This is a genomic window from Gammaproteobacteria bacterium (assembly GCA_030680605.1).
GTDB lineage: Bacteria > Pseudomonadota > Gammaproteobacteria > SURF-13 > SURF-13 > JAQBXX01.
In genome coordinates, this window is record JAUXUQ010000021.1 from 2,501 (window position 1) to 59,622 (window position 57,122).

At 60.2% G+C, this 57,122-nt stretch carries 53 protein-coding genes and 1 pseudogene (2 of these 54 running past the window's edge); 15 read left to right on the forward strand and 39 right to left on the reverse strand.

The genetic code is table 11. The annotated features are described in order from the left end of the window. Positions 1–465: the 5' end (the start) of a tyrosine--tRNA ligase gene (tyrS, locus tag Q8L89_08190; protein ID MDP1709023.1), read on the reverse strand. 726 nt of this gene lie to the left of the window's left edge; the window shows 465 of its 1,191 coding nt (coding positions 1–465); it begins with the start codon at positions 463–465; the stop codon falls past the left edge of the window. 319 nt (positions 466–784) lie between these two features. On the opposite strand from tyrS, the gene Q8L89_08195 reads away from it, so the two are divergent. Together Q8L89_08195 and Q8L89_08200 are read left to right on the forward strand one after the other, a co-directional pair. Beyond that, positions 785–1,984 (forward strand): peptidoglycan DD-metalloendopeptidase family protein, encoded by a 1,200-nt coding sequence (locus Q8L89_08195; protein MDP1709024.1) that lies wholly within the window; start codon positions 785–787, stop codon positions 1,982–1,984. Continuing rightward, positions 1,984–3,108, forward strand: coding sequence for an anhydro-N-acetylmuramic acid kinase (locus Q8L89_08200; GenBank protein ID MDP1709025.1), 1,125 nt, complete (start codon positions 1,984–1,986; stop codon positions 3,106–3,108). The genes Q8L89_08195 and Q8L89_08200 overlap by 1 nt, the downstream gene beginning before the upstream one ends. A gap of 74 nt (positions 3,109–3,182) precedes the next feature. On the opposite strand, the gene Q8L89_08205 is transcribed toward Q8L89_08200, so the two are convergent. From Q8L89_08205 to argC, 3 genes are all read right to left on the reverse strand, one after another. Beyond that, positions 3,183–4,343: a citrate synthase gene (locus Q8L89_08205; protein MDP1709026.1), complete on the reverse strand. Its 1,161-nt coding sequence runs from the start codon at positions 4,341–4,343 to the stop codon at positions 3,183–3,185. A gap of 87 nt (positions 4,344–4,430) precedes the next feature. Next, positions 4,431–4,796: an iron-sulfur cluster insertion protein ErpA gene (gene erpA, locus Q8L89_08210; GenBank protein ID MDP1709027.1), complete on the reverse strand. Its 366-nt coding sequence runs from the start codon at positions 4,794–4,796 to the stop codon at positions 4,431–4,433. Positions 4,797–4,889: 93 nt separating this feature from the next. After that, positions 4,890–5,948, reverse strand: coding sequence for an N-acetyl-gamma-glutamyl-phosphate reductase (gene argC / locus Q8L89_08215; GenBank protein ID MDP1709028.1), 1,059 nt, complete (start codon positions 5,946–5,948; stop codon positions 4,890–4,892). Positions 5,949–6,111: 163 nt separating this feature from the next. Here argC and Q8L89_08220 point away from each other — a divergent pair, with 163 nt between their 5' ends. Further along, positions 6,112–6,729: a lytic transglycosylase domain-containing protein gene (locus tag Q8L89_08220; protein ID MDP1709029.1), complete on the forward strand. Its 618-nt coding sequence runs from the start codon at positions 6,112–6,114 to the stop codon at positions 6,727–6,729. 3 nt (positions 6,730–6,732) lie between these two features. Here Q8L89_08220 and Q8L89_08225 read toward each other — a convergent pair whose 3' ends face one another. The 3 genes from Q8L89_08225 to Q8L89_08235 all read right to left on the reverse strand — a co-directional run bounded on the left by Q8L89_08225 (position 6,733) and on the right by Q8L89_08235 (position 10,377). Next, positions 6,733–7,122 (reverse strand): DUF4399 domain-containing protein, encoded by a 390-nt coding sequence (locus Q8L89_08225; GenBank protein ID MDP1709030.1) that lies wholly within the window; start codon positions 7,120–7,122, stop codon positions 6,733–6,735. Between the two features lie 82 nt (positions 7,123–7,204). After that, entirely contained in the window at positions 7,205–9,691 is a 2,487-nt protein-coding gene (locus Q8L89_08230; GenBank protein ID MDP1709031.1) for an FtsX-like permease family protein, read from the reverse strand. Continuing rightward, on the reverse strand, positions 9,688–10,377 hold the full coding sequence (locus tag Q8L89_08235; protein ID MDP1709032.1) for an ATP-binding cassette domain-containing protein: 690 nt from the start codon (positions 10,375–10,377) through the stop codon (positions 9,688–9,690). Before Q8L89_08235 ends, Q8L89_08230 begins: the two co-directional genes overlap by 4 nt. Between Q8L89_08235 and Q8L89_08240 the strand changes: the two genes are divergently transcribed. Both Q8L89_08240 and Q8L89_08245 read left to right on the forward strand, forming a co-directional pair. Then, a complete protein-coding gene (locus tag Q8L89_08240; protein ID MDP1709033.1) occupies positions 10,376–10,990 on the forward strand; it encodes an arylesterase in 615 nt (204 codons plus the stop codon). The two genes, Q8L89_08235 and Q8L89_08240, sit on opposite strands and share 2 nt — an antisense overlap. A 413-nt stretch (positions 10,991–11,403) precedes the next feature. Then, positions 11,404–11,976: a hypothetical protein gene (locus Q8L89_08245; GenBank protein MDP1709034.1), complete on the forward strand. Its 573-nt coding sequence runs from the start codon at positions 11,404–11,406 to the stop codon at positions 11,974–11,976. Here Q8L89_08245 and Q8L89_08250 read toward each other — a convergent pair. Next, on the reverse strand, positions 11,960–12,136 hold the full coding sequence (locus tag Q8L89_08250) for a hypothetical protein (protein ID MDP1709035.1): 177 nt from the start codon (positions 12,134–12,136) through the stop codon (positions 11,960–11,962). The two genes, Q8L89_08245 and Q8L89_08250, sit on opposite strands and share 17 nt — an antisense overlap. Before the next feature lie 619 nt (positions 12,137–12,755). Beyond that, complete coding sequence (locus tag Q8L89_08255; GenBank protein MDP1709036.1) at positions 12,756–13,505, reverse strand: ferredoxin--NADP reductase; 750 nt, start codon at positions 13,503–13,505, stop codon at positions 12,756–12,758. Between the two features lie 339 nt (positions 13,506–13,844). Here Q8L89_08255 and Q8L89_08260 point away from each other — a divergent pair, with 339 nt between their 5' ends. Next, a complete protein-coding gene (locus Q8L89_08260; protein ID MDP1709037.1) occupies positions 13,845–14,714 on the forward strand; it encodes an aldose 1-epimerase family protein in 870 nt (289 codons plus the stop codon). A 7-nt stretch (positions 14,715–14,721) separates the two neighbouring features. Here Q8L89_08260 and Q8L89_08265 read toward each other — a convergent pair whose 3' ends face one another. From Q8L89_08265 to rluD, 3 genes are all read right to left on the reverse strand, one after another. Beyond that, positions 14,722–15,495, reverse strand: coding sequence for a ZIP family metal transporter (locus Q8L89_08265; protein ID MDP1709038.1), 774 nt, complete (start codon positions 15,493–15,495; stop codon positions 14,722–14,724). An 80-nt stretch (positions 15,496–15,575) separates the two neighbouring features. Continuing rightward, positions 15,576–16,340 carry a peptidoglycan editing factor PgeF gene (gene pgeF / locus Q8L89_08270; protein MDP1709039.1) on the reverse strand — a complete coding sequence of 255 codons (765 nt, stop codon included), beginning with the start codon at positions 16,338–16,340 and terminating at the stop codon, positions 15,576–15,578. Continuing rightward, entirely contained in the window at positions 16,327–17,289 is a 963-nt protein-coding gene (gene rluD, locus Q8L89_08275; GenBank protein MDP1709040.1) for a 23S rRNA pseudouridine(1911/1915/1917) synthase RluD, read from the reverse strand. The genes pgeF and rluD overlap by 14 nt, the downstream gene beginning before the upstream one ends. Before the next feature lie 58 nt (positions 17,290–17,347). Here rluD and Q8L89_08280 point away from each other — a divergent pair, with 58 nt between their 5' ends. Beyond that, a complete protein-coding gene (locus tag Q8L89_08280; protein ID MDP1709041.1) occupies positions 17,348–18,127 on the forward strand; it encodes an outer membrane protein assembly factor BamD in 780 nt (259 codons plus the stop codon). Positions 18,128–18,140: 13 nt separating this feature from the next. Here the strand turns inward: Q8L89_08280 and Q8L89_08285 are convergent, their stop codons facing one another. The 4 genes from Q8L89_08285 to sucC are packed head-to-tail and all read right to left on the reverse strand — an operon-like array spanning position 18,141 to position 22,233. Continuing rightward, complete coding sequence (locus Q8L89_08285; GenBank protein ID MDP1709042.1) at positions 18,141–18,479, reverse strand: P-II family nitrogen regulator; 339 nt, start codon at positions 18,477–18,479, stop codon at positions 18,141–18,143. 16 nt (positions 18,480–18,495) lie between these two features. After that, entirely contained in the window at positions 18,496–20,121 is a 1,626-nt protein-coding gene (locus tag Q8L89_08290; protein MDP1709043.1) for an NAD+ synthase, read from the reverse strand. Beyond that, positions 20,114–21,004, reverse strand: coding sequence for a succinate--CoA ligase subunit alpha (gene sucD / locus Q8L89_08295; GenBank protein MDP1709044.1), 891 nt, complete (start codon positions 21,002–21,004; stop codon positions 20,114–20,116). Before sucD ends, Q8L89_08290 begins: the two co-directional genes overlap by 8 nt. Positions 21,005–21,063: 59 nt before the next feature. Beyond that, a complete protein-coding gene (gene sucC, locus Q8L89_08300; GenBank protein MDP1709045.1) occupies positions 21,064–22,233 on the reverse strand; it encodes an ADP-forming succinate--CoA ligase subunit beta in 1,170 nt (389 codons plus the stop codon). Positions 22,234–22,397: 164 nt separating this feature from the next. Here sucC and Q8L89_08305 point away from each other — a divergent pair, with 164 nt between their 5' ends. From Q8L89_08305 to Q8L89_08320, 4 genes are all read left to right on the forward strand, one after another. Further along, positions 22,398–22,616, forward strand: a complete 219-nt coding sequence (locus Q8L89_08305) for a PP0621 family protein (GenBank protein MDP1709046.1) — start codon at positions 22,398–22,400, stop codon at positions 22,614–22,616. Between the two features lie 11 nt (positions 22,617–22,627). After that, positions 22,628–24,256, forward strand: a complete 1,629-nt coding sequence (locus Q8L89_08310; protein ID MDP1709047.1) for an ATP-binding protein — start codon at positions 22,628–22,630, stop codon at positions 24,254–24,256. 146 nt (positions 24,257–24,402) lie between these two features. Beyond that, a complete protein-coding gene (locus Q8L89_08315; protein MDP1709048.1) occupies positions 24,403–25,728 on the forward strand; it encodes a sigma-54 dependent transcriptional regulator in 1,326 nt (441 codons plus the stop codon). Between the two features lie 72 nt (positions 25,729–25,800). Next, entirely contained in the window at positions 25,801–26,229 is a 429-nt protein-coding gene (locus Q8L89_08320) for a cupin domain-containing protein (GenBank protein MDP1709049.1), read from the forward strand. A gap of 111 nt (positions 26,230–26,340) precedes the next feature. Here the strand turns inward: Q8L89_08320 and Q8L89_08325 are convergent, their stop codons facing one another. Next, positions 26,341–27,435: a mechanosensitive ion channel family protein gene (locus Q8L89_08325; GenBank protein MDP1709050.1), complete on the reverse strand. Its 1,095-nt coding sequence runs from the start codon at positions 27,433–27,435 to the stop codon at positions 26,341–26,343. Positions 27,436–27,791: 356 nt separating this feature from the next. Between Q8L89_08325 and Q8L89_08330 the strand changes: the two genes are divergently transcribed. After that, positions 27,792–28,877 (forward strand): DUF2235 domain-containing protein, encoded by a 1,086-nt coding sequence (locus Q8L89_08330; protein ID MDP1709051.1) that lies wholly within the window; start codon positions 27,792–27,794, stop codon positions 28,875–28,877. Positions 28,878–29,474: 597 nt separating this feature from the next. Here the strand turns inward: Q8L89_08330 and Q8L89_08335 are convergent. The 3 genes from Q8L89_08335 to Q8L89_08345 form a co-directional block, all read right to left on the reverse strand. Then, positions 29,475–29,903: a pyrimidine dimer DNA glycosylase/endonuclease V gene (locus Q8L89_08335; GenBank protein MDP1709052.1), complete on the reverse strand. Its 429-nt coding sequence runs from the start codon at positions 29,901–29,903 to the stop codon at positions 29,475–29,477. 91 nt (positions 29,904–29,994) lie between these two features. Further along, the gene (locus Q8L89_08340) at positions 29,995–31,029 is read right to left on the reverse strand and encodes a universal stress protein (protein ID MDP1709053.1); all 1,035 of its coding nucleotides are present in this window, start codon (positions 31,027–31,029) and stop codon (positions 29,995–29,997) included. Between the two features lie 72 nt (positions 31,030–31,101). Continuing rightward, positions 31,102–32,802 carry a cation:proton antiporter gene (locus Q8L89_08345; protein ID MDP1709054.1) on the reverse strand — a complete coding sequence of 567 codons (1,701 nt, stop codon included), beginning with the start codon at positions 32,800–32,802 and terminating at the stop codon, positions 31,102–31,104. 122 nt (positions 32,803–32,924) lie between these two features. Between Q8L89_08345 and Q8L89_08350 the strand changes: the two are divergent. Further along, positions 32,925–33,029, forward strand: a pseudogene (locus Q8L89_08350) (IS110 family transposase). 154 nt (positions 33,030–33,183) lie between these two features. Here Q8L89_08350 and Q8L89_08355 read toward each other — a convergent pair. The 19 genes from Q8L89_08355 to rng all read right to left on the reverse strand — a co-directional run bounded on the left by Q8L89_08355 (position 33,184) and on the right by rng (position 54,746). Then, positions 33,184–33,894 (reverse strand): transposase, encoded by a 711-nt coding sequence (locus Q8L89_08355; protein ID MDP1709055.1) that lies wholly within the window; start codon positions 33,892–33,894, stop codon positions 33,184–33,186. Between the two features lie 233 nt (positions 33,895–34,127). Further along, positions 34,128–35,465 carry a 23S rRNA (uracil(1939)-C(5))-methyltransferase RlmD gene (gene rlmD / locus Q8L89_08360; protein ID MDP1709056.1) on the reverse strand — a complete coding sequence of 446 codons (1,338 nt, stop codon included), beginning with the start codon at positions 35,463–35,465 and terminating at the stop codon, positions 34,128–34,130. Between the two features lie 51 nt (positions 35,466–35,516). Continuing rightward, positions 35,517–36,287 carry a 3'-5' exonuclease gene (locus Q8L89_08365; GenBank protein ID MDP1709057.1) on the reverse strand — a complete coding sequence of 257 codons (771 nt, stop codon included), beginning with the start codon at positions 36,285–36,287 and terminating at the stop codon, positions 35,517–35,519. Next, a complete protein-coding gene (gene cysM / locus Q8L89_08370; protein ID MDP1709058.1) occupies positions 36,284–37,180 on the reverse strand; it encodes a cysteine synthase CysM in 897 nt (298 codons plus the stop codon). The genes Q8L89_08365 and cysM overlap by 4 nt, the downstream gene beginning before the upstream one ends. Before the next feature lie 2 nt (positions 37,181–37,182). Further along, positions 37,183–37,572 (reverse strand): holo-ACP synthase, encoded by a 390-nt coding sequence (acpS, locus tag Q8L89_08375; GenBank protein ID MDP1709059.1) that lies wholly within the window; start codon positions 37,570–37,572, stop codon positions 37,183–37,185. Then, the gene (gene pdxJ / locus Q8L89_08380) at positions 37,565–38,302 is read right to left on the reverse strand and encodes a pyridoxine 5'-phosphate synthase (protein MDP1709060.1); all 738 of its coding nucleotides are present in this window, start codon (positions 38,300–38,302) and stop codon (positions 37,565–37,567) included. Before pdxJ ends, acpS begins: the two co-directional genes overlap by 8 nt. Continuing rightward, positions 38,299–39,084: a DNA repair protein RecO gene (gene recO, locus Q8L89_08385; protein MDP1709061.1), complete on the reverse strand. Its 786-nt coding sequence runs from the start codon at positions 39,082–39,084 to the stop codon at positions 38,299–38,301. Before recO ends, pdxJ begins: the two co-directional genes overlap by 4 nt. Then, positions 39,081–39,959 carry a GTPase Era gene (gene era, locus Q8L89_08390; GenBank protein MDP1709062.1) on the reverse strand — a complete coding sequence of 293 codons (879 nt, stop codon included), beginning with the start codon at positions 39,957–39,959 and terminating at the stop codon, positions 39,081–39,083. Before era ends, recO begins: the two co-directional genes overlap by 4 nt. Further along, the gene (rnc, locus tag Q8L89_08395) at positions 39,959–40,648 is read right to left on the reverse strand and encodes a ribonuclease III (GenBank protein ID MDP1709063.1); all 690 of its coding nucleotides are present in this window, start codon (positions 40,646–40,648) and stop codon (positions 39,959–39,961) included. Before rnc ends, era begins: the two co-directional genes overlap by 1 nt. After that, the gene (locus tag Q8L89_08400) at positions 40,645–41,016 is read right to left on the reverse strand and encodes a DUF4845 domain-containing protein (protein MDP1709064.1); all 372 of its coding nucleotides are present in this window, start codon (positions 41,014–41,016) and stop codon (positions 40,645–40,647) included. Before Q8L89_08400 ends, rnc begins: the two co-directional genes overlap by 4 nt. A gap of 38 nt (positions 41,017–41,054) precedes the next feature. Then, on the reverse strand, positions 41,055–41,876 hold the full coding sequence (gene lepB / locus Q8L89_08405; GenBank protein MDP1709065.1) for a signal peptidase I: 822 nt from the start codon (positions 41,874–41,876) through the stop codon (positions 41,055–41,057). Further along, complete coding sequence (gene lepA / locus Q8L89_08410; protein MDP1709066.1) at positions 41,873–43,675, reverse strand: translation elongation factor 4; 1,803 nt, start codon at positions 43,673–43,675, stop codon at positions 41,873–41,875. The genes lepB and lepA overlap by 4 nt, the downstream gene beginning before the upstream one ends. Before the next feature lie 317 nt (positions 43,676–43,992). Continuing rightward, positions 43,993–45,213, reverse strand: a complete 1,221-nt coding sequence (locus Q8L89_08415) for an ABC transporter permease (protein MDP1709067.1) — start codon at positions 45,211–45,213, stop codon at positions 43,993–43,995. Beyond that, positions 45,210–45,926, reverse strand: a complete 717-nt coding sequence (locus Q8L89_08420) for an ABC transporter ATP-binding protein (GenBank protein MDP1709068.1) — start codon at positions 45,924–45,926, stop codon at positions 45,210–45,212. The genes Q8L89_08415 and Q8L89_08420 overlap by 4 nt, the downstream gene beginning before the upstream one ends. After that, entirely contained in the window at positions 45,926–47,101 is a 1,176-nt protein-coding gene (locus Q8L89_08425; protein MDP1709069.1) for an efflux RND transporter periplasmic adaptor subunit, read from the reverse strand. The genes Q8L89_08420 and Q8L89_08425 overlap by 1 nt, the downstream gene beginning before the upstream one ends. 28 nt (positions 47,102–47,129) lie before the next feature. Continuing rightward, complete coding sequence (locus Q8L89_08430) at positions 47,130–48,575, reverse strand: TolC family protein (protein MDP1709070.1); 1,446 nt, start codon at positions 48,573–48,575, stop codon at positions 47,130–47,132. A gap of 129 nt (positions 48,576–48,704) precedes the next feature. Then, complete coding sequence (locus Q8L89_08435) at positions 48,705–49,241, reverse strand: c-type cytochrome (protein MDP1709071.1); 537 nt, start codon at positions 49,239–49,241, stop codon at positions 48,705–48,707. 106 nt (positions 49,242–49,347) lie between these two features. Further along, entirely contained in the window at positions 49,348–53,268 is a 3,921-nt protein-coding gene (locus Q8L89_08440; protein MDP1709072.1) for a YhdP family protein, read from the reverse strand. 8 nt (positions 53,269–53,276) lie between these two features. Then, positions 53,277–54,746, reverse strand: a complete 1,470-nt coding sequence (gene rng / locus Q8L89_08445) for a ribonuclease G (protein ID MDP1709073.1) — start codon at positions 54,744–54,746, stop codon at positions 53,277–53,279. 404 nt (positions 54,747–55,150) lie between these two features. Here rng and Q8L89_08450 point away from each other — a divergent pair, with 404 nt between their 5' ends. Both Q8L89_08450 and Q8L89_08455 read left to right on the forward strand, forming a co-directional pair. After that, positions 55,151–56,161, forward strand: a complete 1,011-nt coding sequence (locus tag Q8L89_08450) for an efflux RND transporter periplasmic adaptor subunit (GenBank protein ID MDP1709074.1) — start codon at positions 55,151–55,153, stop codon at positions 56,159–56,161. Between the two features lie 48 nt (positions 56,162–56,209). Beyond that, a protein-coding gene (locus tag Q8L89_08455; GenBank protein MDP1709075.1) for an ABC transporter permease crosses the window boundary here: on the forward strand, positions 56,210–57,122 show its 5' portion. 332 nt of this gene lie beyond the right edge of the window; 913 of the gene's 1,245 nt are visible here — the first part of the coding sequence; it begins with the start codon at positions 56,210–56,212; its stop codon lies off the right edge, out of view.

Genomic DNA, 57,122 nt, shown 5'->3' on the forward strand with positions numbered 1-57,122 from the left:
GGTGTAGCGCTTGTGGAAATCGTCGCGCTCCAGCATGCGTGCAACGGTGTGTTTTGCGGCGAGCTGTATCATGTCGGCCGCGCTCATCTCGCCCATCCAGCTGGAGTTGAACACGACCAGTGTTTTGGCGGGATCAAGTATCTTGAATATCTGGCCCTCGTAGGTGCGGGCGTTTTCCAGCACCTCGTCGCGGCTCAACGGCTTGCGCGTGACATTCTTCCCGGTGGGGTCACCGATCATGCCGGTAAAGTCACCTATAAGAAACAGGACTTCATGCCCCAATTCCTGAAACTGGCGCAGCTTGTTGATGAGCACCGTATGGCCAAGATGCAGGTCGGGCGCGGTCGGGTCAAAGCCCGCCTTGATGCGCAACGGCTTGCCCAGCCGCAATTTGGCAACCAGCTCCGCCTCCGAGAGAATCTCCTGCGCGCCGCGCCTTATGATTTCGAGGCTCTGATCCGACATAACCTGTGAGATACCCAGCATATTGACTAGTAAATAAGCGTACCATACTTCACTGACGCTGTTGGTCTTGACTAAGCCGGGGTTGACCTCGACTAAGCTTATGATTATGTTAGGCGCAATTCATCCGCAAGATAAGGGTTTTCATATGCATCTACCAGCGCTTATCAAGCGTCATCTACGCAGCTTGCCCGAGGTCCCTGCAGTTCGCCTGAGCCACCGCCATTGGATTGCACTTGCTGGCAGCGTGCTAGCGGTAGCTGTGGTATTTGGACTCACCTCGCCCGACGCCGCGGCCACGCGCAGTCCAGTCTTGCCATACATGGACAACGGAGTGGAGCGTATCGCCCTGCCACTGGCCCTACCTCACCTGATACAGCCTGCTGGCGAACCACACTCACCATCAGCCTCTGAACTGCAACCGTGGCAAACAGTCATGGTAAAGAGCGGCGATACCCTGTCGCACATCTTCTCGCGCATTGGCCTTGGTGGACGCCCCTTACAGGAAGTGCTGGCACTGGGCCAGGACATCGCCCCGCTGGCCCTGCTGCGCCCCGGCCAGCAGATACAGTTCAGAATCGACAACGGCAAACAACTGCGGGAACTACGCTTTGATGTCTATGAAAACTCCCTGCACATACAACGTGTCGGCACTGCGCTGCAGGCCACCAGCATCAGTCATGAACTGGAGACACGTCCCGTCTACGCCACCGGCACGATTGAAAGCTCATTGTTTCAGGCCGCCGATCAGGCAGGCATCTCCGACAACCTGACCTTCGCCATGGCGGATATGTTCGGCTGGGACATCGACTTCGCCCAAGATCTGCGCGTAGGCGATAAATTTACCGTGATCTACGATGAGCACTACGTAGCCGGCGAGAAAATCCGTGACGGCAACATCCTCGCGGCAGAGTTCACCAATCGTGGCACCACCTATCGCGCCATACGCTTCGACGACGGCAGCGATCAGGTCAATTACTACACCCCGGAGGGCCTCTCCATGCGCAAGGCCTTCCTGCGCTCGCCGGTCAAATTTTCCCGCATCAGCTCCGGCTTTACGCTGGCGCGCTACCACCCTGTGCTGCACCGTATGCGTGCCCACAAGGGCGTGGATTATGCCGCACCGACCGGCACCCCGATCCGCGCCGCGAGCAACGGCAAGGTCATTTTCCGTGGCGTGAAGGGCGGCTATGGCAACACCATCATCCTGCAGCATGCCGGGAGCTACACCACCTTGTATGCCCACATGTCCAGCTTTGCGCGGGGCCTCAAACAAGGCGCCAGGGTACAGCAGGGTGAGTTGATCGGCTATGTCGGCAAATCCGGCATGGCCACGGGGCCGCACCTGCACTATGAATTCCGCATTGCCGGTGTACACCGCAATCCGCTGACCGTGCCGCTGCCCAAGGCCGAGCCGATCATGGCCAAATACAAACCGGCGTTTAAGGCAGAGGCACATCGCCTGATCGCACAGATGGAGTTGTTCAAGACCGGTAACCAGATCGCCCTCAACGCCCGTTGATGTCTGCGGTGACCGCACCGCGCTACTTCATCGGGCTGATGTCCGGCACCAGCATGGACGCGGCCGACGCCGCGCTGGTTGATTTCAGCACCGCCACCCCCACACTCGTTGCCACCCAACACAACCCGTTGTCTGCCGAGTTGCGCGCCGGGCTGTCCGCGCTCTGCACGCCCGGCCCGGATGAAATCAACCGCATGGCGGCACTCGATACACGCCTGGGCGAAATTTTTTCCGACTGCGCGCTGGCATTGCTGAAAAAAGCAGGCGTTGCTGCCAGCGCAGTACACGCCATCGGCAGTCACGGCCAGACCGTGCGCCATCAGCCCGGCGGGCCGTATCCTTTCAGCGTGCAAATTGGCAACCCGGCGCTGATCGCCCTGCGCACCGGCATCACCACCGTCGCCGATTTCCGCCGCGCCGACATGGTCGTCGGCGGGCAAGGCGCACCGCTGGCACCCGCATTTCACAATGCTGTGCTGCGCTCACCGCACCACAATCGCGTTGTGGTCAATGTCGGCGGCATCGCCAATGTGACATTGTTGCCCGCCGACCTCACGCAGGGGGTGCGCGGGTTTGATACCGGCCCCGCCAACGGGCTGCTGGATGTCTGGGCCGAGCGGCATCTTGGCCAGCGCATGGATGAGGGCGGCCAGTTCGCCGCCAGCGGCCAGAGCAACGACGCTTTGCTCGCTACATTTTTAGCCGATGATTATTTTGCGCTCGCGCCGCCCAAGAGCACGGGGCGCGAATACTTCAACAGCGCGTGGCTCGACAGCTTGCTGCGACAGCACAGCAACGTCAGCCCCGCCGATGTACAGGCCACGCTGTGTGAGCTCAGCGCCGCCACCATCGCTGCGGCGATTCTGCATTACGCCCCCGACACGACGGAAGTACTGATTTGCGGCGGCGGCGTGCACAACGCACATCTGATGCAGCGCCTGCGTACCCACCTGAAACCTCGCACCGTTGAATCCACCGAAAACTACGGCGTCAGCCCGGGCTGGATGGAAACCCTGGCCTTTGCCTGGCTGGCAAAACAAACCCTGGAAGGCAAACCGGGCAACCTGCCGAGCGTGACCGGGGCAAAACGTGCGGTGGTACTGGGGGGAATTTATAAATCGTAGTGAGTCGGATCAAGCGCAGCGGATCCGACTCACATTTGTCGGCTCCGCCTTACGGCTTGAGCCGACCTGCCTCCTCAACGCTTGACGAGCGGAATGTACTCGCGCAGCGCTTCACCGGAGTAAACCTGGGTCGGCCGGAAGATGCGGTTGTCGGCGATCTGCTCGCGCCAGTGGGCGAGCCAGCCGGCGCTGCGGGCAATGGCGAACAGCGCGGTAAACTGGTCGGCGGGGATACCCATATCGGCGTAGATGATACCTGAATAAAAATCCACGTTGGGGTATACGCCCTTGGCTGCCAGCCGGTGCGTGGCAGCAGCTGCCAGCGTACGTGCGATGCCGTAATAACGGCTGCTGTTGCCGCCCCGGTGCTGCACCAGCTTTTCCACCAGATCATGCAGCACCATGGCGCGCGGGTCCGTCACCTTGTACTCGCGGTGCCCCATGCCCCAGATGATTTCCTTGGCCGCAAGTTTCTGATCGAGCCACGCTGTCACCCTGTCAGGTGAGCCTATCTCCTCGAACATTTCCAGTACGCGCTGGTTGGCGCCACCGTGCAGTGGACCTGCCAGCGCACCGATGGCGGAAGAGATCACGCCATAGGGGTTGGCCAGGGTGGAGCCGGTGACCATGGCGGCGAAGGTGGAGGCATTGATGGTGTGTTCGGCGTGCAGAATCAGGCAGGCGTCCAGCAGCCGCGCCATGAACGGATCAGGTTCTGTGCCCGTGAGCATGTACAAAAAGTTGGCGGCAAAACCGAGATCGGCGCGCGGCTCGACCAGGGGCAGGTTGCGGCGCAGGCGCTCCCAGTAGGCCACCAGCAGGGGCATGCGCGCGATGATCTTGATCGACATGGTACGCACGTAGTCGGGATCGGCGTAGGCGCGCGCGCTGGTAGGTTGCGACACCTCGTCGGGGTAGAACATATCGAGGCTCGCCACCATGCACTGAAGCATGTGCATGGGGTGGCCGCTGTGCGGCAGGTGGCACATGAGGCTGATGACATCCGGCTTCAGTCCGCGCTGGGCACGCAGCGCGGCATCAAACCCGCTCAACGCCTCTGCACCAGGCAGTTCGCCGTCCAGCAGCAGCAACGCGGTTTCTTCGTAGGTACTATGCCGGGCAAGTACGTCGATGGGATAGCCGCGATAGGCCAGCACGCCGCGCTCGCCATCGATGGAGGAGATGCTGGACTGGGTAGCGGGTACGCCCGCCAGGCCGCGTGGATGTGTGCTCATGCGTTGTGTTGCATCCCGGTGTGCCCGGTTATTAACGTAAAAGGGAGGCGCCGGGCCTCCCTTTTACTGCCGGGTTGTTATGTAAAATCAGGTCGAAAAGGACGAGCCACAGCCACAGGTAGTGGTGGCATTGGGGTTGCGGATGACAAACTGGGCACCTTCTATGCCCTCGCTGTAGTCGATCTCCGCGCCCACCAGATACTGGTAGCTCATCGGGTCTATCAGCAGGGTCACGCCGCCATTCTCCACCGCCGTGTCGTCACCACTGACCTTTTCGTCAAAGGTAAAGCCGTACTGGAAGCCGGAGCAACCGCCGCCGGACACAAATACCCGCAGCTTCAGCGCCGGATTGCCTTCCTCGGCAATCAGTTCACTCACTTTGGCCGCCGCGCTGTCGGTAAAAACCAGTGGGCTCGGCATGTCGTTGCTGGTGTCTGTTGCGGGTGTGCTCATGACGGTCTCCTGCGGATGCGCAGCCTTCCTGAAGGCGGCATTATCCACCTTCGCACGCTGTCGCGTCAATGTACGGCCCGCCGCAAGGCCTGCTCAGGGCGCCAGTGCGATGGCGGTAAGGCCTGTGGTCTCCGCCAGACCGAACATGATGTTCATGTTCTGTACCGCCTGCCCGGCGGCGCCCTTGACCAGATTGTCGATCACCGACAACACCACCACGGTATCGCCACTGCCCTGTGAATTATTCGGGGGCCGATGCACGGCAATGCGGCAGGTGTTGGCGCCGCGCACGCTCTTGGTCTCCGGGTGCGCACCCACCGGCAGCACGTCCACGAACGGCTCGTCCCGATAGCGCTGCTCGTACAGCGCCTGCAGATCGACCTCCTGCTGCTTGAGTACGGCATACAGCGTGGCGTGGATGCCGCGCACGATCGGCAACAGATGCGGCACAAAGGTCAGGCCCAGGGCCTGCCCGCTCGTCAACTCCAGACCTTGCAGTATCTCCGGCAGATGGCGGTGCCCTGGCACGGCATAGGCCTTAAAGTTCTCGCCCGCCTCACCCAGGGTGAGCGCCAACTCGGCCTTGCGTCCCGCGCCGCTGACGCCGGATTTCGCGTCTGCAATCAGGTGCTGCGTATCCACCCAGCCCTGCTCAAGCAGCGGCAGCAGACCGAGCTGCACTGCGGTCGGGTAGCAGCCGGGGTTGGCCACCAGCCGGGCGGTTTTGATTGCCGCGCGGTGCAACTCGGGCAGGCCATAGACGGCCTCAGCCAGCAGCTCGGGGCAGGCATGCGGCATGCCGTACCAGTGCTGCCACGTCTGTGCGTTTTTCAAACGGAAGTCGGCGGCAAGGTCGATCACCCGGGTCTTGCCCCGCAGCAGTTCCGGCACCAGCGTCATGGCAGTGCCGTTCGGGGTGGCGAAAAACACCACATCGCACGCGGCCAACGCCTTGGGGTCGGGCGCGGCGAATTTGAGCGCCACCTGGCCGCGCAAGCTGGGAAACATGTCCGCCACGGCCATGCCGGCCTCGCCGCGTGAGGTAATCACACACAACTCCGCCTGCGGGTGGCCTGCGAGCAGGCGCAACAACTCAACGCCGGTGTAACCGGTGCCGCCGACAATGCCGACCTTGATGCTGTTCTGGCTCATAAATTATGCACAGTGGTGGAGATCTGGTAGGCCGGGTTATCGATAAACACTATATCTTGCACGCATATCCCGATTACCCGCCAAGATCGGCCATTTTATTTGTTTTTCACGCTTCTTGCATGTAAATTCAGGCGTTCAGAGACGGAGTTTACGCATTCTGCACATGAACGTAGTCGCGATCATTCGCTGTGCTGCTATCTGTCTGGTGCTGGGCGCGGCACCGGTGCAGGCGGATATTTTCAAATTCGTGGACGAAAACAACGTCGTCCACTTCACCAACATACCCAATGATTCGCGCTACCGCCTGTACAAGCGCACGTCACCGCAACAGGTTGCGATATCCTATGATGGCCGCAACAGCGCATCCGGCGCCGACCGTATGGTCGCGTTGCGGGCCAATCGTCAGCGCTACACCCCGATGATCAACACCACGGCCGCGCAGTATCAGGTCGACCCGGCGCTGGTGCATGCCGTAATCATGGCGGAGTCCGGCTACAACCCGAATGCGGTCTCACCCAAGGGCGCCACCGGCCTGATGCAGCTCATGCCGGGTACCGCACAGCGCTATGGTGTGTACGACAGCTACGATGCCGCCGCCAACATCCGGGGCGGCACCCGCTACCTGCGTGATCTGCTGGAGATGTTCAACCAGAACATTCAGCTGGCCGTCGCCGCCTACAACGCCGGCGAAAATGCCGTGATCAACCACGGCAACCAAATCCCGCCCTACCGCGAGACCCGCAATTACGTCAGCCGGGTACTCGCCTTTTACAGCAAGTAAACCCTACTCCACCCGCACGGTGATCGTGCGGCGCAGCTTTTCGCCGTAGGATATATGCGCGCCATCGGCAAACTGCAGGCTTAAGGTGTGCTCCCCCGGCGTCAGTGCCAGCGTGGTTTCCGTCTGGCCCTTGCCGAAGTGGCGGTGCTGCTCGTCGTTCGGCACCACCTCGCCGGCGGCAATCGGCTCGGCATCAATCAGCAGATGATGATGGCCGGCGCCTTCCACGACCTCACCGGCAGGCATGACCTCCATGCCCCGCACGTCCATCACCACCCTGAATTCGCCGCTCACCACGGCGCCATCCAGCGGCTCGACAAAACTCACCTGCGGGCCGGGTGAGCAGGCGGCCACGGCTGCCCCCAGTATGCCCAGTATCCATAGCTTGTGCATCGTTACCTCCTGCTTTAAAAGCATCACGGGAACCTGCCCAGCATTCTAACACCTGCTGCAGGCGAGGCCGCCCACTGCGGCCTCAGGCCTCGCGCAATACCTGCAACGGCGTCCGCCGCAGCACCGACCAGGTGCCCATTACTCCCGCCAGGGCAACGCCCAGCGCGCCCAGCCCCGGGCCCAGCAGCCATAGCCACGGATTAAACTGGTAGGGCAGATGGAACAGCCGCTCGGCCAGCACATAGCCGGTCAGGCTGGCGGCAGACGCCGCCACGATGCCGGCCAGCAGCCCCAGCACCACAAATTCGGCACTCACAGCCGCCAGCAGTTGCCGACGGCCCGCCCCCAGGGCGCGCAGGATGGCGCCCTCCTGCAGGCGTTCGTGCTGGGTGGCCTGGATCGCGGCATACAGCACCATGAAGCCCGCCGCCAGGGTGAACATGAAAATATATTCCACCGCCAGCGTCACCCGTTCGATGATCTTGCGCACCTGGGTCATGATCGCCGCCACATCAATCACACTGACCGCGGGAAACGTCCGCACCAGCGCCTGCAGAAAATCCTGCCGCGCCTCAGGCAGATAAAAGCTGGTGATGTAGCTGGCCGGATACTGCTCCAGCGCCCCCGGCTCGGCGATGACGAAAAAATTGACGCGGAAGCTGTCCCAGTCGACCTTGCGCAGGCTGGTCACCACGCCGGTGAACTGCTGACCGGCAATGCTGTAGTGCAGTCGATCACCGAGCGTGAGGCTCAGCGTCTGCGCGATACCCTCTTCCACCGACAGCGCAGACTCATCACCCGTCTTGTCACCCCGCCAGCGTCCGGCAGTGACCTGATTGTCGGGCGGCAACGTCTGCATCCACGACAGATTGAACTCACGCTCTACAAGCCGTGCTGCCCTCTCATCCGGGTAATCTGCTGCCGTCACCGGGCGGGCGTTGATCGCCGTCAGCCGTCCGCGCACCATGGGATAAAGGGCAGGCGGCAGCATGTGCGTGCGCGCGAAAAAATCCTGCATCGCGTGCAGTTGCTCCGGCTGGATGTTGATGAGAAACCGGTTGGGTGCATCCGGTGGCAGACTGCCCTGCCAGCTTTGCAGCAGATCGGCACGTACCAGGGTGAGCAACAACAGCGCCATCAGGCCCAACCCCAGCGCCAGAATTTGCGCCACGCTGCCGCCGGCGCGACGCACGATATTGGCCAGACCAAAGCGCCATGCCACACCCACCCGCCCACGCACGAAACCGAGACTGCGCACCAGCGCCCACGCCGCAATCGCGAGCAGCCCCAGCGTAGCCGCCGTGCTCGCCACCAGATACAACCCCAGCTTGATATCCCCCGCCTGCCACAGCAGCAAAACGGCAAACACCAGCGCGCCAAAAAAGTAGGCGGACAAGCCGCGCGCCGGTAGCCCGATCTCGCGCCGCAATACGCGCAGCGTCGGCACCTCTTTCAGCGCCAGCACCGGCGGCACCACAAACCCCAGCAGCGTGACGAGGCCGGTGGCCACGCCGGTCAGCACCGGCCACCACGAAGGCTGGGGCAGTTGCACCGCCACCATCTCGCCCAGCAGCCCCGTCAGTGCATGCTGCGCCGCATAGCCCGCCGCACAACCCACCAGACTGGCCGCCAGCCCCAACACCAGCATCTGCTGAACATACAGACGGGTAATCACCGACTGGCGCGCGCCCAGACAACGCATGATGGCGCAATCATCCAGATGCCGCGCCGTAAAACGGCGTGCCGCCATGGCACAGGCAACAGCGGCCAGCAACACCGCCACCAGAGCCGCCAGCCCCAAGAATCGCTGCGCCCGCTCCAGCGCTGCACGCACTTCCGGGCGCGCGTCTTCCACGCCCTCCATGTGCTCGCCAGTACCCAAACGCGGCAACACCTCCGCGCGAAAATTCTGTACCTGTTGCGCGTCACCGGCGACCAGCAACCGGTAGCGGACGCGGCTGCCGGCCTGAATCAATTGCGTGGCAGCCACATCGTGCAGATTCATCAGTAGCCGGGGGCCAATGCTGAACAACTCGCCGCCGCGATCCGGCTCATGGGCCAGCACCGCCGTGATGCGCAACTGCAGCCTGCCGAGCGTGATGGTGTCACCCACCGTCAGCGCCAACTGTCCCAACAGCCGCGCATCGGCCCATACCGTGCCCGGTGTTGGAATCTCACGCGCCGTGCGCTCAGGCGCAAAGGGTGTGGCCGCAATACGCAATTCGCCGCGCAGGGGATAGCCTGTGCTCACTGCCTTGACCTCGGTGAGCTGGCTGCCATCGGCTGACTGCACCATGCTGACAAAGGTCTGGGTCTCGGCGCGGCGCAGACCCGCCGCCTGCGCACGCTGCGCAATATCCTTCGCCAGTGGCTGGCTCGCCACTATCAGCGCATCGGCACCCAGCAGTTCATTGGCCTGTCGCTGCAAGGCCTGATCGACGCGGTCGGTGGCAAACCCCACCGCACTGACGCTGGCCACGGCGATGACCAGCGCGACAAACAGCACGCGCACCTCCCCTGCACGCCAGTCGCGTCCCAACATGCACAGGGAAAAATAAAACAGCCTCATGGCTGTACCAGTCGACCGGCATCCAGTTGCAGGCGACGACTGCAACGTTGCGCCAATGCCTCATCGTGCGTCACCAACAACAGCGTCGAGTGTTGCGCGCGGTTCAACTCAAACAGCAGGTCGATGATCTGCGCGCCGGTATGCTGATCCAGATTGCCGGTAGGCTCGTCCGCCAGCAGCAGCTTCGGGCGCGGTGCAAAGGCGCGGGCGAGGGCCACGCGCTGCTGCTCACCGCCGGACAACTGGCACGGCGTGTGGTGCAGCCGTTCACCCAGGCCCACCTGCTGCAGCACCTCACGCGCAACGTCACGCGCCTCCCTGGCGCGGCCCGCCAGTTCGAGCGGCAGCATGACGTTCTCCAGCGCGGTCAGCCCCGGCAGCAACTGAAAACTCTGGAACACAAAACCGATCATGCGCCCGCGCAGTTCTGCACGGTCGTCTTCGTCGAGCGCAAAGAGGTCGCAGCCGTCGAGCACTACGCGGCCACTGCTCGGCACGTCCAACCCCGCCAGCAGCCCGAGCAGCGTGGTCTTGCCCGAACCCGAAGCGCCGATGATGGCAGCGGCCTCGCCCGGCATCACGCTGAAACTGACCGCATCCAGAATGCGCAGCACGCCCTCTGGCCCGTTGACTTGCTTGCTCAAACCTTCAACCTGCACAATGGGGGATGAATCAGAGACTGTCATGCTAAGGCGTTTCCTTTTTGTGTTGCTGTGGGTAATTGCAACGGCAAGCAGCGCACATGCTCCGCCCCAAACCATACTGGTGCTGGGGGACAGTTTAAGCGCGGGTTACGGCATCGATCAAACCCAAGGCTGGGTCAGCCTGCTGGATCAACGGTTACAGGAGAAATCCCTGCCTTACCGGGTGATCAACGCCAGCATCAGCGGCGACACCACCGGCGGCGGCCGGGCGCGCATCGCAACCGCACTTGATACCCATCAGCCTGCCATCGTGACCATCGAACTCGGCGGCAACGACGGCCTGCGCGGCCTGCCCCTGAGCGAGATGCAGAAAAATCTGGCCGCCATCATCGCACAATGCCAACAACGCAAAGTACGCGTGTTGTTGGTCGGCATGCGCCTGCCACCCAATTATGGCCCCGTTTATACGGAAAAGTTTCAGCAGATGTACGCCGAGCTGGCACGTCGCTACCACGTACCGCTGGTGCCTTTTCTGCTCGAAGGCGTCGCTGGTCATCCAGACCTGATGCAGCCAGACGGCGTACACGCCCGCACTGCCGGGCAGCCCATCATGCTGGAAAACGTGTGGCGCGTGCTGGCGCCGATGTTGCATTAAGGAACCTACCGGGCTATTTTTACACTCAATAATCGGCACCCGCCACTTTATGCGCTGGTGAATTCACCGAGATTGTGCTGCTTAGCTCGACCTGACCTGGTGCCAGAGGCAACAGTATGCCCAAGCCAAGCAAGAAACCGCCTATTATCATGTGCTCATTGGTTGAGTGCACAAGCACGGCATCCTCAGCCGCGCCAGTAAACGCAGGACGGGCAAATGCGCATGCTTTGGCGTGAAGAACATCGGAAAGCCGTGTGCGGGAAAAACTGCATGCCCGGTTTGATGAGGGAAGGGCAGGCGAGAGCCTGCTCTCTAACCTTTGTTCGTGCGTACCGCCCAAGAGCGTGCGAACGGTACTGATCCTGATCAAGGTGGGTTATACGCGAACAGTAACTCAAGACGAAGGAGTCCCCATGCGACTGTGTAAAGCGTTACCACCACTATTGTTGGCGCTGTCTGCCATGCCGGCCGTGGCGTCGGATGAGGTCGCACTTACCGTCTTCGTCGGCCAGAGCACGCGCAACCACTGGGAGGACTTTTTCGTCTCGCCCGGCTCCCTGGACTTCGCCTCCTCCGGGTTGCTGGCGGGGGCTCTGTCCCGGCCGCTGGCCCGCTATCGGGACGGCGACCTGACCTTGGAGATGGAAGGGCAGGTGGTCAAGCACTTCGGCCAACAGACCCACTGGGAATTGAACGCGCCCCTGGCGGCACGTTGGCACCGCTTTCCCTGGAACGGCACAGTCGCCACCACGGCCGCCTTCGGCGTGGGGCCGTCCTGGTCCAGCCGCACCCCCCCGCTGGAGGTAGAGACGCGGGGCGGCAGCCAGCCTTGGCTATTCCACTGGTTCATGGAATTGACCCTAGGGCCGCCCGGAGAGGACTGGGCGGTATCCCTGCGCCTGCATCATCGCTCCAGTGGATTTGGCCTGGCGGGTGAGCGCGGCGGCCTGGACACCCTGACGCTGGGTATCAGGAAAACGTTCTAAGCACGCCCGGCAGGATGCCCTGAAAGCAGAACTGGGTCAGTCCGACCCGACCCTCAAAATAAGGGGTCACAAAATAACCGGCAACCGTGATATCAAGACGTGTCCCTTGTCCGAGCGGCTTTATCGCTGCGCCGGGGTTGATGGATGGGTTTTGCGTCATAGCGATGGCCCGACTTCGCGGCTAGAGTGCCAGAGTGCGACAACATCGAGAAACTGCCCGCTGACGCGGCAGTAAATGAAGCAGCTAATTCGGGTAAGGTACAGCCTGCGAACTGTGTCAGAGCGCGCTGTTTTAATCTTGGTGCCTATACCACCGGGTTCTTCAACGAGTAAGGCCAAGGCGGCCTCGATATCCTTGCGAACGGCGCCAGAGGCCTGTTTTCAGCCCACCATTCTGCCGCCCGTTCATCTCCCGCTGTGCGCGGGGCTTGACTCGGACAGCGAGCGCCAAGATCAGCCGAAACGGCGGAGCCGTGCGAAAAGTTCGTCGGCAGAAATGTCCTCTTCGCGATCAGCCTCGTCAAGGACCTCAAGTAACTCGGCTTCTTGATTGTGGCGGGAGTCGCACAGCAATCTCATCGCCCCGGGCGAGGACGGTCACGGCTGGTCCCTCTGGCAGGGAGAGACCCTCTACGACGACCTTACCGTCAACTATGGTTCCTGAAACGATTTGCATGCTGAAATAGTACCCCACAGCTTGTAATCGATGCCATCTGACGCCTAACGCCGCCCTTGAGCCAGGTGACCACTGATATTGCGAGTCTTTAGAGTCCGGCTCCTTAATCCTCGCTCCGCATCACAAATGCCTTTTCCGTGGTGAAATTGCCCACGCCGCGATGCGTGGTGAACACCCAGCCGTGGTGCTCCAGATAGGCGCTCATTTCCTTGTTCATGTCAGGGTTGCCGCAAATCATCACCCGGTCATGCTCCGGATCGGCCTGCGGCAGGCCGAGCTTGGTGAACAGTTCTCCGGTGCGGAACAGATCGGCGCCGCGCTGCGGTGTCGGGAAGGGTTCGCGCGTCACGGTCGGAACATAGATCAGGCGGTCGTTGGTGAGCGCCTCGATCTCGGCCCTGTAGGCCAGCTCGGCCACGGTACGCACGGTGTGCACCAGAATGACCCGCTCAAAGGTTTTATACACCTCGGGATCGCGGATCAGGCAGACGAACGGGGCCAGCCCGGTGCCGCTCGACAACAGATAGAGGTTGCGCCCGGGCCGGATGTATTTCAGCGTGAGCGAGCCAGTGGCCTTGCTGTTGACCCAGACCGTATCGCCCTCGCGTATCTGCGCCAGACGGCTGGTCAGCGGCCCCTCCGGCACGTGTATGCTCAAGAACTCAAGGTAATCGGCGTCGTTGGTCGAGACGATCGAATAGGCGCGTGAAATGAGCTTGCCCTCGGGCCGCAGGCCGATGGTAACGAACTCCCCATTCTCAAACTCGAAGTCGGCGGGACGGGTCGTGGTCAGGCTGAAGGTTTTATCCGACCATTTGCGGACGGAGGTGACGCGTTGCGCGGAGTATGGCACTGCCGGATTCCTCGTATAGGTGTGGTGCATTGGTATGAAACATAGAGTTTAAACGATTCAATAGGTTCGCTTTACCTGTTTATCTAAGGAACCTCTGATTAAGTCAGAGGTTCCTGCGGTGCAGGGTTGCACCGCCCTGTTTCAAACACGCAAGTGTTTGAAACAGGGCGAAAAGCAAAAACCACGTTTTTGCTTTTCGTGCTCTTAGATGTCCAGGACAGACTTATTCAGAGCTTCCCTAAGGTCCAGCCCCCTACACGCCCCACACAGGCCGTTCACCTTGACAGAACGTACGGCGATAGGCAAGGTTAAGCGCTTTAGCGCACCCAAGGGGAAATTGTGGCTCACTTCACGCTGAATTCGTCCGACCTGTCCGCCACCCTCTCCACGCAGGGCGCGGAACTGCAATCCCTCAAAATGGCCGACAGGCTGGAACTGATGTGGCAAGCCGACCCAAAGGTATGGGCGCGCCACGCACCCCATCTGTTTCCCATTGTCGGGCGCTTGAAGGACGACACCTTGCGTCATGCAGGTGCGACCTACCCCATGACGCCGCATGGCTTTGCGCGCGATCTGGAGTTTGAGTGTACGCAGCAGTCGGATGACACCTGCGTCATGCTGCTGCAAGACAGCGAGCAAACCCGAGCGCGTTTCCCGTTCGCCTTTGAGTTACGCATCACACATACACTGGCAGGCAATGCGCTGGTCATCACCTACGCGGTGCGCAACCCGGCGGACACCGAACTGTTGCTGAGTATCGGCACCCACCCGGCCTTTAGCTGGCCGCTCAAATCCGGCGTGGAGCGCAGCGCGCACAGCATGACCTTCGAGCGTGACGAGCCTGCACCTATCCGGCGGGTTGCGGGAGGCCTGCTCAAGGTGCAGGACTTCCCCACGCCGGTGCAAAACCGTGTGTTGCATCTTGCCGATGATTTGTTCAAGGATGACGTGGTGATTTTTGATCAACTGAACAGCCGGGCGCTCACTTATACCGCGCCGGGCGCGCCGAAGATCCGAGTCGAGTTTCCCGACTTCCCGCACCTCGGCATCTGGACCAAGCCCGGCGCGAATTTCGTCTGCATTGAACCGTGGCAGGGCCACTCCAGCCCGGAAGGGTTTGACGGCGAACTCCGCGACAAGCCCGGCATCGTGACGGTTGCCCCCGGCAGTGAACGCCGCTGGCAATGCCGGGTGACTGTGGAGGCGTAAGCCGCGGTTAGTGCAGCAGGTGCCCGGCGATATAAATCGTCAGCAGGCCAAGCGCAATCAGCACGATCTGCTGTAACGTCGCCCGTATCTGGGTACGCTCATGCAACCCCGGTATAAGATCTGCCACTGCAATGTAGATAAAACTCGACGCCGCAATGGCCAGTATTATCGGTATCGCCTGTTGCACATTCGCCAGACTGTAATAGGCCAGCAGCGCACCTACCACGGTGGCCAGGCTTGATATGACGTTGTAGAGCAGCGCCTTCGCACGGCTGAAGCCGCTGTGCAACAGCACGACAAAATCACCCATCTCCTGCGGAATTTCATGCGCCGCTACCGCGATACTGGTCAGGATGCCGAGATGGATGTCGGTGAGAAAGGCGGCGGCAATCAGTACGCCGTCTACGAAGTTATGAATGGCATCGCCAATCAGGATCAATGTGCCACCGGCATGGGTGTGTGATACGTCACCCGGACACGGCTGCACATCGCCATGGTGGTGGTGACGCCACAACACCATTTTCTCCAGCAGGAAGAAACCGAGCAGCCCGGCAAGCACGGTAAAGCTGATGAGGTTGATGTTCACACCCGGTGCCGACATGGCCTCCGGCAGCAGATTGAAAAACACTACGCCCAGCAACGCGCCCACCGCATAACTCACCATGGGCGGCAACACGCGCGCCAGCAGGTGCTCTGGCAACAGCAGGAAACTGCTGGCCGCGATGACGCTCAACACGCCACCCAGCAGGCTGAACAAGATGATCCAGGTCAATAAATCCATGCATGCCTCGCGCGCACAAGCGCGTCATGATACCCAAAACGCAGAGACAAGATACAAATTAAAGAGGAATCGGAAGGGGCTTATCCTGTAGCTTCTATCTTCCCTCTTGTATCCGCCTCCAACCAGATCATGGTCGCCATACGCCCGGTAACAGCGTCACGACGATACGAGTAGAAGCGCTCGGCGTCGTTATAGGTGCACCAGTGCCCGCCATATACCTGCTCCACGCCACGCGCAGCCAGCCGGCGCCGCGCCAACTGGTAAATATCTGCCAACCATCGGCCCGCAGGCGATGGCTGAAATTCCGCTTGGGTGCTGGCGTCATGCGCCATGAAGGCAGCGCGCACCTCATCGCCCACCTCAAAAGCCGCAGGGCCGATGGCAGGCCCCAGCCAGGCCATGATCTCATTGCCCTCGCCCATCACGTCCAGCGCCGCTTCTACCACCCCGGCCGCCAGGCCGCGCCAGCCCGCATGCACGGCGGCCACCTGGGTGCCAGCGCTGTTGCACAGCAGCAGCGGCAGGCAATCCGCCGTCAACACCGCACAGGCTACACCCGCCCGGTCGGTGCACGCGGCATCCGCTTCGCAGCCACCCTGCGTTGCTTCTACCATCCGGGTACCGTGCACTTGCCGCAACCATAACGGCGGCGCAGGCAAACCCAGCACTTGCATCAGCTGGGCACGATTCGCCATCACCGCGCGCGGGTCATCACCCACGTGATCCCCCAGGTTGAACGAACCATACGGCGCGGCACTGACACCGCCTTGCCGGGTGGTAGACACCGCCCGCACTGCGGGTGGCGCGGGCCAGTCCGGGGTAATCCAGCCCTCAGCCGCCGGCATCTTCTTCCAGCACCTTGATCAAGTGCAGCATGTCGGCTGGCGGCGGTACCGACCATTCCAGCATCTCCCCTGTGACGGGGTGCTCCAGCCCCAGCGTGGCTGCGTGCAGCGCCTGGCGCTTGAAGCCACGCAAGGCCTGCTGCAGCGCTTCGCTGCATCCGGCAGGGAGCGCGAGACGCCCGCCGTATACCGGATCGCCGACGATGGGATAGCGGATATGCGCCATGTGAGCGCGAATCTGATGGGTGCGGCCGGTCTCAAGCTGCACCCGGATCCGGGTGTGTGCGCGATAACGCTGCGCCACACGGTAATGCGTGATCGCCGCCTTGCCGTTACTGCCTTCACGGGTCACGGCCATGCGCGTGCGTTGTACCGGATGACGCCCGAGCGCCGCCTCGATACGCCCGCCTGCCGTCATTACACCCACCACGACTGCGTCGTAGGCGCGCTGCACGCTGCGTGCGTGCAACTGCTTCACCAGAGACTTCTGTGCTGGCAGCGTGCGCGCCACCATCAGCAAGCCGCTGGTCTCCTTGTCCAGCCGGTGCACGATCCCGGCGCGCGGCACCGTATTGAGTCCGGGCGCATGATGCAACAGGGCATTCAACAACGTACCCTGCGGATTACCTGCGCCCGGATGCACTACCAGGCCTGCAGGCTTGTTGATCACCAGCAGCGCGTCGTCCTCATACACGATATCCAGTGCGATAGGCTCGGACTGCCAGCTACCCTCTGCCTTGAGCACGGCCATGATCTCCACCGACTCACCGCCGCGCACCTTGTCGCGTCCGCGCCACTGCTGCGCATCCACGCGCACCTCGCCTGCGCGTATCCACTGTTGCAGGCGCGCACGCGAATAGGCCGGGAATATCTGCGCCAGCGCCTGATCGAGGCGCAGCCCCGCCAGTTCGTCAGGGATGTTCGCAGTGAGTTGTTGCGGTGTAGTCATGGTGTGGGGGTCACATGGTATACTTTGGTCAGTTTGTTTTTCAGGAAATCTGCCTTCGATGCCCCTGTCCAGATACCTTACAGCAGTCTGTTTGTTGCTTGCCAGCGCATCCTGTTCGCTGCTGCCGGACAGGATCGATGAGACCAAAAACTGGTCGGCAAACAGATTTTACACGGAGGCCAAGGATGCGATGGACTCGGGTGACTATGCGACTGCCGCCAAACATTTCGAGACCTTGCAGGCGCGCTACCCCGTCGGGCGGCTGGCACAGCAGGCACAACTGGAAATCATCTACGCCTATTACAAGGACAGCGAACCGGCATCGGCCATCGCCGCCGCCGACCGCTTCGTCAAGCTCCATCCGCGTCATCCGTATGTGGATTATGCCTATTACATGAAGGGCCTCACCAATTTTAATCTGGGCAAGGGGCTGCTCGAGCGCATCATTCCGCAGGATGCAGCCCAGCGCGACCCCGGTGCGGCACGTCAATCGTTCCAGGATTTTTCCGAACTGGCGACACGCTTCTCGCAGAGCAAATATGCCGAAGACGCCACGCTGCGCATGGCCTACCTGCGCAACAATCTGGCGCAATATGAGGTCAACGTGGCCGAATACTACATGACACGGGGCGCTTACCTTGCCGCCGCCAACCGTGGCAAATATGTGGTGGAAAACTACCAGCGCACCCCGGCGGTAGAGGGTGCCTTAACGGTGATGGCAAAGGCCTACAAGGTGATGGGTCTGAATGACCTTTCGGACTCTGCCCTGCGCGTACTGGAACTCAATCACCCGGACTCCCCCGGCATCGCGGAAGTGAAAAGACTGGTCGTAAAGTAGCGCTGCGCGCCTTCTACACCGCCGCCAGATCGGTCTCGCCGGTGCGAATGCGCACCACACGCTCGACTGTAGTGATGAATATCTTGCCGTCGCCGATCTTGCCGGTGCGCGCGGCCTGGGTGATGGCCTCGATGGCACGCTCGACCTGCTCGTCCGCCAGCACCACCTCGACCTTGATCTTGGGCAGAAAATCCACCACATATTCCGCGCCGCGATAGAGTTCCGTGTGCCCCTTCTGGCGCCCGAAACCCTTGACCTCGGTCACGGTCATGCCGGTAATACCGATGTCGGACAACGCTTCGCGCACATCATCAAGCTTGAACGGTTTGATCACTGCTTCGAGCTTTTTCATAAATGACTGTTCTCTCTTAAATGGCCGCCCACGTAATAGGATAGCGCCGATCGCGGCCAAAGGCACGCTGCGTAATGCGCACGCCCGGCGCCGCCTGACGTCTTTTATACTCGTTCCGGTCCACCATGGCGAGCACACGCCGCACCGTCGCCTGATCGTAGCCGGCGGCCACAATCTCCTCTGGCCGCTGCTCCTGCTCGACATAGCGCTCCAGGATCGGATCCAGCACGTCGTACGGCGGCAGGCTGTCGGCGTCCTTCTGGTTGGGTGCAAGCTCTGCCGAGGGCGGGCGCTCAAACACCCGGCGCGGGATCACGGCCTGAATGCTGTTGCGGTATTCCGTCAGGCGGTACACCAGGGTCTTGGACACGTCCTTGAGCGGGGCAAACCCACCCGCCATGTCACCGTAAAGCGTCGCGTAACCCACTGCCATTTCGCTCTTGTTGCCGGTGGAGAGTACCATCTTGCGCTTCTTGTTGGCGATCGCCATCAGGATCACGCCCCGGCAACGTGCCTGAATGTTTTCTTCCGTCACATCCGCCGGCAAGCCGGCGAACGTCTCCTGCAAGCTGTCTGTAAAGGCCTTGAACGCGGGTTCGATGGAGATCACGTGGGTCTCGACGCCGAGCGCCTGCGCAACGGCGGCGCCGTCCTCCATGCTCATCTGCGCGGTGTAACGCGACGGCATCTGCACCGCCTCCACCCGCGCCGCGCCGATGGCATCGACCGCAAGCGCCAGCGTCAGCGCGGAGTCCACACCGCCCGACACGCCGATCACCACGCCGCCGAAGCCGTTTTTTTCGATGTAATCCCGCACGCCCAGCACCAGTGCCTGATAGATACTGGCCAGCTCCGGCAACGGCGCATGACAGACACCCTGCCCGGCGCTGATCTCGCCGCTGGCAGAAACCGCATACGTCTGTTCATACAAGCCTTCCTCGAAGGCCGGCGCGTAAACGGTAAGATTGCCGCGCCTGTCGACCGCACAGGAGCCGCCGTCAAACACCAGTTCATCCTGCCCGCCCAGCAGATTCACATACACAATCGGCATATCGCCTTCCTGCGCGCGCTGGCGCAGCAAGACCTCGCGCTCGCCGCCCTTGCCTGCATGAAACGGTGAGGCGTTGATATTGATCAGCAGGCGGGCCCCGGCGGCACGCGCCTGCTGCATCGGCTGCGGCAGCCAGATGTCCTCACAGATGGTGACGGCCAGCGGCACGCCGCGTACCTCAATTACACAGGCCTCGCGGCCCGGCTCGAAATAGCGCTTCTCGTCAAAGACGCCGTAATTGGGCAGGTGCTGCTTGAAGTAACGGGCGGCGACGGCGCCGTTGCGTATCACCGCGGCGGCGTTGTACAACTTGCCGGACTCGCTGTGCGGGTAACCCACTACGACATCAATCCCGCTGAGCGCGCGCTGCAACTCCTCCATGCCCCACGCCACCCGTGCCTGCAAGTCGCTGCGTAGCAGCAAGTCTTCCGGTGGATAGCCAGTCAGCGCGAGTTCCGGAAATATCACCAGCTGCGCCCCCAGCTCATCGCGCGCGCGCGCGGCACTGCTGATGATACGCGCCACGTTGCCACGCACATCCCCCACGCACAGGTTCAACTGCGCCAGCACCAGTTTGAGGCTGTCAGCCATGTATCTTGCCCCGCTTCAGTTGCTGCAACATGCCCTCGCCCAACTCTGCCGGCGAGCGTACCACCCGCACACCGGCGCGCTCCAGCGCGGCGATCTTGCTGCCTGCCGTGCCCGAGCCACCACTGATAATAGCCCCCGCGTGCCCCATGCGCTTGCCTGCGGGCGCCGTGAGCCCGGCAATATAGGCCACCACCGGCTTGCTGACATGGGCGGCGATATATTCCGCCGCTGCTTCTTCCTCGGTGCCGCCGATCTCACCCACCAGAATAATGCCTTCGGTCTGCGCGTCCTGCTCAAACAGCGCGAGACACTGCATGAAATTCATGCCGTGAATCGGGTCACCGCCAATGCCGATGCAGGTGCTTTGCCCGAGGCCGGCTTGCGTCGTTTGATGCACGGCCTCGTAGGTCAGCGTGCCGGAGCGCGAGACAATGCCGATGCGCCCCGGCGCGTGAATCGCGCCCGGCATGATGCCGATCTTGCACTCGCCCGGCGTGATAATACCGGGGCAGTTGGGGCCAATCAGCCGCGCGTCGGGATACTGGCTCAGTCTTGCCTTGAGCTTGAGCATATCCAGCACCGGAATGCCTTCAGTGATGCAGGCGATGACGCGGATACCCGCTTCCGCCGCCTCCAGAATCGCATCTGCCGCATACGGCGCGGGCACGTAGATCATGCTGGCATCGGCCTGCGTGGCCTGCACCGCCACGCGCACTGTGTTGAACACCGGCAAGCCCAGATGCGTGCTGCCGCCCTTGCCGGGTGTCACGCCACCGACCATGCGCGTACCGTAGGCTATCGCCTGCTCGGAATGAAACGTGCCCTGCTTGCCGGTAAAGCCCTGGCAAATAACACGGGTGTCCTTGTCAACTAATATGCTCATAAGAATTAGTAGCGAGTGGCTAGTGGCTAGTGGCTAGTAAAGACATGATTCTGTTCTCGCTACTCGCCACTCGCTACTGCCTTTACTGCCTTGACAGCCGCGTCCGTCAGGCCGTCAGCAGTAATGATTGCAAGGCCGCTCTCGCGCAACAACTCGCGGGCACGCTCGGCGCTGTTGCCTTCCAACCGCACGATCACGGGCAAGGTAATGCCTACCTCGGAAACTGCCTTGATAATGCCTTCGGCAATCAGGTCACAGCGCACGATACCGCCGAAGATGTTGACCAGTATGGCGCGCACCTTTTTATCGGACAGAATCAGCTTGAACGCCTCCGCCACCTTGGCCGCTGTGGTGCCGCCGCCCACATCGAGAAAATTGGCAGGCTCGCCGCCGTGCAGCTTGATCATGTCCATGGTGGCCATGGCGAGCCCGGCGCCGTTCACCATGCAGGCGATCGTGCCGTCGAGCGTGATGTAGTTGAGTCCATACTCGCGTGCCGCGCTTTCGCGCGCGTCTTCCTGGCTGACATCACGCAACGCGGCCAGTTCAGTCTGCCGGTAAAGGGCGTTGTCGTCGAGCACGATCTTGGCATCGAGTGCGAGCAGGCCGCCCGTGTCCGTCACCACCAGCGGATTGATCTCGAGCATGGCGACGTCCTTGTCCACGAACAAGCGATACAATCCGTCCAGGATCCGGCTGAACTGTGTGGCCTGGTCGTTGTTGAGTTGCAGTGTAACGGCCAGGGCGCGGCATTTCTCCTCCGGCAGGCCGCTGACTGGATCGGCATACACCGTATGGATAGCCTCAGGCTGCCCATGGGCGAACTGCTCGATCTCCATGCCACCCACGGCGGCGGCCAGCACCATCACGCGCTCGCTGCTGCGGTCTACAGCAAGCGAGAGGTAAAGCTCGCGCGTCACCGCACAGGGGGCCTCTACCAGCACAGCCCCCACCGGCAGGCCGTGTGCGTCCGTCTGCTGCGTCACCAGCCGACTGCCGAGCAGCGTCTGTGCGATATGCTCCACCTCCGCGAGGGAAGCAGCGTGCCGCACGCCACCGGCCTTGCCGCGCGCCCCGGCGTGCACTTGCGCCTTGATCATCCAGCCCGCACCAGCCAGCGTCTGCGCCGCCCGCACGGCCGCTTGCGCCGTGTGCGCAATCCGGCCCGCAGGCAGCGGGACGTCATAGGCCGCAAGCAGTTGCTTAGACTGATATTCGTGGAGGTACACGGCATTCCGCCTGAAAAGAGCGCTATTGTGGGGGAATACGCCGATTTAGGGAACCTCTGATTGCTATAGCGCCGCGCCCAGGACGGCTTTATACAGGGCGTTACAGAGATTCCTCCGGCAAAATACGCTATGCTTTCCCGACCCTTTAATTGCATCGATTATCCATGAACCTGCTGCGCCTGATATTTATCGCCCTCGTCGTCTGGGTACTGGTCGCCCTGGTACGCTCTTACCTGCGACGCGCCGCCGCCCCCAAACAACCCCAGCGCATCGGCACCATCGTCCGCTGCGCCAAATGCGGCCTGCACGTACCGCAGGGCGAGGCACTACTCAAGGATGAGCGCTACTATTGTTCAGCGTCACACCGGGACGCCCGGGATTGACCGAGGCTGGGGTGACCGAACTCTCTACCACCCCCACCACCCGAGCCGACGCGGCCATCGATTCCAGTTTCACCTGGAACGTCCCGCGCTTCCTCAATATCTACCGGCTTCTGCTGGCGGGCCTGCTGTTCGCCTTCTCACTGCCAGAGATGCACCTCGAGCCGTTCGGCGAATTCGCACCCCGCCTTTTTGCCGCCCTCAGCGCCTTTTATCTGGTGTTTGCCGTCACCTGCGGCTTTGCGCTGCTCTGGCGCTGGCCCCCGCTGCGTCACCAGGTGCTCATCCAGGTGCTCATCGACATTGCCGCCATTACCCTGCTCATGCACGCCAGTGGCGGGGTGGACAGCGGCCTTGGCATTCTGCTGCTGGTGGTAGTCGCGGCCGGCAGCCTGTTCATGCCGGGACGGATTGCGATATTTTTCGCCGCCGTCGCCGCCCTCTCCACGCTGGGCGCGGCTGCTTACATGGACTGGCAGACCCCGGGAACGCCCAGCAACTACACGCTGGCAGGCATACTGGGCGCAAGCTATTTCGCCACTGCCATACTGACGCAGTATTTCGCGCGCAGCGCCAGCGCCAGCGAAAATCTTGCCGCACAGCGCGCAACAGACCTCGCCAACATGCAGCAGCTCACGGAATACATCATCGACCGCATGCAAACCGGCATTATGGTACTGGATGCCGACGGCACTGTGCGCCTCATGAACGAATCCGCCGCGCACATGTTCGGGCTTGCCCGCCCTGCGGCTGCGTATCCACTGACTGATATCAATCCCGATCTGGCGCGGCAGTATCAGGCCTGGAAGAATGACCGGCACAGCACCACCCAGACCATTCGTTCCGTCAATGTGCCTGCCGATATCCAGCCACGCTTCGCTCAACTCGGAACCGACACCACGTCAGGTGTACTTGTTTTTCTCGAAGACGTCAGCGCCATCTCACAGCAGGCGCAACACCTCAAGCTCGCCTCGCTCGGCAAGCTTGCCGCCAGTATCGCGCATGAAATACGCAATCCGCTGGGCGCCATCAGCCATGCAGGCCAGTTGCTGAGCGAGTCTGCCTCGCTCACCGCAGAAGATGTACGCCTGACAGACATCGTCTGTGACCAGTCGCTACGCGTGAACAAAATAATCAGCAACGTACTGCAGATAGGACGCCGTGACCGTACACAGCAGACGGATATTGCATTAAAATCCTGGCTGGAAGAATTCATCACGCAACTTGCACATACCCATAACCTCACGGACGACGATATTGTCGTTGAGTATGGCGACCGTGACATCCCGGTACACATGGACCCGGGCCAGTTGCATCAGGTACTCTGGAATTTGTGCGAAAACGGTCTGCGCCACAGCGACCCCTCCCGGCAACCCAGGCTGACACTGATCTGTGCCCCCGGGTCCAAAACCGCCGCACCCCACATCGATGTCATCAACGTGGGGGCCCCCATCACAGCAGACGCTGCGCAACATATCTTCGAGCCGTTCTTTACTACCGAGCAAAGCGGCACCGGACTTGGCCTGTATATCGCGCGCGAACTGTGTGAACTCAATCAGGCACGACTCAATTACATACGCACCCCCGAGGGAAGTTGCTTTCGCATTACCTTCGCCGACCACAGGCGCAAGCCGCTGATGTGAAAAATATGATGCGGGCTTCTCTACAATGATGGATATTGCTTCAAGGCAGGCTGTAACGGCCGCGCCTGCGCGTCCTGGGTTCGCGCCATTCATGCTTTCATGTGTAACACAGTATTGGAGCAAAAGACACGTGTTTAGAGGCGCCCATGAGTGACCCCATTGCATTAATAGTAGATGATGAGGCCGACATCCGTGAGCTGCTGCAACTCACGCTGAAGCGCATGCACATTACCTCACAAACGGCTGCAACACTGCAGGAGGCACATACCCTGCTCGCGCAACAGTCGTTCGACCTCTGCCTCACCGACATGCGCCTGCCGGACGGTAGCGGCCTCGATCTCGTCGAGCACATGCAAACCGACTACCCTGACACGCCGGTTGCCGTCATCACCGCCCATGGCAACATGGAGTCGGCCATCGCCGCACTCAAGTCAGGTGCGTTCGATTTCGTTTCCAAGCCCGTCGACCTGCGCGTGCTGCGTAATCTGGTCAGCACCGCGCTGCGGCTCTCGTCCACCCGCATCGAGCCGTCACCCACGCGCTCCGGTCTCGACCTGCTCGGCAACTCGACTGTCATGCAGGCCATCCGCAGCACCGTCACCAAGCTCGCGCGCAGTCAGGCGCCGGTGTATATCAGTGGCGAGTCCGGCACCGGCAAGGAACTGGTCGCACACCTGATTCACGAAAGCGGTCCGCGCGCGCGCGGACCATTCATCCCGGTGAACTGTGGCGCGATTCCCGAGCACCTCATGGACAGTGAATTCTTCGGCCACAAGAAAGGCAGTTTCACCGGCGCGGTGGCCGACAAGGCCGGGCTGTTTCAGGCCGCCCACGGCGGCACCCTGTTTCTGGATGAGGTTGCCGACCTGCCACTGCACATGCAGGTGAAACTGTTGCGCGCGATACAGGAAAAATCCGTGCGACCCATCGGCGAACAAAAAGAAGTCGGCATCGACGTACGCATTCTGAGCGCCACCCACAAGGATCTGGCCACCCTGGTGAAAAAAGGCGAGTTCCGCCAAGATTTATTTTACCGCATCAACGTCATTGAATTGCACGTGCCCAGCCTGCGTGAACGCCCACAGGACATCCCCCTGCTGGCCGAACACATCCTGCAACGCCTCGGCACAGCGACCGGTGTCACCACGCCGCGCCTGAGCCCCGCCGCACGGGAAGCGCTCAGCCACTACCCGTTTCCCGGCAACGTGCGCGAGCTGGAAAATATACTGGAGCGTTCGCTCACCCTGTGCGAAGGCAGCGTAATCGATGCCCCCGATCTGCACCTGTCGCAGACGCATGAGGCCGTCGTGCATGATGGCAGCGCGCTGGAACCCTATCTCGGCACGCTGGAAAAAGAGGCCATCGTCAAGGCACTGGAAAAGACACGCTACAACAAAACTGCCGCCGCCAAGCTGCTCGGCATCACCTTCCGCGCCCTGCGCTATCGGCTGAAAAAACTCGGCCTCGACTAGGCCGCGAGACAACAAACTGCTAGGTGGTCCCTGGCTCCTTAACGATTTATGGGTATCCATAATGGAGTGAACATGAAAGCCGTGAAATTAACCCTTCCGATCATCGCACTGCTGTTTCAGCAAACCGCATTTTGTCTTGAGCAATCCACATCTGTAACGGTTTCCACACTATTAAAGACGGAAAGCAGCTGGGACGGGAAACCAATTTCTTACCCTGACGGCAAGGCGGAAATTACCGGCATGCTTGTTGAACTGGCACCGGGCGCTGAAACTGGCTGGCATTTACACCCGGTTCCTTCGTTTGGCGTGATTCTGGAAGGCGAGCTGGAAGTTCATCTGAAAACCGGGGAAGTAAAGCGCCTCAAGCAAGGTGAGGCGCTGGCCGAGGTCGTAAACACTCTTCACAACGGCCGCAGCGTTGGCACTGTACCGGTAAAAATCGTGGTTTTCTATGCAGGATCAGTGAACCAGCAGTTATCGATAAAGGAAAGCGCACCCTAGCAAGACAGGCAGCAAGCATTATTCTCGCAAACCACTCAAGTCGACGCACGCCCGGTTTACCGCCTGAGCAAACTCGGCCTCGACTAGGCCCGATACAAAGCGCTTGCCCCTTCATGCACCTGCGGCGGGTTCGGTGGCGGGCTCGATGTGCAGGGTGCGGGTGGGGAAGGCAATCTGCGCACCGTGGCGGTCGATGACCCCGGCCACCTTCAGCAACACGTCCTGCTTCACTGCATGGTAGTGCACCCAGTCCTTGGTTTTGGTGAAAGTGTAGATAAAGAAATCCAGCGACGACGGGCCGAAGGTGGTGAAGTTCACAATCAGGGTCTGGTTGGTATCGATCTCCGGATGATTCTGCAACATGGCTTTTACGTCTGCCACGATCGCATCCATTACGCCGATATCCTCGTAGCGAATACCCACCGTCTCCTTGATCCGGCGATTGGTCATGCGTGTGGGGTTCTCCACCACGATGGTGGTAAACAGGGCGTTCGGCACGTAGATAGGGTTTTTGTTGAAGCCCCGTACCCGGGTGTGACGCCAGCTGATGCATTCCACCGTACCTTCGATCTCCTTGTCCGGCGAGCGTATCCAGTCACCTACGCTGAAGGGCCGGTCCAGATAGATGGTGAGACCGCCAAAGAAATTGGCCAGCAAATCCTTGGCCGCAAAACCGAGGGCAAGGCCGCCGATACCACCTGCCGCCAATATACCCGAGACGCTGAAACCGAGGGTTTGCATTGCCACCAGCGCGGTAGTGATGACCACTGTGAGGCGGGCCAGCTTCGACAGCGCGTCGATGGTGGTGCGGTCTACCTCGTCGCCTTTTTCCTCGTGCAGCGCGATGATGTTGTGGGCAACGTTGCGAATGAGGCGGACCAAAAACCAGGCGAGACAAAGAATGATGCCGACGTTGCGCACCTGTGGCACAGAATCGAAGATGGCAGCGCTACTCTCCTTGCCCACGATGTCTGCCGCAAGGGTAATGCCTATCAGCCAGACCACGACTGGTACCGGCCGCTTCGCCGCCTTGATGAGCGCATCATCCCAGGTGCCGTTAGCCAGGCGGGTGAGCTTCTCCGCATGGCGCAGCAGAAAATGGGCAACGGCGTTGGCCAGCACGGCGGCCACGGCCACCAGCACAACCTGCAACAGCCACAGCTCTGCCAGAGCGGAAAATCCCAGCGAGTCTGAGAGTGCGTTCATATCCATCGGGTTGCTGTCACGCCGTAAAGAGTGAAACCACAGTTTAACAGATCATGCTCACACGTTGCCCCAAAACGGCGGCAGAAACCCGGCCTCGGCCAGCCCCAAAAAGTACTTGCCTTGAATCAGGCTGCGGCGTCTAATTCAACACAAACGGCCTGCGCTTTCAGCACCCAAAAGCACCCTGGCCACGTAACTGTCCATTGGAGGCAGAGCATGCATGAGAATAAACGCCAACAAGGGTTTGAACCGGAAGCGATTCATATAGTGGCCAATGAAGCAGCCCGGGATGGCGCACGCAAGAAGAAATAGCCACAGAATTACCTCAAACCCGCCCCGCCTGACAAGGAGACGCCATGAAACGGCTCATACTTTGCTGTGATGGAACGTGGAATACGGCAGACCAGGAAGAGAACGACGAGCCCTGCCCCACCAACGTTGTCAAGATTGGCTACCGGATTGCCAAGCGTGATGGCGATATTCCGCAGATTGTTTATTACGATCAGGGTGTGGGTAGCGGCAATATTCTGGATCGTGTCTCGGGCGGGGCGTTAGGTGCGGGGCTGGAAGCCAACATCCACGACGCTTATCGCTTCCTCGTCGCCAACTACGAGCCCGGCGACGAGCTGTATCTCTTCGGTTTCAGCCGGGGCGCGTTCACTGCCCGCAGCATTGCTGGCATGATACGGAAATGCGGTGTACTGGGGCGCGGCTTCGTCGAGCATTACCGCGAGGCGATCGCCTTGTACCGCACAGACCTGCACCCCGACGATGCCGTCCCGCTGAAATTCAGAACCGATTACTCTCTCTGCGGTGCCGACGAGATCAAGATTAAATGCATCGGCGTGTGGGATACCGTTGGCGCGCTCGGTATTCCGCTGCGCGGTCTGCGCTGGGTCACGCGGGGCAAATACCAGTTTCACGACACCGAGCTAAGTGGCGTGGTTGAGCATGCCTACCATGCGCTCGCCATCGATGAGCGGCGCGCGCCGTTCGAACCCACGCTCTGGACGTATAAGCCGAAACCAGAGCAGACCGTCCAGCAGGCGTGGTTCTGCGGCGTACACAGTGATGTAGGCGGCAGTTACCCCGAGCGCGGGCTGTCGGATATCACGCTCGACTGGATGATAGGCAAGGCACAGGGTGCCGGCCTCAAATTCGATAGCGCAGCAATGCAGGCCCATGCACTCAAGCCTGACCCACTCGCGATGCTACACAACTCGAAAACCGGTTTTTATCGGCTGACCGTTGGCTGTGATCGCGACATCGGCTGGGCCATCAAACCTGCGGACGCATCAACCGGTAACATGAGCCGCACCGACCCAACGCAATCTGTGCACGACAGCGTGCTCACCCGCTGGGACAGCGATGCCACATACCGCCCACCCGGGCTCAAGGATTATTTCAAAAGAACCGGCGACCGCCGAGGGGACGAGCAGTAACGGGCGAGCCTATCGTTTGGCCAACCCTACTGCCGCACCGCCCCACTATCAGCGGCAACAACCCGGCCTCGGCCAGCCCCAAAAAATACCCGCCTTGAAACAAGCTGCGGGGTCTAATCCAGCACAGGTGGCTTGCCAATGGTGTCAGGAAGACCTTACAGGATGCGTACTATTTTATAAGTAGGGGTTTCAGCCTATGGATATTTTAACGCTCGCTCCAATTGTAATCTTCATCGGCACCATCGGTGCACTGCTTTACTTAAGATATCGTGATTATGCATCTTTGACACAAGCAGAAAAAGAATAGCTTCTTGCAGAAAGTAGTAGAGTTACTCTTGAGAAAGCCGGTGGGCGTGTACAGTCGTTAAGTAAAAAAATTGATGAGTTGATGCCCGCATTTATATCAGTGGTTGTTCTCCTCTAAAGCATCTACGTTATTCTCTCCGCAAACTATGGTGAAGCCCAAAACAAGTGGGCACTTGGGTCGATAGGGATGATTTTGGGGTATTGGCTTCGCTCAACAGCTAAAAGCGGGGGCGGAAAGCGTAGCCAGCAAAAGATCAATCGAGTCAGACCATTGATTCGCCAAAATGCCGATCATTGACGCTCCCAAGGTTCAACTTCACCTGCTCGCACTGTAAACATGGGATGCGCCTCTGGTACTTCAGTAGCCAGCCACTTCCGATAAAGCGCGGGGTTACGCACGCTGAGTTTTACCAGGAGGTGCGCCCATTCATACGCCATCTGGCCGGACGTGACAGTCAGTGTTACGACCTTTCGTGTTGGTTTGATTTTGCTTTTATTGAAAGAGTACCCGCGCATCTCGGCCTCGGCATGAATAGCCGTTAGATACAGCGAGATGGCCGCGAGTGGCGCTGAGTGGTTCTTAAAGCGGTCCAACTGCGGATGATTGCGATAACCACGCGTTTCGCCCCGTAGAACGGACTGCGCCAAAAGGGTTTCCCGCCACAGCGCGACTAGACCTTGAGGATCGAGATACTTGGAATGTAATGACCAGAGACGCATGCTCTATGGCGCCCAACGCTTCGCATCACCGGCAGCAAAAAGCAGAGCGAGGAACGAGCGGCGCTTTTTGCTGCCCGCGTGCATGCGATTGTTAGGTTTTCTTGTCGCTCAACGAACCCATCTTAAGTAGCATCAAGTTTGGTATCTGCTGCTCAGATAGCTTTATCGGGGAGACAAAGCCAAGAGGTTTTACGGCGAGTACGGAACATTGCAATTGTTCGAGAATGGCTTCTGCAGTATTACCGATGAACAATCCAGCTATGCCTGTCCGGGCGACCGTTCCCATGACCACCAGATCGGCTTGCAGCTGCTTCGCTGTATCCGGTATGACCTTGGAGGCTGCTCCGCGGAGAAAATGGTATTGAGGAGAAAGATGATCGTAGGCCTCTTTTCCTATTCGGTCTCTTAACTGCTCGCGAAGGCGGCTTAAGTCTCTTTCATGACGTGAACGTTCACCTTCAACATAGGCCATGCCAGCTTCGTCCGGATTGTCGCTCCATGACCGCACCATCATTTCGGCCGGGGCATCCCAGACATGAACTAAATGCAATGCAGCGAAGTTGGACAACGCGAGCGAACTGGACAGTGCAAGAATCTTCTGGTTGAGGTTCTGATCTACTGTGTCAGACGTGTCAGGCATATCCAGGTTGAAGTCGACGGCGGCCAGAATGCATGCGTAATTCGCCTTTTCCTCTGGACGCGTTAACCATACTGGACAGGGACACTTGCGCAGCAAATGCATGTCGTCGCTGCCAAACAGCCGTTCGATGAAGTTTGGATTTTCGGCGGGCTTGATCAGCAGATCGTGCTTGTTGCGCATAACGGCGCGAATTGCTTCAAGGAACGTTTTACCCACCAGCACGTCCAGCCGGATGCTGAGGCGTTGCTTGTAGGGCGCGATCAGGGACTCCAGTTCCTCCCGGCGTTTGTTAACCATGGCTGTCTGTAATTTGGCAGAGGTGGGCCCGCCGGGCGGCGTACCGATACTCGCCGTGACAACCGGAACGACCGCAATAACCGTCAGGTCCGCCTGATTATTTTCCGCCAGCGACACCGCCCGCGTTATCGCCGGTCCCTGCGCAACGGATGCCTCGGAGACGTAGAGAATGTTCTTGAATTGCCTCATATTATTCACCTCCACCTCCAGACGGCCGGCAACGCACCCGGTGATGCGCGCAAGCGCCTGGTTGAATTTTTACTACTTTTCCTGCTCATCTTCCAGTATGGGCCTGTAGCCCCAATCTCTCACGCCCTGGACTACCTGATCGATATCGTCAGACGGAACGTGAAGCATCTGCAGCGCGGTCACACCGAGGCGCAGGCTCGCTTCAATTGTTTCTGGATACGCGTGGATAGCGCCGGCATCAAGCAGCCGTGTACTTGTTTCAAGATCCCGCGCCCGCGCGATGACCGGCACCTGCGGACAGGTTCTGCGCAAATAGGAAATCGTGTCCAATGCCGTGGCGAAGCTGTCAACGGTAATCACGACCAGAGAAGCGCGTTCCACATGAACGGCGGTCAGCAATCCCGGATCGGAAATGTCACCATACGATACCGGGTGACCATCCGCTCTTCCCTGCGCTACCCGCTTCGAATCGGTGTCAAAGGCCACGAACGGAACACCGCTTGAATGCAATAGCACGGCGATGGTGTGGCCTACGCGGCCATAACCGCCGATCACGACCTGTTGTCCCGGAGTTTCCGGCAACTCCGGAATAGCGCGCGCCTCAGCACGCGGGGTTCCGGCCAGCCGGGCCGCAATGACGCCATTGAAGCGAACCAGAACGGCGCCTGCGATCATCGAGAGCAAAACCGATGTTATCGCGATCTGACCCAGTTGCATGTCGATTACGCCGGTATCCAACGCGATGGCAATGAGGGCGAGGCCGAATTCACCGCCCACGCTCAACAACAAGCCGGTGCGCCACGCGACCTGGGTGTCAACCCCGATCCTGCGCACCATTGCGGCGACAATCAGTGTCTTGCTCACCAGAATGAGCAACGCGCCGAGCAGGGTCCAGTACCATATGGGTGGTATCGCGGCCGGGTCGAAGCGCATGCCGATGCCGATAAAGAACAAACCAAGCAGTACATCCCGGAAAGGGCGTATGCTCGATTCCACCTGGTGGCGGAACTCCGTCTCACCCAGCATCATTCCGGCAAGAAATCCCCCGAATGCCAGCGACAACCCGAGACTGTTTGTGGTCCATGCGGCGAGCAATGTGACCAGCAGCACTGCCAGCGTGAACATTTCGATAGACCTGCGTTCCGAAACGATATGAAACAGCGGACGGAGCAGCCAGCGCCCTGCAAAGAACACGAGCGCGAAGGCGAGAACGGCTTTCGCGAGCGCCCAGCCTAAAGCGCCCGCCAGCACATCCGCAGCGACTGCCGTGCCCAGCACGGGTATGATCACCAGAAAAGGAACGGCGGTGACGTCCTGAAAAACAGACATCGCGAGTCCGAGGCGGCCGTGTCGGGTGTTTTCCTCGCCCTGCTCGGTCAACAGGCTGGAAATAATGGTCGTCGACGACTGGGCGAAGACGGCACCGAACACGAACGCGGCTGCGACGGGAAGCCCGGCGAGCCACAAGATAGTCCCAACGAGCAAGGTTGTGAATACGACCTGCCCGCTTCCCAGTCCCAGGACCTGGTGCCGCAACGCGTGCAATTGCGGCAGGGAGAAATTAAGCCCAATCATAAACAGCAGGAAGACGACGCCGAATTCAGCGAGCGCTGCAAACTCCGGCACCGAGACCGTCGGCCCCAGCGTGTATGGCCCGAGAATCACGCCCACCAGTAAATACCCCAGGCTGGTCGGGATATGCAAGCGCTGAAACGTAACCACGACGGCTATCGCTACGGCCAGAAGCAAGAGGATTTGTGCGAGATGCTCCATCATTGGTTTGTTTCGCTGTCAAGAGAGCCTAACGAATGATATCGACTCCCCCTGCTTCTGGGGCATCAGATGTGCCAGACTGAAGGTGTAAGCCATCAATCAACGGAAGAGGAGGAGTCATCATGAACGTTGCTACCATGGGTATTGATTTGGCAAGGAATAGCTTTAGTGTGCATGGGGTCGATGCCCGAGGCAAGACAGTGTTCCGCAAAAATCTCAGTCGTGACCCCTGTGACGTACTCGAGCAAAATATTAGCCGCCATCGAAATTAAGCCAATCCGGCCACCATGCCGAACCGGGCGAATCAATGGAATCAATGGAAAATCAATGTGAAAATCAATGCATGGAATCAATGGGGTCAGACTCGGTGAATCAATGGGGTCAGACTCGATTGATTCTGAATTTTTCTGATTTTCTATCCCCACCCCTGGCTCCCGGCTCAACTCGTCTCTCCAATCGCTTTTGAATGCGTTGCTTGAACCGATCATTTCCTAACACCCAGGCTTTATTGGTCGCTTCTCTTATTTCGGTGATGCTTTTCTCGGGAATATGATGCTTGAATAGCTGGCGGTAGGCAGCCTGACGCTCTTCGTCGGCCTTGCCCAAGCGCCGGTATTCAAGATACGGCGTCACCAAATCATTGGGCTGACCCAAGGCGTTGTGATGATAACTTGACCAAGGATATTCGGACGGATGTGACACCATGCCTGCCCGTACCGGATTTAACTCTATGTAGCGCATGCACGTCAACAGGTAGGCTTCGGTATCAATCAGGGTGGCTTTATAGCGGCCTTCCCACAGGGTGCCGGTACGCTGGTAGTAGTAGTTGAAGTACTGCACATAGTAACGCCCCAGCATTTGCATGGCTTTTGGAAGGCTTTGTTCTTCGTGTGGTGTGATGAGTAAATGTACGTGGTTGGTCATCAGTACATAGGCATGAACATCACAGCCGTGGTGGTCGCAGGCTAACTGTAACTTTTCAAGATAGAAACGGTAGTCTGCGTCGGCACAGAAGATTTCTGTACGGTTGTTGCCGCGCAGGATGATATGTTGCGGTTGGCCGGGAATTACAAATCTAGGTAAGCGCGCCATTGCCTGCCACCAGCTTCATGGGAATAGGCACTGTACTGCGTTTTCAATCAAATATCAATCGAGTCTGACCCCATTGATTCTGAGTCTGACCCCATTGATTCTTGAACTGATCGCCATACCTCGACACTTTGCGGGGCCCTGATCTTGCCATTCCACACCTCCGAGCTCGTTAGCCCAAGGTGTCAACTAAATCGGGGAAAGTTTAAGGGGCCAGTTGATTGTGTCGTTAGATGCTATTCCCGTATTTTCTCAAACAACGCGATGGACTCAACATGCGTGGTGTGCGGAAACATGTCCATCACGCCCGCACTCAGCAGCCTGTATCCACGCTGCACCAGCTCCTGTGCGTCGCGCGCCAGGGTGGCGGGATTGCACGAGACGTACACAATTCTTGAGGCCCCGAACAGCGGCAGTTGCCTGACGATCTCCAGCGCGCCGGTGCGCGGCGGGTCGAGCATAATCTTGTCAAAGCACTGTTCGGCCCACGGCTGTTGCGCCAAATCCTGACTGAGGTCGGCAGCGTAGAATTCCGCGTTGTGGATACCGTTGTGGCGCGCATTGTCTTTTGCGCGCTGCACCAGTTTCGCATCACCCTCCACTCCAGTGACATGTCCGGCATGGCGCGCCAACGGCAGGGTGAAATTGCCGAGGCCGCAGAACAGATCGAGCACACGCTCCTGCGGCTTGAGGTCGAGCAGACCGATGACGCTCGCGATCATGGCGCGGTTGATCTCGCCGTTGACCTGCACAAAGTCGGTCGGTGAGAAAAACAGTTCGAGTCCGTCATCGGGTAGCCGGTAACTCAAACTCGCGGCCTCCGGCCAGATCAAGGTCACGCTCTCCGGCCCTGACGGTTGCAGATATATCTGTAAGCCGTGCGCCTCACCGAACTGCTGCATCTTTTCCAGATCGGAACCGCTCAACGCGGCCAGGTTGCGAAATACCAAGGCCGTCGCTTCGTCACCCACGGCCACTTCAATCTGCGGAATGCAGTTATAGCTTTCGAGACCGGCGATAAGCGCACGCAATTCGGGCAGCCGTTCGCCGACCGAGGGGTGCAACACCTCGCAGCGCTCAAGATCGGCCAGCAGGGCGCTGCGCTTTTCACGAAATCCGACCAGCAGCCGGTCTTTCTTGAGGACGAACTTCACCCCCAACCGCGCACGGCGGCGGTAGCCCCAGTGCGGGCCCCTCAGCGGCGGCAATACCTGCTCCGGCTCGACTCTCCCGATCTGCCTGAGATTGTCCAGCAGGACCTGCTGCTTGGCCTCGATCTGTGCAGCGCCCTCCATATGTTGCAGGCTGCATCCGCCACAGATATTGAAATGAGTACAGCGCGGGGTTACACGCTGCGGCGACGGTTTGAGAATTTGCGCGACTGTTCCTTCATCGTAGCGCTTGCGTTGTGCGACATAGGTGAACATCACCTCTTCGCCCGGCAGCGCGCCTTCGATGAACACGGCCTTGCCGCCGACATGCGCCACACCGCGCCCATCATGGTTGAGTGACTCGACGTGAGCCGGCACGGGCTCTTGCGGCAGTGATTTTAAATTACGCGAACGGCGGGGCATTTAGAAGCAGTGGCAAGTTACAAGTAGCAGGAAGGCGCAGAGGTGCGCCGGTTAGCGCCAGGCAGCGAGAAACTCATCAAGATGCGGCTTGCCTGTGCTGGCAAGCTCATCGCGCAGGCGCTGGCACGCGTGTTCATATTCCGGCGGCGTCAGGTGGCCACGGATCAGCTCAAAGCGCAGATAGACCAGATAGGTGTTGAGCACGTCGGTTTCGCAGTAGTTGCGTATCTTCAGGATATCGCCTTGCTGGTAGTGATCCCACACCTGGCTGCCGTGCATGCCCATCTTGCCGGGGAAACCCAGCAGCGTGGCGATTTCATCCAGCGGCGCCGTGGCGCGTGCCTGATACAGGGAAATCACATCCATAAGATCGGTATGGCGGGCATGATAACGGCTGAGGTAGTTGTTCCATTTGAAGCTGCTGTCCGCCTCGCCGGTATCCCAATATCTGGGTGAGGCCACCCCATGCACCAGCGCCCGATAATGCAATACCGGCAGGTCGAACCCGCCGCCGTTCCAGGACACCAGTGTCGGGCTGTATTTCTCAATGCCGTCAAAAAAGCGGGTGATCAGCTCGCCTTCGGAGGAGTCTGCATCGCCCAGCGACCAGACCTTGAGCTTGTCGCGCGTGTGCACCACCACCGAGATGGTGATGATGCGGTGCAGGTGCAGGCGCAGAAACTCCGAGCTGCCGGTTTCCTGCCGCCGCGCATAATACATGACCTCGGCGACCTCCTTGTCGTTGAGGCCTTCCAGCTGATACAGCCGCCGTCCACCTTCTACGTCCGGCACGGTCTCAATATCAAACACCATGATGTTCATTCCGGAAACACCCCGGTAGACAGGTAGCGGTCACCCCGGTCGCAGATGATGGTGACGATAACGGCATCGCTGACCGCTTGCGACAGCCGCAACGCCGCCGCCACCGCACCGCCCGACGAAATGCCGGCAAAGATACCCTCCCGTGCGGCGAGCTCGCGCGTCATCGCCTCCGCCTCGCTCTGGCTCACCTCCATCACCTGATCCACACGCGTGGGGTCATAAATCTTCGGCAGGTAGGCCTCTGGCCAGCGGCGGATGCCGGGGATTTGCGTGCCCTCAGTCGGCTGCACACCAATAATCTGCACTGTGGGGTTTTTCTCTTTCAGAAAGCGCGAGGCACCCATGATGGTACCGGTGGTGCCCATGGCACTGACAAAGTGGGTGATCTTGCCCTCTGTGTCGCGCCAGATTTCAGGCCCGGTAGTTTCATAGTGCGCGCGCGGATTGTCGTGGTTGGAGAACTGGTCGAGCACACGACCCTTGCCCTCGGCCTGCATCTGCAAGGCGAGGTCGCGCGCGCCCTCCATACCGGCCTGTTTTGACACCAGAATGATCTCGGCGCCAAACGCCTTCATGGTGCTGCGCCGCTCTACGCTCATATGCTCAGGCATGATGAGCGTCAGGCGATAGCCGCGTATTGCCGCCGCCATGGCGAGTGCAATGCCGGTATTGCCGCTGGTAGCCTCAATCAGTGCGTCGCCCGATGTGATCTCGCCACGCGCCTCGGCGTGCCTGATCATGCTCATGGCCGGACGATCCTTCACCGAGCCGGCCGGATTATTACCCTCCAGCTTGACCAGCAGGGTGTTGGACGTGGCGCCCGGCAGGCGCTGCAGGCACACCAGCGGTGTGTTGCCGATAAACGCCTCAATCGTGGGATGGTCTGTGGCCATGATTATTCCGTGATCAGTGTGACAAAGGCCACGGCGTGGTCGTCTTCATCGGCAATGCTGACGTGCCCGGCGCTGATGCCGATCTTTTTCACCAGTGCGCTGGCCTTGCCATGATACTCCAGCACCGGCTTGCCGTTGCTTTCGTGGCCAACGCCAATATGCCGCGGGGTCAGGCCAGCGCTAAAGCCCAGCCCCAGCGCCTTGACCGCCGCCTCCTTGGCGGCAAAGCGCTTGGCAAGGAAATGGGCTGGACGTTCGCTGCGGGCGAAGTCGGCCATTTCGCTGAGCGTGAGGATACGACGCGCGAACTTGTCGCCGTGGCGGGCGATATTTTCCTGCATGCGCGAAACACGCACGATGTCGGTGCCGATACCGAAGATGCGCTCAGCCACGACGCGCCTCGTGCATCAGGCGCTTCATCTCGCGCACCGCCTCGGAAAATCCGGTAAATACGGCGCGCGCCACAATCGCGTGGCCGATGTTGAGCTCGCTCACCTCCGCCAGGGCGGCAATAGCCGCAACATTATGGTAGTGCAGGCCATGCCCGGCATTGACCTGGAGCCCCAGCGTCTTGCCGTACCTTACGGCCTCCGTGATACGCTGCAATTCCGCTGTCCGTGCCTGGTCGTCCTGCGCATCCGCATAATGCCCGGTGTGGATTTCAATTACCGGTGCACCGGCACGTGCGGCGGCCTTGACCTGCTGCAGTTCGGCATCAATAAACAATGAGACCCGGACACCTGCCGCCTTGAGCACTGCGCAGCCCTCAGTCACACGCACAAGCTGCCCGGCCACATCCAGCCCGCCTTCGGTAGTCAACTCCTCGCGCCGCTCCGGCACCAAACAGCAGTCGTGCGGCTTGATATGGATGGCGAACGCCAGCATCGCATCGGTGACTGCCATCTCCAGATTCATGCGGGTCTGCAAAGCGTCCTTCAGCACCTCCACATCGCGTTCCTGAATATGCCGCCGGTCTTCGCGCAGGTGCAGCGTAATGGCATCGGCACCAGCCTGCTCTGCCTCAAAGGCGGCCTGCACCGGATCTGGGTAGCGGGTACCGCGCGCCTCGCGCAGCGTAGCCACGTGGTCAATATTGACGCCAAGCAGAATCTCACTGTTCATGATGCAGTTTCCAGCACGGGCGCTGCCCGCGCCGGTGATATGTCCTTCTGAAAGTCGATATACAGCTCGCGGCTTTGCAACGGCTTGCTGCCGAGGTACAGGCCAAGTGCAGCGCGCATCAGGTGCTTGCTCTCGCGCAGGCTCAACGTGTCGTGCAGGGTCTCATGCAGCAGTGCCAGCAGGCTGCTGCCCTGCACACGAATGCCGACCGACGTGCCTGCATGATCCCTCAGTGGGCCGCGCTCCAAGTGATAATTATACGCCTGTCCGGGCTCTATCGGCGCGCCGCTCTCCGCCTCGTGATCCAGCATCAGCGCATAGCCTATTTCACGCAGCAGGTGCTTCTCGAAGAGGCGCAACGCGCGTTGCACCCCCATACCCGCTGCACCCACACTACCGTCCGGCTGCTGCATCTCCTGCAGCGTTTGGCCGTAGCACTCAAACAGAGCAGGATGCGGGTCGTGCCGGTGCAACAAACGCAGCAACAACTCGTTCAGATAGAAGCCGCTGAGGATTAACGGGCCATCCAGTTTGGTCATGCCGCCGTCCGCCTCGCAACCGGTAAGCGTACCCAGTTCGCCGCGCCCACTCCATGAAATCAGCAGCGGACGAAATGGCTGCACTATGCCTTGCAGGCGCGACTTGGCCGATCTCAGACCGCGTGCCACCAGCCCTACGCGCCCGAACTCCGGCGTGAAAACTTCCAGCAGTGCGCTGGTATCGCGGTAAGGCCGATGGTGCAGCACAAAGGCGGGCTGCAGGCTGACGCGGGTGACGCTCATTGATAGCCCAGTCGCGCCATGACGCGGGCATCGTCCGACCAGCCCTGCTTTACGCGCACCAGCAACTGCAGGAATACCCTGGACTGAAACATGCGCTCCATCTCCATGCGCGCCTGAGTCCCCACGCGCTTGAGGCGCTCGCCTTTTTCGCCGATGATGATGGCCTTCTGCCCCTCGCGCTCGACCCAGATCACGGCGTGAATATGCAATATTCCGCGCTGATGTGAAAATTTATCGATCTCCACCGTGACGGCGTAGGGTACCTCCTGGCCGGTGCCACGCATGAGCTTTTCGCGCACAAATTCCGCCGCCAGGAAACGTTCGCTGCGATCGGTAAGCTGGTCTTCTGGGTACAGGGCCTCACCCTCGGGCAACAGCGCCGTCACGGCTTGCTCCAGCTCCGGCAGATTGCTGCCATTACGCGCCGAAAGCGGAATGATGTGCGCGAACTGCATCTGCGCCTGTAATTTGGCGAGGTGCGGCAGCAACGCCGTTTTATCGAGAATCTTGTCAACCTTGTTGACGGCCAGTATTACCGGCACCTTCAAATCCTTGATCCGCTCCAGCACATAGCCATCTTCGTCCGTCCAGCGCAGCCCTTCAACCACAAAAATTACCACCTCTACATCGTTCAGGGCGGTAAGCGCGGCACGGTTCATGTATTTGTTTATGGCACGTTTACCCGCCTGGTGCAGGCCGGGGGTATCTACGTAGATGATCTGATAGTCGCTGCCGTTCTTGATGCCGAGAATGCGGTGGCGCGTAGTTTGAGGGCGTTGCGAGGTGATGCTGATTTTTTGTCCGAGCAGGTGGTTGAGCAGTGTCGACTTGCCCACGTTGGGACGGCCTACAATGGCAGCGTAGCCCGAACGCATCAGTGGGCAGACTTCTGGTTCTGTCCCAGCTGCAGGAGCGCCTGCTCTGCTGCCGCCTGCTCTGCGCTCCTGCGCGTACTACCCACACCTTCAGTGGGCGATATGCCTGCGGCGCGGCATTCAACGCGGAAGGTTTGCGCGTGCGCCTCGCCTGTCGTTTCGATCATGCCGTATTCAGGTGTCGGCTTGCCGCGCGACTGGAGATACTCCTGCAACCGGGTTTTGGGATCCTTGAGCGCGGTCGCTGATGGAAGGTTTTGCAACGCATCCCGATACAGGCCCAGCACAAAAGTACGTCCGGCCTCAAAGCCACCATCCAGATAGACAGCACCGATAACGGCTTCAAGCGCGTCTGCCAGCGTAGATGCGCGGCGTTGGCCGCCACTCTTGAGCTCGCCCGGCCCCAGACTGAGATGCTCACCGAGCTTCAGGTTGCCGGCAAGATCAGCCAATGCATCGCGCCTTACCAGGCTCGCGCGCAGACGGCTCAAATCGCCTTCGCGCGCCATGGGGAAGCGTTGGTACAACTCGGCAGCAATGATGAAGTTCAGGATGGCGTCGCCAAGAAATTCCAGCCGTTCGTTGTTGGCGCCGCCCACGCTACGGTGCGTAAGCGCATCCGCCAGCAGCCCGTCATTGCCAAAGCGGTATCCAAGCAACTTATGCAACCGTCTGCGCGCTTCGCTCAACGCAGCTCCACGGTCTTGTCGAAACGCACCACAAAGTCGAGGTTCCCCACCAGATTACCACGTATCTCATATTTGACGCCGAGCAGAAAACCGCCGTTGTTGCCCGGCTTGATTTCGATATTCGCCGGCTTGACGTGGTCGACATTATCCACATCCAGGCGCTTGACCAGCATGTCGATGATTTCGCTCCGGCGCTTCTCGCCTATGTCCGCCTGAGTGCTGAGTGAATCCATGGCAAACGCGACCTTGAAGTTTTCCATATACGCCGGATACAACCTGAGCGCCACCAGTGTAACGATACCGATCAGCGCAAGAATAAAGAGAAATCCGATCGCCGATATACCATCCTGTTTATTGCTGTTATACATGGCCCCCCCTATGACTTGCATGACTCAAGTATTGGATATTACTGGATGCTGGCCCCGATACGCCGCCATGATACACCACCATTCGAGCCGTCCCAATTCATCCAGATCATGAAGGCCTTGCCCACCAAATTCTGTTCCGGCACGGTGCCCCAGTAGCGGCTGTCATTGCTGTTGTCACGGTTATCCCCCATGACAAAATACTGTCCCGCCGGTACCGTGAACTCACCCTCCACCGAGGGCTGGCCCGGGCGCACCAGAATCGGGTGCCCCTTGCCGCCCAGAGTCTCCTGTAGCAGATTCGCCCCGGTCATACTGCTACCGGCACCCACGCCGGTGTAAATACCCATGGAGTCCTGCGCCATCAACTGTCCATTCACACGCAGGGTCTTGTTGTAATAGGCAACATGATCGCCCGGCACACCCACCACTCGCTTGATATAATCGACCGAGGTGTCAAGCGGGTAGCGGAACACTATGACGTCGCCGCGCTGCGGTGCGTTCATCTCGATGACTTTCTTGTCTATTACCGGCAACCGGATGCCGTAGGTAAACTTGTTCACCAGAATAAAGTCGCCGGTAAGCAGCGTCGGCATCATTGAGTTTGAAGGTATGCGGAATGGCTCGACCAGAAACGAACGCAGCAACAGTACAGCCAGAAATACCGGAAAGAATGAGCGCGCATACTCCACCAGTACCGGGCCACGCTTGAGCCGCTCGATCTCTGACTGCGCAGCGCCACCCGCCTGCAACTGTGTCAATGCTACACGCCGCCGGGGGGCAAACAGCACTGCGTCAATCACCCAGATCACGCCACTCACGACCACTGCCGCCAGCAGCACTGCTGCAAAATCAACGTTCATTTGCCACCTGTCTTGAGCACTGCCAGAAATGCCTCCTGCGGGATTTCCACCCTGCCTACCTGCTTCATGCGTTTTTTCCCCGCCTTCTGTTTCTCAAGCAGTTTGCGCTTGCGCGTGATGTCGCCACCATAGCATTTTGCGATTACGTTCTTGCGCATCGCCTTGACGGTCTGGCGCGCAATCACGTGGGCACCGATGGCGGCCTGGATGGCCACATCGAACATCTGGCGCGGAATAATATCCTTCATCCGCTCTACCAGATCCCGCCCCCGCATTTGGCTGCGCTCGCGGTGCACGATAAGCGACAGCGCGTCCACCCGCTCGCCGTTGATGAGGATATCGAGCCGCGTCAGGTCAGCGGCCTGAAAGCGGTCGAAGTGGTAACTGAACGAGGCATAGCCACGGCTCACCGATTTCAGTCGGTCAAAAAAATCGATCACCACCTCGTTCATCGGCAGATCGTAGGTCAATGATGCCTGCTTGCCATGAAATTGCAGATTCTTCTGTACACCACGCTTCTCCATGCACAGGCCGATTACATCTCCCAGATACTGCTGCGGCACGAAAATATCAGCGTGAATGATTGGCTCACGCATCTCGGCAATATGATTTTGCAGCGGCAATTTGGAGGGATTGTCTACCCGCAACACCTCACCCTGGGTTGTCAACACTTCGTACACCACGGTAGGCGCCGTGCCGATGAGATTGAGTTGGTATTCCCGCTCCAGCCGCTCCTGCACGATCTCCATGTGCAGCAGGCCGAGAAAGCCGCAGCGAAAACCAAAACCCAGCGCCTGCGAGGTCTCCGGCTCATAGTTCAGCGAGGCGTCGTTCAGCTTCAGCTTGCCCAGCGCCTCGCGTAGATCCACATAATCCTCCGGGTCGACCGGGAACAGGCCCGCGAACACCTGGGGTTGTACCGCCTTGAAACCTGCGAGCTCCTTCAGGGCCGGATTGTCCACGTGCGTCAGCGTGTCACCCACCGGCGCACCATTCACGTCCTTGATGCCGGCGATCACATAACCCACCTCGCCCGCCTGCAGCCCCTCTGTCTCCTTGCGTTTAGGTTTGAAGACACCCACCTTCTCCACCTGAAACGCGCGCCCGGTTGACATCACCCTGATCTTGTCCTTGGGCGTGATGCGTCCCTGCATCACCCGCACCAGCGAGATGACGCCGACAAAATTGTCAAACCAGGAGTCAATAATAAGCGCCTGTAACGGCGCATCGGCATCGCCATCGGGAGCAGGCACCAGCTGAATCAACTGCTCCAGCACCTCTCTGACACCGAGACCGGTCTTGGCGCTCACACGCAACGCATCCTCGGCCTCGATGCCTATGATTTCCTCGATTTCGCTGATCACCCGTTCAGGTTCCGCCGTAGGCAGATCGACCTTGTTCAGCACGGGCACAACCGTCACTCCCTGCTCGAGCGCGGTATAGCAGTTGGCCACGCTCTGCGCACCCACCCCCTGCGCCGCATCCACCACCAGCAGCGCGCCCTCGCATGCCGCAAGCGAGCGAGATACCTCATAGGAAAAATCGACGTGGCCGGGTGTATCAATCAGATTTAACAGGTAGGTCTCGCCATTGTCGGCCTTGTAATTAAGTGACACGCACTGCGCCTTGATGGTGATACCGCGCTCGCGCTCGATATCCATGGAATCCAGCACCTGCGCCGACATCTCACGCGCCGTCAGGCCACCACAGAGTTCTATGAAGCGATCCGCAAGCGTGGATTTGCCATGGTCGATGTGAGCAATAATGGAAAAATTACGGATATGCGAGATAGCGACCACAGTCCAAACCCTTGTTGCAATGGGAAATTATACCTTAAACCACCCTTGACGGCGCGGGAAATCAGCTTGATTTCATGGCGTGTGGCCCTGTTGCGCCTGACAGACCGCCCTATATGCGTGCTGCTCCTGAGGCGTACCCCTACAATAATTGAAAAGCCCGTAGAGGGTGCAATAAGCAGGGCGCACACCCTTATAGCCGCCAAGACACATGCGGCGCAATGCCCTCTGGTTATTGCGCCCTACCGGGCTGACAAGACGTTAGCCCGGATAGCATGACGTGAGACCGGAATGTTATGCCCCATATGACACCAGCCACATTACTGGTATCGCAGCGCGTCAATGGGTTTCAGGCGGGCGGCCTTGTTGGCGGGATAAAAACCGAAGAAGACGCCCACGCCGGCGGCGGCGAGGAAGGCCATCAGCACGGAGCCCAAGGTGATGACCACGGCGGCCCCGGTGATTTTGTTGACCAGCGTCGCACCACCGATGCCCAGCACCACGCCCACCAGACAGCCCACGACGGAAATGATGATGGCCTCGAGCAGGAACTGCAGCAGGATGTCGCGCTGGCGTGCGCCGACGGCCATGCGGATACCGATCTCGCGGGTGCGCTCGGTGACGGACACCAGCATGATGTTCATGATGCCGATGCCGCCGACGACGAGTGAGATGGAGGCGATCGCGCCCAGCATGAGCGCCATGATGCGGGCGGTTTCCGCCGCGGTGTTGGCAACCGCAGTGAGATTTCTCACGGTGAAATCGCTGTCCGCGCTTTCCTGCAGACGGTGGCGCTGGCGCAGCAACTGGTTGATGGCGCGCTCCGTGCCCGCCATGGTCTCCGGCGCAGTGGCCTGCACCATGATGAAGCGTACGGTGCCATGAAACTGGGTACCGAAAAGTTTTCGTTGCGCGGTGGTCACCGGAACGAGAATGGTATCGTCCTGGTCGCGTCCGTCCAGGCTCTGTCCCTTCGCCGCGAGCAGCCCGATGACGAGGTACGGGCTCTGCTTGATGCGTATCGTCTTGCCGACCGGCTCCTCTTCGCCAAACAGATTCCTGGCGACGGTCTGCCCGATCAGCGCCACGCGCGTGGCCGAGCGCACGTCGGAGTCGGTGAAGGGATATCCGGCGGCGAGGCGCCAGGCGCGCACCTCCAGATAACCCGGTGTCGTGCCGATCACCTGCGTACCCCAGTTGTTTTGCCCGTACACGACCTGCGCGCCACCAGACACGGTGGGCGCGACCGCCGCGATGGTGGGCAGTTCTGCGATGGCCTGCGCATCACCCAGGGTCAGGGTGGGCGAGGCGCCGCTGCCCAGCCGCACGCCGCCCGCGGTCGTGGAGCCCGACAGGATGATGAACAGGTTGCTGCCCATCGAGGCGATGGACTGATCGACTTGAAACTGCGCGCCGCGGCCGATGGCCAGCATGAGAATCACTGCGCCGACGCCGATCACCATGCCGAGCATGGTGAGAAACGTGCGCAGCCGGTTCGCGCCCATCGCATGCCACGCCTCGGCCAGCATCGGGCCGATCATGCAGGCGCCTCTTCAAGATGGGTCACGGCGCCGTCATGCACCACGCGGCCGTCAACAAACCGCACCAGACGTTTGGCATAGGCCGCGATGTCGTGTTCGTGGGTGACCAGCACGATGGTGATGCCGTTCTCTTTGTTGAGCCGCGTGAAGAGACTCATGATCTCGCGGCCGGTCGTCGTGTCGAGATTTCCGGTCGGCTCGTCCGCCAGGATGAGCTGCGGACGGTTAACCAGTGCGCGGGCAATCGCCGCGCGCTGCTGCTGCCCGCCGGAAATCTGGTTGGACATGGAATTCCCGTAGCCCTTCAGGCCTACTTTTTCAAGCATCTCAAGGGCCGGCGCAGTCTGCGCGGTTTTCGTGACGCCACGGTAGACCAGCGGCAGCGCCACGTTATCTTCCAGGTTGGCGCGCGGCAGCAGGTTGAAACCCTGGAACACGAAGCCGATCACCTCATTCCTGAGATGCGCCAACTGGTCGGCGTCCAGCGTGCCGACGTCCTGGCCGTTGAGCACATAGCTGCCGCTGGTGGGGACATCCAGGCATCCGAGGATGTTCATGAAGGTGGACTTGCCCGATCCGGACGGGCCCATCACGGCGACAAATTCGCCGGGGGCAATGGTGAGGCTGACGTCTTTGAGCACCGGCACGGCGCCCGCTGCGGTCTCATACTGCTTGCACAGCCTTGCTACACGGATAACGGGTTCGCTTCCCATCAGAACATGCGCATTCTGAAACTGCCCGTGCCCTGGTTGTCACCGCTGCTGAGTTGTGTATCTTCCATCACCACCTGGTCTCCGGTCTTGAGTGCACCGGAAAGCACTTCGGTGGAGCGGTTGTCGGTGATGCCGATGGCGAGGGTGACGGGCTTGAGATGATTATTTTCCAGCACATAAACGGTGCCCGTGCCGGCTTCGCGCTTGTCGTCCTTGCCTTTGCGCCTCTCGCCCTTGGCAGCGGCGTCCTGCGGCTTGAAGCGCAGCGCCGCGTTCGGCACCAGCAGTACATTGTTGCGGCTCGCCACGATGATGTTGACGTAGGCGGTCATGCCCGGCAATAGTATCTGCTCCGGATTGTCCACCGCCACGACCACGTTATAGGTCACCACATTCTGCTCCGTGGTGGGATTGAGCCGCACCTGCCTGACGTTGCCGCCAAAAGTGCGGTCGGGAAAGGCATCCACCGTGAACTTCACCGCCTGCCCCTCCCTGATATTGCCGATATCGGCTTCGGCAAAGCTGGAGTCGATCTGCATCTGGCGCAGGTCTTGCGCTATCTTGAACAGGGTGGGCGTCTGGAAGCTGGCCGCCACGGTCTGGCCGATGTCCACCTCGCGCGCTACCACTACTCCCGACACCGGCGAGCGGATGACATTGTAGCCCAGATTGGTGCGGTCTTTTTCAAGCTGCGCCTGTGCCAGCGCGCGCTGGGCGCGGGCCGATTGCAACGCCTGCACCGCCTGATCCAGCTCCTGTTTCGAGACATACTCCTGTGCGTACAGGCTGCGGCTTCTGGCTTCGTTCGCCAAGGCAAGATCGAGCGCGGCCTGCGCGTTGCGCACATTGGCCTCGCTCTGCTTCACTTGCGCCTGAAACAAGGCGTCGTCGAGCTCCATCAACACCTGCCCCTGCTGCACCTGGTCGTTGAAATCGGCGTAGAGCTTCTTCACCGTGCCCGATACCTGCGTGCCAACGCTGACCAGCACGACGGGATTCAAGGTGCCATTGGCCGACACGGTCTGGGTGATGTCGCCCGACTCGACGGCCTCGGTTTTGTAGCGCTCCCCGCTGGCGGACGGTTGCAGTGTCTGCCACAGGTAAAATCCGCCCGCCGCCGCCGCGAACAGCGCCAGCAGAGTCGGTTTGTTCCATTTGCCTTTTTGTGTCTGCATTCGGTATGTGTTGCGTCGAGGAGTGCGGTTATTGAACAGGCAGGGCGGCAGCGCCTACGCTGGCCAGCTCCAGTTGACCCATGGACTGCGCCAGCGTGGCCTTGGCGATATGCCAGTTATACAGGCTCTGGACGTTCTGCTGGCGCGCACTCGCCAGCGCGCTTTGTGCATTCAGCGCATCGAGAATATTGCCGACGCCTTCCTTGTAGCGGCCCAGCGCGACACGCTCCGACTGCGCCGCGCTCGCCAGCAAATCGGCGCTGGTTTGCAGCGCCCGGGTTTCGGTGATCAGATCCTGATACGCCCGCCATACGTCGAGGGCCACCTGCTGGCTCAGGCGGTCGCGCTGCGCCACGCGTGCTTCAACCTGGGCACGTGCGGACTGGGTGCGGTAGGTAGTGTTGTAGCCGGTAAACAGCGGAATGCTGAGCGTGATGCCCGCCGCGCTGCTGTTGAGCGGGTCGGCGCCGGACGCATCGGTGCGATTGAGATTGCTGCTGAACGAAAGGCTCGGCTTGCCGGACGCCTGCACCACCGCGACGTTGGCCTCGGCGGCCTTGATTTGCGCCTCTGCTGCCGCGAGATCAGGCCGATGGCGGCGCGCGGTTTCGATCAGGCGGGCGACGTCGGCCTCGAACTGCACATCCGGTGCCTGCGCACGTGGCGGTGTAATGACCGGCGTGTGGTTTGCATCCAGCCCCATGACGTTGGCGAGCACGCCCTGCGCGTTGCTGGCGTTACCCTCGGCGCGCACCCGGTTCAGCGCTGCCTGTGAATAGGCGGTCTGCGCCTGCAACTTGTCCGCCGGCGTGGCGGCGCCCGCGCTGTAACGCGCGGCGGCGGCATTAAAACTTTCCCGGCTCGACTGCTCCGCCTCGCGGGCCGAATTCACCGCGGCCTGGGTGGCAAACAGCTGGTAATAGGCCTGCACGGCGGCGAGAAACACCGACTGCAGGGTGGCGTCTTGCGTGGCGTTGGTGGCGGCCAGCACCTGTTTGGCATTTTCCAGCGCGGCATCACGGCCACCGAAATCGTACAACAAATAGGTGAGCGTCACACCGACGCTGTTCTGGGTGCTGGTCGTGTTGCCGGTGTCGTTGTGGCTGAGTGACCCGCTGGCGTCGATGGATGGCAGAAAGGCCGACTCGCCGATACCGACCTGCGCCGCCTGCGCCCGGGCATTCGCCCATGCCTCGCGCGTCTGCGGGTTGTTGCACAGCGCCCGCTCGACAACGTCTGGCAACGTCAGCGGCGCGCCGTTTGTCGCATCAAAGTTGCACGGCTGTATTACGTGAGGTGTATTGATGCTGGTGGCCGGGGAAGGAGCGGCAAGCACCTGGGTTGCAAAGGGGTCTTCTGCAGTGTCCGCCCGTGTGAACGCCGGGCCGGCCAGCAGCGCCACGGCGAGCACTGACCAGAACCAGTACGCCAGCCGCGCCTTCACGCGTTCGGCCTGCATGCCTGGTGTATGCATTGATCTGAAGACAGGCACCTGAAGAAATCGTCCATCTGAGTGTAGACAGCACCATCCTCCCCCGTGCAGCACGGGGGAGGATTTATTTTTCCGGATTGGCCTGTTCCCTGACGATCAGGGCCCGCGGCACTACGCCCTCGGCAGCGAGAGGATGAAGTCCACCAGTTTCTCGATGTCAGCGTCACTCACGCGCGGCGAGTAGGCCGGCATCACGCCCATCTGCCAGCGGCCCGAACCGCCTGAATGCACCCACTTGATAAGACTGTCGCGTGCGCCAGCATCGCCTTTGTACTGCTTGCCGACCTCACTCCAGGCCGGGCCGACACGCTTCTGTTCCATATGGTGGCAGGCGAAACAGCCGTTCTGTTTGCCGAGCGCGGTGCCTGCCGCCATGTCCAGCGCTGCACCTGCTGACGCCGGGGCAGGCTCAGATGGTGCCGCAGAGGGTTCCGGAACCGACGTTGCCACTGCTGCCTCAGGCGCGAGAACTGGCTCTGGCTCTGGCTCTGGCGCAGGCGCAGGCGCCGTCATCGTAACAGGCGCGGGGGGGGCCGGGGTTGCGGGTGCCTCTCCTTGCTGCGTCGGTGTAATCGTGGTCGATTCCTCTTTGCCACACCCGCCCAGCGCCAATGCCAATACACCGAACATAAGAATGATTCGCGTCATACCCAACCTCCCTTCTTCAAGGAACAAAATACTAAATAGCCCAAACGTATCGCCACGCGCCCGAATACCGGCGGATGCAAAATTCTAACAGATTTGGCCTGTAGCTTCAGCCCGCCGTCTTTTTTGTGTCCGTCTTGCCCACCTCGACAGGCGCAATGACGGGCTCTTTCCACGGGCCTTTGATGGTGTATTGATACGCAGCAATGTCCTTGAGGCCCGGCAACAGCTTGTTGGCCAGAAAGAATGACAGGCCCACTATCGGCCCGCCCGCAAGGCCTGCGCCCACGGACAACCCTTCGCTGATCTCGGGCTGAACCGTAACCACCTGATCATAGTCCTTGGCCGCCAGACCCGTACGCCCGGTCACCGTGACCTTGGCCGCGGGGCCCTCCATGACGAGATTGTTGGTATAGGCATTACCGTTCTCCAGCACAAAACTGCCCTCGATGCGGTCAAAGCTGAATCCCTTGGAGAACAGGTCGCTGAAGTCGAGCGTCAACCTGCGTGGCAACGCCTGCAGGCTCAGCAAGCCAAACACCCTCCCGGCGCCGGGGTCTACATCGAGCAGGCGGCCTTTGGTTGCCCGCAGATCCATCTCTCCATTCAGGTGTTCGAGCGCGAAATCCGCAGGGGAACCCGGCCAGCTCGCGCTGAGATCAAACTGACTCTTGCCTCCGGAGACCGGTGCATCGTAGTCGAAGGCGGTAAGCATTTTCCCCATGTCATCCGCGCGGGCCTTGGCCGTAAAGCGCGACATGAGCCCCTCCTGCTCCATCACCCAGTCTCCCTGCCCGTTGATCTGGAAATCCGGTGATGCGAGACTCACGCTGTCGATGCGCAACCCGAGACTGCGCCTGGCAGCCTCAAGATGCAACTGACCGAGGTCGGCATCGCCATATTTGAAATTTGCCACATCGACCCGCAATGCCGGCCACTGGCGTGGATCAGCACCCTTGGTCGCACCACCTTCTGCTATCTTGCCGAGATGCAGGCGCTCCAGCTTCATCACCAGCATGGCCTCTTTCTCGCGCGTCAGACGCAGGCTGCCCGCCAGCGCCGTACTACCGACATTCGCCTCCCAAGCCTGGGCTGTCTGTGACGCGCGCAGCTGGATATCGCTGAAATGCTGGCCGTACACTTCCAGCGCACCCACCTGTATGTCAACGGCATTGAGCTTGCCCGTCAAGCTGCCCGCACGGCTGGCTCCCCCGTCGAGAAATTGCAGCCACTCTGTCAGCGCAAACCGCTCAACTTCACCACTGACACGCAGCCCCTGTGGCGGCAGGGTCGCCTTGGCCACACCAAAATACAGCTCGCCACGCGCCAATTCCCACGCCTTGTTGACACGCGCAAACTCGAATGTGCCATTCCTGCCATTACCGTAATGCAGGTTGATGCGTCTGTTCTGTGGCGTTGAGGCCAGCGCACTTTCGATCATGAATGACACTGCCTCAGCCTCGGGCTTGCCGAGCGGATCAGGCAGCTTCAGCGCCATACCCCGCAGCGAAGATACCAGTCGCCACTCGCTGTCAAAAGAGGCATTACCATCGTCAGATGCCTTCAGATACAGAGTCCCAACCCAGTCAGTTGAACCGCTGAGCCAGTCCAGCGTGCGCGCCTGCATGTCTGGTGCAACCTGCTGCAGTTGCCGCACAATACCGGCAACATCGGTCTTGCCGCGCGCCTCGATCGCCAGTAACTGGCTGGCGCGGCCTGCCACAGTCGGCACCTCCGTCCGCAGCGCAAGCTTCACCTTCTGGCCGTACAGATTGGCGTCAATATTATTGCCGCTGAGATGGTAGTCGCTGTTGAAGCTGAGCGTGCCGTTGATGTGCGTGAGTTCGACATCTCGCTCCCGCGGCTTATCTGCGTAGCGCAGGGCTCCCTCCTTGAAGGTCAACCCACCCTTGATCTGGTTGGGCTGAAGGGAAAGCGGTATCAACAACTCCAGATCGAGCGTGGTTTCACCACGCGCACTCACGCCCGCCACGTAGCCTGCCACTGTATTCTTGAGCGGGCTTTCGCGCAGCAGGCGCAGCACATCGGGCGCAGCACCACGCGCTGCGCCCTGCACGGTGAGCAGCGGCTCTTCCAGCGTCATATCAGGAATTTTGGCGCTTACTTTCTTTACTTCGGAGTCGAGTATTTTCCCGGAGGCAACATTAACCTCCAGACTGCGACCGCGAATTATCACTTCGCCTTCGATATCACCCAACCATGGCCAGCCCGGCTCATAGTCGAGCACCGCGCCACTCAGCGCCATGCGCGCCTCGGCCACCCCGCTGCCACCTTCAAACGGAAAATCGCTGAGCCGCCCGCGCACAACCGCGCTGCCTGAGTTGATACGGCCTGTCACCAGCGCACGCGCGAGCCAGCTGCGCGCCTGCTCGGGTAATGCATCCGGCAGATAGTCCGGCAGGCGCCCGATATTGGGGCTGGCAAAATCAGACTGCAGATTGATGCTGGGTGACGAGCCGTCGTGGGGCCACTCTATCACACCGCTGGCATGCACACGCAGGTCATCGTTATTGAGCTCCACATCCCTGAATCCGGCACGCCAGCCCTGATCGGTACGCACCCAGCCCAGCATGCCGGTTGCATGTTTGATTACCACCGGCTTGCGCAGATGGTCGAACACAACCTGGCCCTGCTGTGTGTCGATCTTGAGACTGCCGGAGTCTGTATCACACTCCAAAATACCACTGACGTTATCGAGTCCGGGCAAGGACTGAAAGGCATGCGTACGTACACTCTCGACCCGTGCCCTGAGATAAAAATTCTCGGGACTGCCGCCGGACGACTGTGGCGCAAAGCGCACACGCACATCATGCAATACACCCTGCGGCTGCATGCGGGTAAGTGGCGCTCGCAGCACTTCCTCTGCTGTATCGGTCGCCAATAGCAGCGCGGCAGCATCTTCGATGCGCCACTCGCTCGCTCGCGCATCCAGCACCGGTGCGCCGTCCGCTGCTCTGGATGACACAATCGCCAAACGTATTGCAGGTGCAGCCCTGTCACGCTCTATCACGAAATTCTCAGCCGCAAGGGCCCAGCCATACGTTTCGCGCTGCCACTGCAACTGTGTGCTCACCCGGCGTATCTCCAGCACTGGCTTGTCCGCCACTGCCAGGCGCACACTGCGCGCAACAGCCTCACCCTCCAGTCGCTGCAGGCGTGCATCGCTCCACTCGCCCCAAAGCATGAAATCAATAATCCCTTGTGGCACCACCATGCCCGCCCACTGCAGCAACTCCTGCGCCTGCACCAGATCGACATCCTTCGATTGCAGATACACCTTGCCGCCCAAGCTGGCAGGGGTGGCAAGGTCGCCGCCGAAATCAAGTGCGAGCATCACATATCCGGGTTGTGCGCCGGGCAAATCAAGTTCGCCGGTCAGCTGATGCCGCTGACCATCAGTCCGGAGCAGAAAACTCACGTCACTGAAGCGCCGCCGCGCCTTGCCGGTCTCCTGATCTGTCCAGTCTATCCGGCTGTGCCGGACCTCAAGCCGCCCCTGCCGCAATAACCACTGCACGAACGCGTCGCCTGACAGGTCCCCGTCTTCAAACCCTTCCAGCACGATGTGTCCTTGAGGCGTACGAATGAGCGATAGATCCACTCCTACCAGCACCAGATGGCTAGGCTCAATGCGTCGGTGACGCAGATAACTCAGGGGGTCAACTCGCAGCAGTGTATTGCCTAACCGCAACAGCACACGTTCGCCCTGCGTGGTGTATACGCGTACATCCGTCAATTTGATCAGCGGCAGCCACCCTGACCAGTCCGCCTCGACCCCCCCTATCTTTACCGGCTGGCCAACGGAAACACTGGCCCATGCCTCAATGTCGCCGCGAAACTCCCCCAGCATGGGCGACAACAAACGGACTGCTCCAAGCATCACCCCGGCCATGATGATGATGACAGCAGTCGCGCCGATGGCCATCTTCCAGGTGTGCCGCAGCGTGATATGACTTGCCGCCAACAACTGGTGCAGCACGGCGTGTAACCTGTAGCGAAGGGTGCGCATTATATGCCTCAGGTCAGCACCACGTCGTACTGTTCCTGGGTGTACTGCGTCTCAAGCTGAAGCCGGATCGGCTTGCCGATGAACTCCCCCAACTCCGCCAGTCCGGTGGACTCCTCATCCAGCAGCAGGCCTACTACTTCCTGCGAGGCCATAACCAGAAAACGCTGTGCCTCAAACTGGCGCGCCTCACGCAGGATTTCACGGAATATTTCATAACACACGGTCTCGGCGGTCTTGAGCGACCCCCTCCCCTGGCAGGCTGGGCAGGGCTCGCACAACACATGCTCCAGGCTTTCGCGCGTGCGCTTGCGCGTCATCTCCACCAGCCCCAGCGCGGACACTTCTGAGATGTGGGTCTTGGCATGATCGCGCTCCAGCGCCTTGTTCAGAGCGCGCAACACCTGACGTCGGTGGTCAGGATCTATCATGTCGATAAAGTCGAGGATAATGATGCCACCCAGATTGCGGAGACGGAGCTGGCGGGCGATGGTCTGCGCCGCCTCCAGGTTGGTCTTGAAAATGGTTTCCTCCAGATTACGATGACCCACGAAGGCGCCGGTGTTGACATCAATTGTTGTCATCGCCTCGGTCTGGTCAAACATGAGATATCCACCCGACTTCAGCTGCACCTTGCGCTCCAGCGCCTTCTGGATCTCATCTTCCACGCTATAGAGGTCAAAGATCGGGCGCTCACCCGGGTAATGCTCAATGCGCTCCACGATCTGGGGGATGAATTCCTGTGCAAACTGGAGCACCCGCTGATAGGTTTCGCGTGAATCAATGCGCACCTTTTCAACCTCCACCTCGACCAGATCGCGCATGGTACGCATCACCAGCGGCAAGTCTTCATGAATCAGCGGCCCCCCTTCCTTGCTGCGTGCACGCTCATCGATCGAAGTCCACAATCTGTGCAAAAACGCCATGTCAGCACGTAACTCCTCCGCACTTACCCCCTCCGTTACCGTGCGGATGATGTAGCCGCCACCCGCCGCAGGCGGTATATTTTCCTTGAGAATATCCTTCAGGCGTTGCCGTTCGGCAGGGTCTTCGATCCGCTGCGACACTCCGATGTGCGTCGTGTTGGGCATGAACACGAGATAACGTGAGGCGATGGATATCTGGGTCGTGAGGCGCGCACCCTTGCTGCCCAGCGGATCTTTCACCACCTGTACCAGCAACTCCTGGCCATCTCGCAACAGCGAGGCAATTGGCTCGCTGGTTTTTTTCTCATCCAGATCATCGCCATTGGCGGCGGGGAGAATATCCGAGGCATGCAGGAACGCCGTGCGCTCCAGCCCGACATCCACGAAAGCCGCCTGCATACCGGGCAATACGCGGCTCACCCGGCCCTTGTATATGTTACCGACCAGCCCCCGCTTGTGCGCGCGCTCGACAAAAATATCCTGCAACACGCCGTTTTCCACCACGGCAACACGCGTTTCACGGGGGGTAACATTGATTAAAATTTCGCGGCTCATGGCTGGCACGTCATCAGCGATAACGTCATCGACAGGAAAATGCAGCCCGCCCACCTGCGGTGGGCCTGGCCACGCAGGCCAGGCAATTACGGCAATCACTGTAGTCGAGCATCAACGCGAGCACAACAGCATCTGCCATGGTATAGCTCCAGATCTCCCGCTGCCTCATCAGGTTATACCTTAAAGTAATGCGCACAAGCGACGGCGCCAACGGCAATTTTTCCCCACCGAATAACACAAGCTTAACAGAACAGGCCCAGCGTGGGTACGCTTGTGGCTAACCCCCGCACCGGCATCATCGACGCAATAACACCGTGTTATAGAAACAGAATTTACCCCCTGCACGCCCGCCACCCGTGCCTGCTATCGTCATCCGGCGACAGTTCCTATAAAGTAAGTGGAAAATGCGCATACGTTCACTGACTCTTATCCTTTTATGCGTGCTGCTGGCCGGTACTGGCGCGTATTATTTTCTGTCCCTGCCCGTCACTGTCACCGTCGCACAGCCCCTGCGCGGCCCGGCGGTGGAGGCGGTGTACGCCACCGGCAATGTCGAACCGGTGCGTTGGGCCAAGGTGGGGCCGAAAGGCACGGCACGCATCGAGCAGATACTGGCGCGCGAAGGCGTGCAGGTTACCCACGGCCAGGTGCTCGCGCGCCTGAACGATGTGGAGGCGCGCGCGCGCGTGGCTCAGCTGTCTGCACAGGAGCGCCTGCTGCAAGGCGAAGTAAAACGCCTCACGCCGCTACTGGCAAAAGGCTACGTCGGCAAACAGGCCTATGACCGCACCGTGAGTGATCATACACAGGCGCAAGCCAGCCTTGCTGCCGCGCAGCAGGTGGTCAACGACCTCAGCCTGCGCGCGCCGATGGACGGCATCGTGTTGCGCCAGGACGGCGAGCCCGGCGAAACCGTCACCAGCACACAAGTCTTGTTCTGGGTGGGCGAAACCAGCCCACTGCGCATCACCGCCGAAGTGGACGAAGAAGACATTCCGCGCGTAAAAACCGGCCAGCGCGTGGTCATCAAGGCCGACGCCTTCCCCGGCGCTACGCCGGAAGGCACAGTCGGCGACATCACGCCCATGGGCGATCCCATCAACAAAAGCTATCGCGTGCGCATCAGTCTGCCTGCCGACACGCGCCTCAAAATTGGCATGACCACCGAGGTCAACATCATCGTGCGGGAAACCCCGCAGGCCCTGCTGGTACCCGTCGATGCCGTCGCAAACGGCAAGTCATGGCGGGTACGCGACGGCAAGGCAACCCCGGTCGCAGTGACCACGGGTGCGCTCGATGAAAAGCGCATCGAAATCGTCACCGGCCTCAGCGAGCAGGATGCAGTCATCATCGCTCCGCCGCCGGGGCTGAAAGCGGGTGACAAAGTACGCACCCAGGCATCATCCGCCCCCTGATTTGCCGCAACAGCATTTGGCGCAAAAGACACATTGTCAGAGGTACCCATGTGGCTGCCCGTTGAAATAGCGCTTACCCATCTGCGTAACCGCAAACGCCAGACCCTGGTGTCGGTGCTGGGGGTGGCGATGGGGGTGGGATTTTTCATCGCCATGGCCGCCTTGATGCAGGGTTTTCACGTCTACTTCATCTCCAAGGTCATCGACGTGTGGCCACACGTCACCATCAAGGATGAATACCGCAACGCGCCGCCGCAACCGGTGCAGCGTTTATTCGGCAATGGTGTAGTGACATTGCACGGGCTGAAACCGCGCGAAGAATTGCGCGGCATCAAGGATGCCGACACCGTGCTCGCCGAACTCAACCGGCGCAGCGATCTCGCCGCCGCACCTACCCTGCGCGGGCAGGTCTTTCTGCGCTATGGCTCCAAGGATGTCTCCGCCACCCTGGTCGGCATTGAGATAGAATACGAGCGGCGCGTCAGCCAGCTGGAAAAAGACCTCATCGCCGGCAGCCTTAACGCCCTGCACACAGCTGCCAACGGCATCATCCTCGGCGACGGCGTGGCGAAAAAGATCGGTGCAGAGTTAAACGACACCTTGTCGGTCATCTCACCTGCAGGCGTCATCCTCAAAATGAAAGTGGTCGGCATCTTCCGCACCGGCATCACACCCATAGATAATTTCGAATCCTATGCACTGTTGAAGAAGGCGCAAATCCTGCAAGACCGCCCCAACGTCATCAACCAGATACGCATCCGCCTGAACGACGTCAATCAGGCGCGCAGCATCGCCAGCAGCATCGAGGCCCGCCTCGACTACCGCACCGAGTCGTGGGAGGAGACCTACGAAAACATCCTCGGCATCTTTGTCATCCAGAACGGCATCATGTACTCCACCGTGGGCGCCATCCTCATCGTCGCGGCATTCGGTATCTTCAACATCATCTCCACCGTCATCC

Excerpts from the sequence above, each read along its gene's own strand:
- Q8L89_08195 (MDP1709024.1), top strand. The coding sequence starts at position 785 with ATGGACAACGGAGTGGAGCGTATCGCCCTGCCACTGGCCCTACCTCAC.
- Q8L89_08200 (MDP1709025.1), top strand. The coding sequence starts at position 1,984 with ATGTCTGCGGTGACCGCACCGCGCTACTTCATCGGGCTGATGTCCGGC.
- Q8L89_08205 (MDP1709026.1), bottom strand. The coding sequence starts at position 4,343 with ATGAGCACACATCCACGCGGCCTGGCGGGCGTACCCGCTACCCAGTCC.
- erpA (MDP1709027.1), bottom strand. The coding sequence starts at position 4,796 with ATGAGCACACCCGCAACAGACACCAGCAACGACATGCCGAGCCCACTG.
- argC (MDP1709028.1), bottom strand. The coding sequence starts at position 5,948 with ATGAGCCAGAACAGCATCAAGGTCGGCATTGTCGGCGGCACCGGTTAC.
- Q8L89_08220 (MDP1709029.1), top strand. The coding sequence starts at position 6,112 with ATGAACGTAGTCGCGATCATTCGCTGTGCTGCTATCTGTCTGGTGCTG.
- Q8L89_08225 (MDP1709030.1), bottom strand. The coding sequence starts at position 7,122 with ATGCACAAGCTATGGATACTGGGCATACTGGGGGCAGCCGTGGCCGCC.
- Q8L89_08230 (MDP1709031.1), bottom strand. The coding sequence starts at position 9,691 with ATGAGGCTGTTTTATTTTTCCCTGTGCATGTTGGGACGCGACTGGCGT.
- Q8L89_08240 (MDP1709033.1), top strand. The coding sequence starts at position 10,376 with ATGCTAAGGCGTTTCCTTTTTGTGTTGCTGTGGGTAATTGCAACGGCA.
- Q8L89_08235 (MDP1709032.1), bottom strand. The coding sequence starts at position 10,377 with ATGACAGTCTCTGATTCATCCCCCATTGTGCAGGTTGAAGGTTTGAGC.
- Q8L89_08245 (MDP1709034.1), top strand. The coding sequence starts at position 11,404 with ATGCGACTGTGTAAAGCGTTACCACCACTATTGTTGGCGCTGTCTGCC.
- Q8L89_08250 (MDP1709035.1), bottom strand. The coding sequence starts at position 12,136 with ATGACGCAAAACCCATCCATCAACCCCGGCGCAGCGATAAAGCCGCTC.
- Q8L89_08265 (MDP1709038.1), bottom strand. The coding sequence starts at position 15,495 with ATGGATTTATTGACCTGGATCATCTTGTTCAGCCTGCTGGGTGGCGTG.
- pgeF (MDP1709039.1), bottom strand. The coding sequence starts at position 16,340 with ATGCCGGCGGCTGAGGGCTGGATTACCCCGGACTGGCCCGCGCCACCC.
- rluD (MDP1709040.1), bottom strand. The coding sequence starts at position 17,289 with ATGACTACACCGCAACAACTCACTGCGAACATCCCTGACGAACTGGCG.
- Q8L89_08280 (MDP1709041.1), top strand. The coding sequence starts at position 17,348 with ATGCCCCTGTCCAGATACCTTACAGCAGTCTGTTTGTTGCTTGCCAGC.
- Q8L89_08285 (MDP1709042.1), bottom strand. The coding sequence starts at position 18,479 with ATGAAAAAGCTCGAAGCAGTGATCAAACCGTTCAAGCTTGATGATGTG.
- Q8L89_08290 (MDP1709043.1), bottom strand. The coding sequence starts at position 20,121 with ATGGCTGACAGCCTCAAACTGGTGCTGGCGCAGTTGAACCTGTGCGTG.
- sucD (MDP1709044.1), bottom strand. The coding sequence starts at position 21,004 with ATGAGCATATTAGTTGACAAGGACACCCGTGTTATTTGCCAGGGCTTT.
- Q8L89_08305 (MDP1709046.1), top strand. The coding sequence starts at position 22,398 with ATGAACCTGCTGCGCCTGATATTTATCGCCCTCGTCGTCTGGGTACTG.
- Q8L89_08315 (MDP1709048.1), top strand. The coding sequence starts at position 24,403 with ATGAGTGACCCCATTGCATTAATAGTAGATGATGAGGCCGACATCCGT.
- Q8L89_08320 (MDP1709049.1), top strand. The coding sequence starts at position 25,801 with ATGAAAGCCGTGAAATTAACCCTTCCGATCATCGCACTGCTGTTTCAG.
- Q8L89_08325 (MDP1709050.1), bottom strand. The coding sequence starts at position 27,435 with ATGAACGCACTCTCAGACTCGCTGGGATTTTCCGCTCTGGCAGAGCTG.
- Q8L89_08330 (MDP1709051.1), top strand. The coding sequence starts at position 27,792 with ATGAAACGGCTCATACTTTGCTGTGATGGAACGTGGAATACGGCAGAC.
- Q8L89_08335 (MDP1709052.1), bottom strand. The coding sequence starts at position 29,903 with ATGCGTCTCTGGTCATTACATTCCAAGTATCTCGATCCTCAAGGTCTA.
- Q8L89_08340 (MDP1709053.1), bottom strand. The coding sequence starts at position 31,029 with ATGAGGCAATTCAAGAACATTCTCTACGTCTCCGAGGCATCCGTTGCG.
- Q8L89_08345 (MDP1709054.1), bottom strand. The coding sequence starts at position 32,802 with ATGGAGCATCTCGCACAAATCCTCTTGCTTCTGGCCGTAGCGATAGCC.
- Q8L89_08355 (MDP1709055.1), bottom strand. The coding sequence starts at position 33,894 with ATGGCGCGCTTACCTAGATTTGTAATTCCCGGCCAACCGCAACATATC.
- rlmD (MDP1709056.1), bottom strand. The coding sequence starts at position 35,465 with ATGCCCCGCCGTTCGCGTAATTTAAAATCACTGCCGCAAGAGCCCGTG.
- Q8L89_08365 (MDP1709057.1), bottom strand. The coding sequence starts at position 36,287 with ATGAACATCATGGTGTTTGATATTGAGACCGTGCCGGACGTAGAAGGT.
- cysM (MDP1709058.1), bottom strand. The coding sequence starts at position 37,180 with ATGGCCACAGACCATCCCACGATTGAGGCGTTTATCGGCAACACACCG.
- pdxJ (MDP1709060.1), bottom strand. The coding sequence starts at position 38,302 with ATGAACAGTGAGATTCTGCTTGGCGTCAATATTGACCACGTGGCTACG.
- recO (MDP1709061.1), bottom strand. The coding sequence starts at position 39,084 with ATGAGCGTCACCCGCGTCAGCCTGCAGCCCGCCTTTGTGCTGCACCAT.
- era (MDP1709062.1), bottom strand. The coding sequence starts at position 39,959 with ATGCGTTCGGGCTACGCTGCCATTGTAGGCCGTCCCAACGTGGGCAAG.
- Q8L89_08400 (MDP1709064.1), bottom strand. The coding sequence starts at position 41,016 with ATGTATAACAGCAATAAACAGGATGGTATATCGGCGATCGGATTTCTC.
- lepB (MDP1709065.1), bottom strand. The coding sequence starts at position 41,876 with ATGAACGTTGATTTTGCAGCAGTGCTGCTGGCGGCAGTGGTCGTGAGT.
- Q8L89_08415 (MDP1709067.1), bottom strand. The coding sequence starts at position 45,213 with ATGATCGGCCCGATGCTGGCCGAGGCGTGGCATGCGATGGGCGCGAAC.
- Q8L89_08420 (MDP1709068.1), bottom strand. The coding sequence starts at position 45,926 with ATGGGAAGCGAACCCGTTATCCGTGTAGCAAGGCTGTGCAAGCAGTAT.
- Q8L89_08425 (MDP1709069.1), bottom strand. The coding sequence starts at position 47,101 with ATGCAGACACAAAAAGGCAAATGGAACAAACCGACTCTGCTGGCGCTG.
- Q8L89_08430 (MDP1709070.1), bottom strand. The coding sequence starts at position 48,575 with ATGCATACACCAGGCATGCAGGCCGAACGCGTGAAGGCGCGGCTGGCG.
- Q8L89_08435 (MDP1709071.1), bottom strand. The coding sequence starts at position 49,241 with ATGACGCGAATCATTCTTATGTTCGGTGTATTGGCATTGGCGCTGGGC.
- Q8L89_08440 (MDP1709072.1), bottom strand. The coding sequence starts at position 53,268 with ATGCGCACCCTTCGCTACAGGTTACACGCCGTGCTGCACCAGTTGTTG.
- rng (MDP1709073.1), bottom strand. The coding sequence starts at position 54,746 with ATGAGCCGCGAAATTTTAATCAATGTTACCCCCCGTGAAACGCGTGTT.
- Q8L89_08450 (MDP1709074.1), top strand. The coding sequence starts at position 55,151 with ATGCGCATACGTTCACTGACTCTTATCCTTTTATGCGTGCTGCTGGCC.